This is a genomic window from Bradyrhizobium sp. 22, assembly GCF_000482425.1.
Lineage (GTDB): Bacteria > Pseudomonadota > Alphaproteobacteria > Rhizobiales > Xanthobacteraceae > Bradyrhizobium > Bradyrhizobium japonicum_B.
Map to the genome: position 1 here is coordinate 2,111,596 of NZ_KI519399.1, position 43,760 is coordinate 2,155,355.

The 43,760-nt window shown below is 65.3% G+C and carries 47 protein-coding genes; 28 read left to right on the forward strand and 19 right to left on the reverse strand.

Annotated features, from left to right (window positions below; genetic code table 11):
- Nucleotides 1-534: 534 nt before the first annotated feature.
- Together K410_RS0111295 and K410_RS0111300 are read left to right on the forward strand one after the other, a co-directional pair.
- Complete coding sequence (locus K410_RS0111295) at nt 535-951, forward strand: hypothetical protein (protein ID WP_028134949.1); 417 nt, start codon at nt 535-537, stop codon at nt 949-951.
- 153 nt (nt 952-1,104) lie between these two features.
- Nucleotides 1,105-1,302, forward strand: a complete 198-nt coding sequence (locus K410_RS0111300; protein WP_028134950.1) for a hypothetical protein — start codon at nt 1,105-1,107, stop codon at nt 1,300-1,302.
- Nucleotides 1,303-1,544: 242 nt separating this feature from the next.
- Here the strand turns inward: K410_RS0111300 and K410_RS0111310 are convergent, their stop codons facing one another.
- Complete coding sequence (locus tag K410_RS0111310; protein ID WP_028134951.1) at nt 1,545-2,522, reverse strand: LysR family transcriptional regulator; 978 nt, start codon at nt 2,520-2,522, stop codon at nt 1,545-1,547.
- Nucleotides 2,523-2,643: 121 nt separating this feature from the next.
- Here K410_RS0111310 and K410_RS0111315 point away from each other — a divergent pair, with 121 nt between their 5' ends.
- The 11 genes from K410_RS0111315 to K410_RS0111370 all read left to right on the forward strand — a co-directional run bounded on the left by K410_RS0111315 (nt 2,644) and on the right by K410_RS0111370 (nt 15,046).
- On the forward strand, nt 2,644-3,681 hold the full coding sequence (locus K410_RS0111315) for a class 1 fructose-bisphosphatase (protein WP_028134952.1): 1,038 nt from the start codon (nt 2,644-2,646) through the stop codon (nt 3,679-3,681).
- Nucleotides 3,682-3,693: 12 nt separating this feature from the next.
- Nucleotides 3,694-4,569 (forward strand): phosphoribulokinase, encoded by an 876-nt coding sequence (locus K410_RS0111320; protein ID WP_028134953.1) that lies wholly within the window; start codon nt 3,694-3,696, stop codon nt 4,567-4,569.
- A 28-nt stretch (nt 4,570-4,597) separates the two neighbouring features.
- Nucleotides 4,598-6,616: a transketolase gene (tkt, locus tag K410_RS0111325; RefSeq protein WP_028134954.1), complete on the forward strand. Its 2,019-nt coding sequence runs from the start codon at nt 4,598-4,600 to the stop codon at nt 6,614-6,616.
- A 12-nt stretch (nt 6,617-6,628) separates the two neighbouring features.
- Entirely contained in the window at nt 6,629-7,714 is a 1,086-nt protein-coding gene (gene fba, locus K410_RS0111330; protein ID WP_028134955.1) for a class II fructose-bisphosphate aldolase, read from the forward strand.
- A 34-nt stretch (nt 7,715-7,748) separates the two neighbouring features.
- Nucleotides 7,749-9,209, forward strand: coding sequence for a form I ribulose bisphosphate carboxylase large subunit (locus tag K410_RS0111335; RefSeq protein ID WP_028134956.1), 1,461 nt, complete (start codon nt 7,749-7,751; stop codon nt 9,207-9,209).
- Nucleotides 9,210-9,220: 11 nt separating this feature from the next.
- Nucleotides 9,221-9,628: a ribulose bisphosphate carboxylase small subunit gene (locus K410_RS0111340; protein WP_028134957.1), complete on the forward strand. Its 408-nt coding sequence runs from the start codon at nt 9,221-9,223 to the stop codon at nt 9,626-9,628.
- Between the two features lie 97 nt (nt 9,629-9,725).
- Complete coding sequence (cbbX, locus tag K410_RS0111345; protein WP_028134958.1) at nt 9,726-10,658, forward strand: CbbX protein; 933 nt, start codon at nt 9,726-9,728, stop codon at nt 10,656-10,658.
- Nucleotides 10,655-11,392 (forward strand): ribulose-phosphate 3-epimerase, encoded by a 738-nt coding sequence (rpe, locus tag K410_RS0111350; protein WP_028134959.1) that lies wholly within the window; start codon nt 10,655-10,657, stop codon nt 11,390-11,392. Before cbbX ends, rpe begins: the two co-directional genes overlap by 4 nt.
- Nucleotides 11,393-11,590: 198 nt before the next feature.
- On the forward strand, nt 11,591-12,742 hold the full coding sequence (locus K410_RS0111355; RefSeq protein WP_028134960.1) for an FIST signal transduction protein: 1,152 nt from the start codon (nt 11,591-11,593) through the stop codon (nt 12,740-12,742).
- Nucleotides 12,739-14,616, forward strand: coding sequence for a putative bifunctional diguanylate cyclase/phosphodiesterase (locus K410_RS0111360; protein ID WP_028134961.1), 1,878 nt, complete (start codon nt 12,739-12,741; stop codon nt 14,614-14,616). Before K410_RS0111355 ends, K410_RS0111360 begins: the two co-directional genes overlap by 4 nt.
- 217 nt (nt 14,617-14,833) lie before the next feature.
- A complete protein-coding gene (locus K410_RS0111370; protein ID WP_028134962.1) occupies nt 14,834-15,046 on the forward strand; it encodes a hypothetical protein in 213 nt (70 codons plus the stop codon).
- A 15-nt stretch (nt 15,047-15,061) separates the two neighbouring features.
- Here K410_RS0111370 and K410_RS0111375 read toward each other — a convergent pair whose 3' ends face one another.
- A complete protein-coding gene (locus K410_RS0111375) occupies nt 15,062-15,898 on the reverse strand; it encodes a universal stress protein (protein ID WP_028134963.1) in 837 nt (278 codons plus the stop codon).
- A gap of 201 nt (nt 15,899-16,099) precedes the next feature.
- On the opposite strand from K410_RS0111375, the gene K410_RS0111380 reads away from it, so the two are divergent.
- Together K410_RS0111380 and K410_RS0111385 are read left to right on the forward strand one after the other, a co-directional pair.
- Nucleotides 16,100-17,647, forward strand: a complete 1,548-nt coding sequence (locus K410_RS0111380; RefSeq protein WP_028134964.1) for a Do family serine endopeptidase — start codon at nt 16,100-16,102, stop codon at nt 17,645-17,647.
- Between the two features lie 266 nt (nt 17,648-17,913).
- The gene (locus K410_RS0111385; protein WP_028134965.1) at nt 17,914-18,276 is read left to right on the forward strand and encodes a hypothetical protein; all 363 of its coding nucleotides are present in this window, start codon (nt 17,914-17,916) and stop codon (nt 18,274-18,276) included.
- 12 nt (nt 18,277-18,288) lie between these two features.
- Here K410_RS0111385 and K410_RS0111390 read toward each other — a convergent pair whose 3' ends face one another.
- Together K410_RS0111390 and K410_RS0111395 are read right to left on the reverse strand one after the other, a co-directional pair.
- Nucleotides 18,289-18,591 carry a DUF6496 domain-containing protein gene (locus tag K410_RS0111390; protein WP_028134966.1) on the reverse strand — a complete coding sequence of 101 codons (303 nt, stop codon included), beginning with the start codon at nt 18,589-18,591 and terminating at the stop codon, nt 18,289-18,291.
- 88 nt (nt 18,592-18,679) lie between these two features.
- On the reverse strand, nt 18,680-18,874 hold the full coding sequence (locus K410_RS0111395; RefSeq protein ID WP_028134967.1) for a DUF3072 domain-containing protein: 195 nt from the start codon (nt 18,872-18,874) through the stop codon (nt 18,680-18,682).
- A 115-nt stretch (nt 18,875-18,989) separates the two neighbouring features.
- Here K410_RS0111395 and K410_RS0111400 point away from each other — a divergent pair, with 115 nt between their 5' ends.
- Nucleotides 18,990-19,211: a hypothetical protein gene (locus tag K410_RS0111400; protein WP_028134968.1), complete on the forward strand. Its 222-nt coding sequence runs from the start codon at nt 18,990-18,992 to the stop codon at nt 19,209-19,211.
- Nucleotides 19,212-19,236: 25 nt separating this feature from the next.
- Here K410_RS0111400 and K410_RS0111405 read toward each other — a convergent pair whose 3' ends face one another.
- Entirely contained in the window at nt 19,237-19,494 is a 258-nt protein-coding gene (locus K410_RS0111405) for a hypothetical protein (RefSeq protein ID WP_028134969.1), read from the reverse strand.
- Between the two features lie 141 nt (nt 19,495-19,635).
- Here K410_RS0111405 and K410_RS0111410 point away from each other — a divergent pair, with 141 nt between their 5' ends.
- Nucleotides 19,636-19,857 (forward strand): hypothetical protein, encoded by a 222-nt coding sequence (locus tag K410_RS0111410; protein WP_028134970.1) that lies wholly within the window; start codon nt 19,636-19,638, stop codon nt 19,855-19,857.
- Nucleotides 19,858-19,944: 87 nt separating this feature from the next.
- On the opposite strand, the gene K410_RS0111415 is transcribed toward K410_RS0111410, so the two are convergent.
- Nucleotides 19,945-21,435 (reverse strand): HWE histidine kinase domain-containing protein, encoded by a 1,491-nt coding sequence (locus tag K410_RS0111415; RefSeq protein ID WP_028134971.1) that lies wholly within the window; start codon nt 21,433-21,435, stop codon nt 19,945-19,947.
- A gap of 13 nt (nt 21,436-21,448) precedes the next feature.
- A complete protein-coding gene (locus tag K410_RS0111420) occupies nt 21,449-27,745 on the reverse strand; it encodes a HAMP domain-containing protein (protein WP_028134972.1) in 6,297 nt (2,098 codons plus the stop codon).
- A gap of 280 nt (nt 27,746-28,025) precedes the next feature.
- Between K410_RS0111420 and K410_RS40340 the strand changes: the two genes are divergently transcribed.
- Entirely contained in the window at nt 28,026-28,319 is a 294-nt protein-coding gene (locus tag K410_RS40340) for a hypothetical protein (RefSeq protein WP_028134973.1), read from the forward strand.
- Nucleotides 28,320-28,332: 13 nt separating this feature from the next.
- Here the strand turns inward: K410_RS40340 and K410_RS0111430 are convergent, their stop codons facing one another.
- Nucleotides 28,333-28,845: a DUF4142 domain-containing protein gene (locus K410_RS0111430; RefSeq protein ID WP_028134974.1), complete on the reverse strand. Its 513-nt coding sequence runs from the start codon at nt 28,843-28,845 to the stop codon at nt 28,333-28,335.
- Nucleotides 28,846-28,938: 93 nt separating this feature from the next.
- Between K410_RS0111430 and K410_RS0111435 the strand changes: the two genes are divergently transcribed.
- The 3 genes from K410_RS0111435 to K410_RS0111445 all read left to right on the forward strand — a co-directional run bounded on the left by K410_RS0111435 (nt 28,939) and on the right by K410_RS0111445 (nt 29,653).
- Complete coding sequence (locus K410_RS0111435) at nt 28,939-29,133, forward strand: hypothetical protein (RefSeq protein ID WP_028134975.1); 195 nt, start codon at nt 28,939-28,941, stop codon at nt 29,131-29,133.
- A gap of 112 nt (nt 29,134-29,245) precedes the next feature.
- On the forward strand, nt 29,246-29,377 hold the full coding sequence (locus K410_RS41265) for a hypothetical protein (RefSeq protein WP_283805921.1): 132 nt from the start codon (nt 29,246-29,248) through the stop codon (nt 29,375-29,377).
- A 69-nt stretch (nt 29,378-29,446) separates the two neighbouring features.
- On the forward strand, nt 29,447-29,653 hold the full coding sequence (locus tag K410_RS0111445; RefSeq protein WP_028134976.1) for a hypothetical protein: 207 nt from the start codon (nt 29,447-29,449) through the stop codon (nt 29,651-29,653).
- Nucleotides 29,654-29,803: 150 nt separating this feature from the next.
- Here K410_RS0111445 and K410_RS0111450 read toward each other — a convergent pair whose 3' ends face one another.
- The 8 genes from K410_RS0111450 to K410_RS0111485 form a co-directional block, all read right to left on the reverse strand.
- Nucleotides 29,804-30,058, reverse strand: a complete 255-nt coding sequence (locus tag K410_RS0111450) for a hypothetical protein (RefSeq protein ID WP_028134977.1) — start codon at nt 30,056-30,058, stop codon at nt 29,804-29,806.
- A gap of 78 nt (nt 30,059-30,136) precedes the next feature.
- Nucleotides 30,137-30,622 (reverse strand): DUF3147 family protein, encoded by a 486-nt coding sequence (locus K410_RS0111455; protein ID WP_028134978.1) that lies wholly within the window; start codon nt 30,620-30,622, stop codon nt 30,137-30,139.
- A complete protein-coding gene (locus K410_RS0111460) occupies nt 30,622-30,969 on the reverse strand; it encodes a DUF3147 family protein (protein WP_028134979.1) in 348 nt (115 codons plus the stop codon). The genes K410_RS0111455 and K410_RS0111460 overlap by 1 nt, the downstream gene beginning before the upstream one ends.
- A complete protein-coding gene (locus K410_RS0111465) occupies nt 30,966-31,544 on the reverse strand; it encodes a phosphatase PAP2 family protein (protein ID WP_028134980.1) in 579 nt (192 codons plus the stop codon). Before K410_RS0111465 ends, K410_RS0111460 begins: the two co-directional genes overlap by 4 nt.
- Nucleotides 31,545-31,633: 89 nt before the next feature.
- On the reverse strand, nt 31,634-32,524 hold the full coding sequence (locus K410_RS0111470) for an SDR family oxidoreductase (RefSeq protein ID WP_196236054.1): 891 nt from the start codon (nt 32,522-32,524) through the stop codon (nt 31,634-31,636).
- A gap of 202 nt (nt 32,525-32,726) precedes the next feature.
- Nucleotides 32,727-33,281, reverse strand: a complete 555-nt coding sequence (locus K410_RS0111475; RefSeq protein WP_028134982.1) for a DUF4142 domain-containing protein — start codon at nt 33,279-33,281, stop codon at nt 32,727-32,729.
- Nucleotides 33,282-33,365: 84 nt separating this feature from the next.
- Nucleotides 33,366-33,593, reverse strand: a complete 228-nt coding sequence (locus tag K410_RS0111480) for a hypothetical protein (RefSeq protein WP_028134983.1) — start codon at nt 33,591-33,593, stop codon at nt 33,366-33,368.
- Between the two features lie 8 nt (nt 33,594-33,601).
- Entirely contained in the window at nt 33,602-35,389 is a 1,788-nt protein-coding gene (locus K410_RS0111485) for a thiamine pyrophosphate-requiring protein (protein ID WP_028134984.1), read from the reverse strand.
- Nucleotides 35,390-35,527: 138 nt separating this feature from the next.
- On the opposite strand from K410_RS0111485, the gene K410_RS0111490 reads away from it, so the two are divergent.
- On the forward strand, nt 35,528-35,902 hold the full coding sequence (locus K410_RS0111490; protein WP_028134985.1) for a PRC-barrel domain-containing protein: 375 nt from the start codon (nt 35,528-35,530) through the stop codon (nt 35,900-35,902).
- A 15-nt stretch (nt 35,903-35,917) separates the two neighbouring features.
- A complete protein-coding gene (locus tag K410_RS40345; RefSeq protein ID WP_196236012.1) occupies nt 35,918-36,076 on the forward strand; it encodes a hypothetical protein in 159 nt (52 codons plus the stop codon).
- A 72-nt stretch (nt 36,077-36,148) separates the two neighbouring features.
- On the opposite strand, the gene K410_RS0111500 is transcribed toward K410_RS40345, so the two are convergent.
- Nucleotides 36,149-36,613 (reverse strand): winged helix-turn-helix transcriptional regulator, encoded by a 465-nt coding sequence (locus tag K410_RS0111500; RefSeq protein WP_028134986.1) that lies wholly within the window; start codon nt 36,611-36,613, stop codon nt 36,149-36,151.
- Nucleotides 36,614-36,776: 163 nt separating this feature from the next.
- Here K410_RS0111500 and K410_RS0111505 point away from each other — a divergent pair, with 163 nt between their 5' ends.
- From K410_RS0111505 to K410_RS0111520, 4 genes are all read left to right on the forward strand, one after another.
- The gene (locus tag K410_RS0111505; protein ID WP_028134987.1) at nt 36,777-37,514 is read left to right on the forward strand and encodes an SDR family oxidoreductase; all 738 of its coding nucleotides are present in this window, start codon (nt 36,777-36,779) and stop codon (nt 37,512-37,514) included.
- A gap of 62 nt (nt 37,515-37,576) precedes the next feature.
- Nucleotides 37,577-38,578, forward strand: a complete 1,002-nt coding sequence (locus K410_RS0111510; RefSeq protein WP_028134988.1) for an NAD(P)H-dependent flavin oxidoreductase — start codon at nt 37,577-37,579, stop codon at nt 38,576-38,578.
- 109 nt (nt 38,579-38,687) lie between these two features.
- Nucleotides 38,688-39,107, forward strand: coding sequence for a hypothetical protein (locus tag K410_RS0111515; RefSeq protein WP_028134989.1), 420 nt, complete (start codon nt 38,688-38,690; stop codon nt 39,105-39,107).
- 248 nt (nt 39,108-39,355) lie between these two features.
- Nucleotides 39,356-40,927 (forward strand): alkaline phosphatase D family protein, encoded by a 1,572-nt coding sequence (locus tag K410_RS0111520; protein ID WP_028134990.1) that lies wholly within the window; start codon nt 39,356-39,358, stop codon nt 40,925-40,927.
- Nucleotides 40,928-40,982: 55 nt separating this feature from the next.
- On the opposite strand, the gene K410_RS0111525 is transcribed toward K410_RS0111520, so the two are convergent.
- Nucleotides 40,983-42,137 carry an IS4 family transposase gene (locus tag K410_RS0111525; protein ID WP_028134991.1) on the reverse strand — a complete coding sequence of 385 codons (1,155 nt, stop codon included), beginning with the start codon at nt 42,135-42,137 and terminating at the stop codon, nt 40,983-40,985.
- A 336-nt stretch (nt 42,138-42,473) separates the two neighbouring features.
- On the opposite strand from K410_RS0111525, the gene K410_RS0111530 reads away from it, so the two are divergent.
- Complete coding sequence (locus tag K410_RS0111530) at nt 42,474-43,292, forward strand: aldo/keto reductase (protein ID WP_028134992.1); 819 nt, start codon at nt 42,474-42,476, stop codon at nt 43,290-43,292.
- Between the two features lie 279 nt (nt 43,293-43,571).
- Here the strand turns inward: K410_RS0111530 and K410_RS36755 are convergent.
- Nucleotides 43,572-43,760, reverse strand: a 189-nt coding sequence (locus K410_RS36755) for a transposase (RefSeq protein WP_155253630.1), incomplete at its 5' end; no start/stop codon positions are given.

The window sequence follows — 43,760 nt, forward strand, 5'->3', positions numbered from 1 at the left end:
ACCGCGGGTGCGTTGTCAGCACCCGGCCTTCCCTGCGCCCTCTTGGATTTGAGGGTGGAGACGCAAGCAAAGCTCGGGCGAATTTGAGCCGCGAGGCCGACGAGTCACGTCTGTCACCACACACTCACTGTCATCGCCCGCGAAAGCGGGCGATCCAGTATTCCAGAGACGCCAGAGATCAATCCGAGAAGCCGCGGCGACAGAGGTGATTGGAGAACCAGCTCGCTCTCGTGCCCCGGACGCAGCGCAGCGCTTCCCCGGCGATGCGAAGCATCGTCCGGTACGGTGCGCTGCAGAGCCGGGGCCCATGTCGCGGCATTGGACCGTGTCGCCCTGGGTCCCGGCTCTGCGCTGCAACGCCTGGAGGCGTTGCAGCTTGTCCGGGACACGCACCTCAGCCGGCAAGCCTCCAGAGCGGTGCTTTGCGGCTCGTTGACCAGTCCCGTGGCGCTGCAATTTCCGTCTCGCGGTTTGCTTGCGGCTGTAGTATTTTCGTTTCAATCAAGCCGGTGAGCGGGCGGCAGGGGGAGGCTGATGAGGCGGGCGGGGCTGCTTGGGGTACCCTGGATGCGGCCGTGGTCGTGGCAGGCGTTGCTGCTCGCCTGCATCGTGATCGCGATGTCGGCTGTGCTTCAGGCCATCTGCGTCGCGCTCGGCGCGCATTACTATTTTGCAGCGTTCCTGCCCAGCCTGTTCGTGCTCGGCCTCGTCGCGGGCGCGCCGGCGGCGGGGTTCGCTGCTTTGTTCACCATTCCGCTGGTGTGGTGGGCGTTCATTCCGCCCGCCTTCGAGTTCAACGCGCTATCCAGCGCGAATGCCGATTCCATCAACCTGTTCTGCCTGCTGGCCGTGCTGCTGATCGGCCTTGCCGATCTCTGCCGCGAGACGATGAACATCGTCAGCCGCGGCGGGCTGAAGCCCCCGGGCGAGAGCGCAGCAACGAATCCGTAATAAATCGCGCTCGACGTCGTCCGGGCACCCCATTGCGCGTTGCGTCCGCGCAACAATCCGGCAACCATCCGCGCGCTTGCCGCGCGCCGCTAACTTTTCGAAAAAGATTTGGCCGCAATTTCTCCCCCGGGAACGACGAGGGAGTTTTCGGACATGAACGGTCACGCCATCCTGGAGAACGTGCGGCGCTATCGCGGCATCGCATCGCTCTATCGCCAGACCGCTGCATTCCGCCCGGGCCAGAGCTGGTCGCTGCTGGAGCAGGCGAGGGAGTGGGAGGCGCGGGCGCTGTCGGAGCTGGAAGCCTATTTCGCGGCGCGCATGGACCACGCCGCGCCGCTCGCGGCCTGATCGCCAGCGGCCGGCGCGGCCATGAACCGGCCCGCCGCAGGCGCGATCGCCCCCGTGGCCATTACGGAGTTGTCTCGCCGCCCGCCTGTGCTAGCAACGGGCCGCTCGAAATCTCCTCCACGCCGGCCGGGGCAAGCAATGACCACCTTCAACCGCATTTTCACGACGCAGCGCCTGCTCCAGATCATCGCGATCCTGGCCGCCACCGTCGCCATGAAGCTGATGAGCTGAACGGCGTCGGCTCAGCGCTCGCCGAGCTCGGGCAGGTCGGGCAGGTAGTTCGACCCTTCAGAACCGAGAAAATCGAACATCGCCTGCGCCGGCGGCAGCAGCACCTTGTCGCTGCGGCGGATCACGTACCATTGCCGCACGATCGGCAGGCCCGCGACGTCGAGCACGACCAGCCGGCCCTCGGCAAGCTCATGCGCCACGGTGTGGGCCGAGATGAAGGCGATGCCGAGCCCGGCGATCACCGCCTGCTTGATGGTCTCGTTGCTGCTCATCTCCATGCCGATGATCGGCTCGAGGTCGGACTTCTGGAACATGCCCTCCATCAGCGTCCGCGTGCCCGAGCCGGGCTCGCGGGTGAGGAAGGTCTCGTGCACGAGATCGGTCAGGCTGAGGCCGGAATCCTGCTCGAGCCAGTGTCCCTTGCGCGCGACGATGATGTGTGGATTGCGCCCGAGCTGGCGGACGTCGACCGAGACGTCGGCCGGTGGCCGACCCATCACCGCGAAATCGAGGTCGTAGCCGTGCATGGCCTCGCGGATCTCCTTGCGATTGCCGATGGTCAGCTTGATCTCGATCTTGGGATAGCGCTTGGAGAACGCCGCGATCGCGTGCGGCACGAAATATTTCGCGGTCGAGACCGCGCCGAGATGCACCGTGCCGCCGGTCCGCCCCGCCAGCAGGTCGAGCGCGCCCTGGCAGTCCATGATGGCGGCTTCGACCCGCTCGGCCAGCGTCAGCACCTCTTTGCCCGCCTCCGTCAGCAGCATGCCGTCGCCGGTCCGCTGCACCAGCGGCAGGCCGGCGAGATCCTGAAGCTGCCGGAGCTGCTGGGTCACGGCCGGCTGGGTCAGCCCGAGATGGCCGGACGCCGCCGTCACGCTGCCCTTGGCCGAGAGCGCCGCAAGGGAGCGCAGCTGCCGGATCGTCAGATGCCGGAGCTGAGCCGCTGCATGGCCGGGGCCATTATAAGAAAATTCTTTAAGGCTCATTATGAATAGAAATTTTCCTTATTAAGTCGCCCCTGTCAATCTCCTGATGCCGGGACTGACCGCACCGACCTCCACCGGGGAGGCAATCGGAGGCGGCGCCGGCACAGGGGATGGACGCGAGATGACCGGGCAAATCAGGCTGGACGATCACCTTCAACGGTATTCCGAGACCGCGCCGCACGCGCTGGCCGTGGCAGCCGCGGTCGATGCCATCGCGGCGGCCGCCATCGAGATCGCCGACCTCATCGCGTCAGGCGATCTCGCCGACGCCTCCGGCCTGACCACCGGCCGCAACAGCGACGGCGACCTCCAGCGCAATCTCGACGTGCAGGCGGATGCGATCCTGCGCCGCTGCCTCGGCCGGCTGCCGATCGCAGCGCTCGCCTCGGAAGAGATGCGCGAGGCCCAGATCGGCGACCCGCAGGGGCGCATCTGCATCGCCATCGATCCGCTCGACGGCTCCTCCAACATCGACATCAACATGACGGTGGGCACGATCTTCTCGATCCTGCCCGCCCCGGACGACCTCACGCTCGCCTTCCACCAGCGCGGCTCGGCGCAGCTCGCGGCGGGCTTCGTCACCTACGGTCCGCAGATGTCCCTGGTGCTGACGCTCGGCGAGGGCGTCGACATCTTCACGCTCGACCGCAAGGCCGGCTGCTTCCGCCTCGCGCGCGCCGGCGCGCAGATCGCCGAGGCCGGCGAGGAGTTCGCGATCAACGCCTCGAACCGCCGGCACTGGGATCCGCCGGTGCGGGCCTTCATCGACGAATGTCTCGCGGGTGTCGAAGGGCAAGCCAACCACGATTTCAACATGCGCTGGGTCGGCTCGCTGGTCGCCGAGGCCTATCGCATCCTCACCCGCGGCGGCGTCTTCCTCTACCCTTCCGACGCGCGTCCCGGTTACGGCGACGGCCGCCTGCGCCTGGTTTACGAGGCGCACCCGATGGCCATGATCGTCGAGCAGGCCGGCGGCTCCGCCACGACGGGGCGCGAGCGCATCCTCGACCTCTCGGCGCAGAGCCTGCATCAGCGCGTGCCGCTGATCATGGGCTCGAGCAACGAGGTGCGCCGCGTCGAGGAGCTGCATTGCGATCCGCTGCTGGTCGCCAGCGTCTCCGCACCGCTGTTCGCGCGGCGCGGTTTCTTCCGGCTCTGAGCGAGGCGCCCCATGTCCAGGAAGCATCCGATCATCTCCATCACCGGCTCCTCCGGTGCCGGCACCACCTCGGTGAAGAAGACGTTCGAGCAGATATTCTTCCGCGAGAAGGTCAACGCCGCCTATATCGAAGGCGACGCGTTTCATCGCTTCGACCGCGCCGAGATGCGTGCGCAGATGGCGAAGGAGGCCGATCGCGGCAACAAGCATTTCAGCCATTTCAGTCCCGAGACCAACCTGTTCGAGGAGCTGGAGCGCGCCTTCCGCGACTACGGCGAGACCGGCACGGCGGTGACGCGGCACTACGTTCACGACGCCGAGGAATCGGCGCTGCACGGCGCGGCGCCGGGCACCTTCACCGATTGGGAGAAGCTGCCGGAGAACTCCGACCTGTTGTTCTACGAGGGCCTGCACGGCGCCGTGGTCACCGACAAGGTCAATGTCGCGCGCTATGCCGACCTCAAGATCGGGGTCGTGCCCGTCATCAATCTCGAATGGATCCAGAAGCTGCACCGCGATCGCAGCGCGCGCGGCTACTCCACCGAGGCGGTCACCGACACCATCCTGCGGCGGATGCCCGACTACATCCACTACATCTGCCCGCAATTCACCGAGACAGACATCAACTTCCAGCGCGTGCCGACGGTGGACACCTCCAATCCGTTCGTCGCGCGCTGGATCCCGACGCCGGACGAATCGATGGTGGTGATCCGCTTCAAGAACCCGCGCGGCATCGACTTCCCCTATCTGCTGTCGATGCTGCCGCAGAGCTGGATGTCGCGCGCCAATTCCATCGTCTGCCCCGGCGCGAAGCTCGACCTCGCGATGCAGCTGATCCTGACGCCGCTGATCATGCAGCTCATCGAGCGCAAGCGGAACCTGAAGTGACGTACACCAACGATAATGGGAGGATCCGATGAACATCTCGGTTCATGCCGAAGCCGACCTCAATGCGGTCTCGCACAATGATCTCGCCAACGCCGTCCGCTTCCTCGCGGTCGATGCCATCGAGACGTCGCAGTCGGGTCATCCCGGCCTGCCCATGGGCATGGCCGACGTCGCAACCGTGCTGTTCTCGCGCTTCCTGAAATTCGACTCGGCGCATCCCAACTGGCCGGACCGCGATCGCTTCGTGCTGTCGGCCGGCCATGGCTCGACGCTGCTCTATGCATTGCTGCATCTGACCGGTGGCGACGTCAGCCTCGACGACATCAAGGCCTTCCGGCAATGGGGCTCGAAGACGCCGGGCCATCCCGAGTATGGCCATACGCCGGGCGTGGAGACCACGACGGGGCCGCTCGGGCAGGGGATCGCGACCGCGGTCGGCATGGCGCTCGCCGAGCGGATGGCCAATGCGCGGCATGGCGACGGGCTCGTCGATCACTTCACCTATGTGATCGCGGGTGATGGCTGCCTGATGGAAGGCCTCAGCCAGGAGGCGATCTCGCTCGCCGGCCATCTCGGGCTCGGCCGGTTGATCGTGCTGTTCGACGACAACGGCATCTCGATCGACGGACCGACCTCGCTGGCCACGTCCGACGATCAGCTCGCGCGTTTCTCCGCCTCCGGCTGGTCGGTGCGCAGCATCGACGGGCACGATCCCGAAGCGATCGCGCAGGCCATCGCCGAGGAGCGGGAGACCGCAAAGCCGTCGCTGATCGCCTGCCGCACCATCATCGGCTACGGCGCGCCGGATCGGCAGGGCACCGAGAAGGCGCATGGCGCGCCGCTCGGCACCGAGCAGACGGCGGCGGCGCGGCGGGCTCTCGGTTGGGACTACCAGCCCTTCGTGGTGCCGATGCCGGTGCTCAAGGCCTGGCGAATGATCGGACAGCGCGGACAGGTCGATCGGCTCGCCTGGCTCGATCGCTATGAACGCGCGACGCCGGAGCAGCGCGATCTGTTCGTCGAAGGCAAGGCGGTTGCCTTGCCGGCCGAGTACGCGCTGGCTGCGGCGAAATTGCGCGAGCGCTTCGCATCCGAGCGTCCGAAGCTCGCGACGCGGCAGGCTTCGCAACAGGTGCTCGACGGCATCGCCGGGACCATCCCCGGCCTGATCGGCGGCTCCGCGGACCTCACCCATTCGAACCTCACGCATGCCAAGGCGCAGGCTCCCGTCAAGCGCGGTGCGTACGCCGGTGACTACATCCATTACGGCATTCGCGAGCACGGCATGGCCGCCGCGATGAACGGTCTCGCGCTCCATGGCGGTTTCATCCCCTATGGCGGCACCTTCCTGGCGTTCTCCGACTACAGCCGGCCGGCGATCCGCCTCGCGGCGCTGATGCGATTGCGCGCCATTCACGTGATGACGCACGATTCCATCGGCCTCGGCGAGGATGGTCCGACGCACCAGCCCGTCGAACACCTTGCCGCGCTGCGGGTGATCCCGAACCTGCTGGTGTTCCGTCCCGCCGATGCGGTGGAGACGCTGGAGGCCTGGGACTGCGCACTCAGCTCCGAGAACCGTCCGTCCGTGCTGTGCCTGTCGCGGCAGGCGCTGCCGACCTTCCGCAGCGATGCGCGCGGCAAAAATCGCGTCTCACGCGGCGCCTATCTCGTCGTCTCGCCGGACGGCGGCCGCGACGTGACGCTGATCGCAACCGGATCGGAAGTGTCGATCGCCCTGGAAGCCGCCCGCCTGCTTGCGACCGAGCACGTCCGTGCCGCCGTGGTCTCCGCGCCCTGCTTCGCCCTGTTCGAGGAGCAGCCGGACGATTACCGCGCCACCGTGCTCGGCACCGCGCCGCGCGTCGGTGTCGAGGCAGCCGTCGCCGGCGACTGGCATCGCTGGATCGGCCCGGAGGGCGAGTTCGTCGGCATGCGCGGCTTCGGCGCCTCGGCGCCGGCACCGGTCCTGTACCGGGAGTTCGGCATCACGCCGCAAAGCATTGCGGAAGCGGCCCGCCGGGCGATCGCCCGCAAGCGTCAATAAGGAGGATCAATCGTGGCTCGTATCACCCTTCGCCAATTGCTCGATCACGCGGCCAGCCACGGCTACGCGGTGCCGGCATTCAACATCAACAATATGGAGCAGGGCATCGCGATCATGCAGGCGGCGGCCGAGGTCGACGCGCCCGTGATCATCCAGGCCTCGCGCGGCGCGCGCAGCTACGCCGGCGATCTCATGCTTTCGCACATGATCGACGCGCTGGAGCGGACCTATCCGGACATCCCGCTCTGCATGCACCAGGACCACGGCAATGACGAAGCAACCTGCGCGTCCGCGATCGCCCATGGCTTCACCTCCGTCATGATGGACGGCTCGCTCAAGGCCGATGCCAAGACGGCGGCCGATTACGACTACAATGTCGCGATCACCCGGCGCGTCGTCGATCTCGCCCACTGGGTCGGCGCTTCCGTCGAAGGCGAGCTCGGTGTGCTCGGCTCGCTGGAGCACGGCGGCGGCGAGCAGGAAGACGGCCACGGCGTCGAGGGCAAGGTCAGCCACGACCAGCTGTTGACCGATCCTGACCAGGCGGTCGACTTCGTCCGGGCCACCAAGGTCGATGCGCTCGCCATCGCGATGGGCACCTCGCACGGCGCCTACAAGTTCAGCCGCAAGCCGGACGGCGATATCCTGGCGATGCGCGTGGTCGAGGAGATCCACCGCCGGCTGCCGAACACGCATCTGGTGATGCACGGCTCCTCCTCGGTGCCGCAGCCGCTGCAGGACATGTTCAACCAGTTCGGCGGCGAGATGCCGCAGACCTGGGGCGTGCCGGTCGAGGAGATCGTCCGCGGCATCAAGAGCGGCGTGCGCAAGGTCAATATCGACACCGACTGCCGGCTGGCGATGACCGCGATATTCCGCAAGGTTGCGGCCCAGAACCGCAATGAGTTCGATCCACGCAAATTCCTCAAGCCCGCGATGGACGCGATGCGCGAGCTCTGCCGCGAGCGGTTCGAGCAGTTCGGCACCGCAGGCCATGCCGGCAAGATCAAGGTCGTTCCCTTGAGCGAGATGGCGCGGCGCTACCGCGCCGGCGAGCTCGATCCGCGCGTCGACGCCCGCGAGCCGGTTGCGGCCTGATCAATCAGAAGAGCAGAGAAAAGAGGAGAGAGACATGAACGCACATGCAGGCACGGTCCGCGGCAAAGAGCGCTATCGCTCAGGCGTGATGGAATACAAGCGCATGGGCTATTGGGAGCCCGACTACACGCCGAAGGACACCGACGTCATCGCGCTGTTCCGCGTGACGCCGCAGGAAGGTGTCGATCCGATCGAGGCCTCTGCCGCGGTGGCCGGTGAATCCTCGACCGCGACCTGGACCGTGGTGTGGACTGATCGCCTCACGGCTGCCGAGAAATATCGCGCGAAATGCTACCGCGTCGATCCGGTGCCGGGCTCGCCGGGCTCGTACTTCGCCTATATCGCCTATGATCTCGACCTGTTCGAGCCGGGCTCGATCGCGAACCTCTCGGCCTCGATCATCGGCAACGTGTTCGGCTTCAAGCCGCTCAAGGCATTGCGGCTGGAGGACATGCGTTTTCCCGTCGCCTATGTGAAGACGTTCCAGGGACCGGCGACCGGCATCGTGGTCGAGCGCGAGCGGCTCGACAAGTTCGGCCGGCCGCTGCTGGGTGCGACGGTGAAGCCGAAGCTCGGACTTTCAGGCCGCAATTATGGCCGCGTGGTCTATGAGGCGCTGAAGGGGGGGCTCGACTTCACCAAGGACGACGAGAACATCAACTCGCAGCCCTTCATGCATTGGCGCGATCGTTTTCTCTACTGCATGGAAGCCGTGAACCGCGCGCAGGCCGCCTCCGGCGAAGTGAAGGGCACCTACCTGAACATCACCGCGGGCACGATGGAGGACATGTACGAGCGCGCCGAGTTCGCCAAGGAGCTGGGATCGTGCATCGTCATGATCGACCTCGTGATCGGTTACACCGCGATCCAGTCGATGGCCAAATGGGCGCGACGCAACGACATGATCCTGCATCTGCACCGCGCCGGGCATTCGACCTATACGCGGCAGAAGAGCCACGGCGTGTCGTTCCGCGTCATCGCCAAGTGGATGCGGCTTGCCGGCGTCGACCATATCCACGCCGGCACGGTGGTCGGCAAGCTCGAAGGCGACCCCAACACCACGCGCGGCTATTACGACGTCTGCCGCGAGGACTTCAATCCGGCCAAGCTCGAGCACGGCCTGTTCTTCGACCAGCATTGGGCAAGCCTCAACAAGCTGATGCCGGTTGCTTCCGGCGGCATCCATGCCGGCCAGATGCACCAGCTGCTCGACCTCCTGGGCGAAGACGTCGTGCTGCAGTTCGGCGGCGGCACCATCGGCCACCCCATGGGCATTGCGGCCGGCGCGATCGCCAACCGCGTGGCGCTGGAAGCGATGATCCTCGCGCGCAACGAGGGCCGCGATTACGTCCACGAGGGCCCGGAGATCCTGGCCAGGGCGGCCGAGACCTGCACGCCGCTGAAGGCGGCGCTCGAAGTCTGGAAGGACGTGACCTTCAATTATCAATCCACCGACACGCCGGACTTCGTGCCGACCACGCTCGAAACCGTCTAAGGAGATTTGACATGAAGCTGACTCAAGGCTGCTTCTCGTTCCTGCCCGATCTCACCGACGATCAGATCACCAAGCAGGTGCAATATTGCCTGACCAAGGGTTGGGCGGTGAACATTGAATTCACCGACGATCCGCATCCCCGCAACACCTATTGGGAGATGTGGGGATTGCCGATGTTCGACCTTCAGGACGCCGCCGGCGTGATGATGGAGCTCGCCGAATGCCGCAGGGTGTACGGTGACCGCTACATCCGCATCAGCGGCTTCGATTCCAGCCATGGCTGGGAATCGGTGCGGATCTCCTTCCTCGTCAACCGGCCACCGAAGGAAGCCGAATTCGAGCTGGTGCGGCAGGAAGTCGGCGGCCGCGCGATCCGTTACACGACGGTGCGCAAGCCGCCCGCCCACGCCGCTCAATAACCGTTCTCCTCCGCGCGGAGCTCTCCCTGCTCCGTATCCTTGGCGGACCACTGCTTCGCCGCTCCCCCGCGGCGAAGCTCCTTTCTTCGAGGCAGCCATGCTGGATGTTCCCCACGCAGCCACGACCGAGCCCGGCGAGACCCATTTCGATCTCCGCAAGGAGGCCGACGCGGCCGGCATCACCGAGACGCTGCAACAGCTCGATCGGGAGCTGATCGGATTGAAGCCCGTCAAAAGTCGCGTGCGCCAGATCGCGTCGCTGCTGCTGATCGAGCGCATCCGCCAGCGTGCGGGGCTGGCGTCGGCACCACCGACGCTGCACATGTCGTTCACCGGCAATCCCGGCACCGGCAAGACCACGGTGGCGCTGCGCATGGCCAAGATCCTGCACGGCCTCGGCTTCGTGCGGCGCGGGCAGGTGATCTCCGTGACGCGCGACGATCTCGTCGGCCAGTATATCGGCCACACCGCGCCGAAGACCAAGGAGATCCTGAAGAAGGCGATGGGCGGCGTGCTGTTCATCGACGAAGCCTATTACCTGCATCGGCCCGACAATGAGCGCGACTACGGTCAGGAAGCCATCGAGATCCTGCTCCAGGTGATGGAGAACCAGCGCGAGGACCTCGTCGTGATCCTCGCCGGCTACGGCGAGCGCATGACGAGCTTCTTCGCCTCCAATCCCGGCTTCCGTTCCCGCATCGCCCACCACATCGAGTTCCCCGACTATGCCGAGGCCGAGCTGCTCGTCATCGCCGAGCTGATGCTGGAGGAGCGGGGCTATCGCTTCTCGGGGGCGGCGCGCGAGGCGTTCGAGAGATACATCGCGCTGCGCCGGACCCAGCCGTTCTTCTCCAATGCCCGCTCGATCCGCAACGCCGTCGACCGCATCCGGCTGCGCCAGGCCGATCGCCTGGTGTCCGATCTCGATCGCATGCTCGATGTCGCCGACCTCGAAACCATCGATCCCATGGACGTGCTGGCGAGCCGCGTCTTCAGCGGCGGCACTGAAGCGCGGAGTGCAAAGCCATGACGGCAGAGATCGTCATCGCTCCTTCGATCCTGGCTGCGGATTTCGCGCGTCTCGGCGAGGAAGTCGCGGCAATCGACACGGCCGGCGCCGACTGGATCCATTGCGACGTCATGGATGGACACTTCGTGCCGAACATCAGCTTTGGCGCCGATGTCATCAAGGCGATCCGGCCGGCGACGAAGAAGATCTTCGACGTGCATCTCATGATCGCGCCTGTCGATCCCTATCTCGAAGCGTTCGCGAAAGCGGGGGCCGATGTGATCACCGTTCATGCCGAAGCGGGGCCACATCTCGATCGCTCGCTCCAGGCGATCCGTGCGCTTGGCAAGAAGGCCGGCGTCAGCCTATGTCCGGCGACGCCGGAGAGCGCCATCGCCTACGTGCTCGATCGGGTCGATCTCGTGCTGGTGATGACGGTCAATCCGGGATTTGGCGGCCAGTCGTTCCTTCAATCCCAGCTCGGGAAGATCGAGCGGATCAAGGCCATGATCGGCGACCGGCCGATCCGGCTGGAGGTCGACGGCGGTATCACGCGCGACAATGCCGCTGCCGTGGCCGCGGCGGGCGCCGATACGCTGGTTGCGGGTTCCGCGGTGTTTCGCGGCAAGAGCGTTGCCGACTATGCCGGAAATATCCAGGCCATTCGCATCGCCGCCGAAACCGGAAGGGTTCCGAAGCTGCGGGATCACGCCATGCAGCCGACGCGTCTCGGCGAAAGCGCGCGCACCCGGTAGATTACGGACGGCCTCACCATGGCGTCGAGGCGTCGACGGTTCGGTCGCGGAACTTCCCGGAGTCTTACGGAGAATTTGGCACGAGTCTGCAACACTTTCATGCCGGGGTAACCAACGATGTCGAAGTCCGCATGCGATTAACGGCGACACAATGCGCCGCCTCACAATCTGTGGTTCAAGGGCTGCAGAGGGCGTGGGATGCAGATTCAATATCGTCACTGGAATGCTGCCCATGGCTGGCGCGGAGCGGAGGCCCTGCGCGAGCCTCCGCAGCTCGTGCTTTATTTCGGCAGCCGTGAGCAGCTGCTGGACGGCGAACGTTATCGCGAGCTGCGCGATCTCTATCCCGATAGCCATATCGCCGGTTGCAGCACCGGCGGACAAATCCATGGCGACGACATCTGCGATGATGAAGTGGTCGCGGTCGCCTTGCGCTTCGCGCACACGCAGGTCCGGCTGGTGCAGGACGTCGTCGAAGCTCGCGATGCGTCGCGGACCTGCGGCGCGCGCCTCGCCCGCCAGGTCCTGGCGGCGGATTTGGCAGGCTTGTTCGTCCTGTCGGACGGACTGGCGGTGAACGGGGGCGAGCTGCTTGCCGGACTCACTGAAGTCCTGGGGCCGGATTTGCCCATCACCGGCGGGCTCGCCGGCGATGGAGCCCGATTTGAACAGACGATTGTCGGAGCCGACGCGGAGCCGTCGCCGAACCGCGTCGCCGCAATCGCATTCTACGGCGCCGGCTTCCACTTCGCGCATGGCTGCGCCGGCGGCTGGGATGTGTTCGGGCCCCGCCGCAAGGTCACGAAGGCGTCGGGGTCTGTGGTCGTGGAGCTCGACGGCGAGCCGTCGCTGGACCTCTACACCCGCTATCTCGGCGAGGAGGAGGCCGAGGCGATGCCGGGTTCGGGTCTGGCATTCCCCTTGCGCATTCACGACGAGGCTGAGCCGAACCGGCAGATCGTGCGCTCGGTGTTCGCGGTGGATCGCGATGCCCGCACCCTGACCTTCGCCGCCGACATACCGGAAGGATGCACCGCGCAATTGATGCGCGCCAATTTCGACAGTCTCGCCGCCGGTGCGGGCGAGGCGGGCAGGCAGGCGCGCAGCGCACTGCCGGACGGGATCGACGGCGACAAGCTCGCCATCCTGGTGAGCTGCACCGGCCGCCGCAGGGTGATGGGACAGCGCACGCAGGACGAGCTGGATGCCGTTGCCGCCGAACTCGGCGAGGACGTCGTCCGGATCGGTTTCTACTCCTACGGCGAATTCGCCCCGCCGGCCGCGTCCGGACGCTGCGAACTGCACAACCAGACCATGACGGTCACCGTCATCGCGGAGGCGGCAGCTTGACCACGCATCGGTTGCTCGCAAGACAGATCCGCCAGGCGACGGACGAATCCGGACAGGTCGATCTGACCAGGCTCGGTGAGCTCGTCAGCGCGGCCTATGAGGAAAGCGACCGCGATCGCCGCCGCACCGACCGGGCGATCAAGCTGATGATCGAGGAGCTCGAGCAGACGCATAAACGCGCCGAACAGGATCTGCTGCGGGCGCGCGAATTCCTCGACAGCATCATCGAGAACATCCCGATCGCGGTATTCGCCAAGGATGCCAAGGACTCCCGCTACGTTCTGCTCAACCGCGCCGGCGAAGAATATTACGGAGTGCCGCGCGAGGCGATGCTGGGCAAGACTCCGGCCGAGATCTTTCCGGAGAATGTCGCCCGCGTCGTCAACGAGCAGGATCGTCGCGTGGTCGATAGCGGAACACCGATGATCCTGGAGGGGCATCTGCTCGATGTCGGCGTCAAGGGCCGCGATCGTCTGGTCAATTCGCGCAAGCTGCTGATCCGGGACGGTGATGGCGCGCCGCAATATCTGGTCGGCGTGATCGAGGACGTTACCGAGAGGATCACGAACGAGGCGCGGATCAGCCATCTTGCGCACCATGACGCGTTGACCGACCTGCCGAACCGCAGCGCCTTCAACGCCGCGCTCGGCGAGCGACTGGAGCTGGCCCAGGAGGCGGCGACCAGCTTTGCCGTGCTCAGCCTCGACCTCGACCGCTTCAAGGAGGTCAACGACGTGTTCGGCCATCCCGTCGGCGACATGCTGATGCGGGCGGCGGCGGACCGGCTCGCCGCGGAGGCCGACAACGCCTTCGTCGCCCGTATCGGCGGCGACGAGTTCATGATCCTGATGCCCGACCACGTCAGCCGAGAGGACGTTCAGGCGCTCGCCGAACGGCTGGTCGAGACGATCGGCAAGGAGCTCGAGGTCGACGATTATCTCCTCCCCGTCGGTCTCAGCGTCGGCATCGCGTTCTATCCGGACGACGGCGTCAATGCCGCCACGCTGCTCGCCAACGCCGATTCAGCCCTCCATCGTGCCAAGCGGGAGGGCAGGGGGCGGGTCCGCGTCTTCGAATCCGAGATGGACCAGGAGCTGCGCGACCGCAGGCTGTTGCAGCTTGATCTGCGGCAGGCGCTCGAGCAGAACCAGTTCCTGGTCTACTTCCAGCCCCAGGCGCGGATCGATGGCGAGGTCATCGGCTTCGAGGCCCTGCTGCGCTGGAATCATCCGACGCGCGGCTTCGTGCCGCCGGACCGGTTCATTCCGCTTGCCGAGGAGAACGGTTTGATCGTCGAGATCGGCGAATGGGTCTTGCGCGAAGCGTGCCGCGAGGCGGCGTCCTGGCCGCGGCCGCTGCAGGTCGCAGTCAATCTGTCGCCGGTCCAGTTTCAGGCCGGCGATCTCGAGCGTTCGATTCACCAGATCCTGCTGGAGACGGGGCTGACGCCGACACGGCTCGAGGTCGAGATCACCGAGGGGGTGCTGATCGGCGATTTCACCGGCGCGCTCCACCTGCTGCGGCGGCTGAAGGCGCTCGGCATCCGCATCGCGATGGACGATTTCGGCACCGGCTATTCATCGCTGTCCTATCTCCAGTCGTTCCCGTTCGACAAGATCAAGATCGATCGCGGTTTCATCTCCAATCTGGACGCCTCGCCGCAATCGGCCGAGATCGTCCGCGCGGTCCTGAGCCTCGCGCACGCGCTGAATATCCCGGTCCTTGCCGAAGGGGTCGAGACGGAAGCGCAGCGTACCTTCCTGGCGCGCGAGGCCTGCGAGGAGATGCAGGGCTATCTGGTCGGCCGGCCCGACCTGATCGAGCGCTATCTCGACCTGGTCGGAATGACCGTGCAGCGCCGGCACTATGCCTAGAGCGCGACGTCATCGCGCTTCAGCGGATCATGCTTTGAGCCCTGAGGTCCGGCGACGCGGTGCCCGGCGTCTGCCAGCACCGGTTGGAACTTTGGCCCGGACATATATTTCCTACCAGCGAGCCGAAGTCAGGCGCGCAGCAAATCTTTTGCACAACCGCCATCGGCCTGACGCAAATGAGGGCAATAAGCTCTGCAAGTGCGCGAGGGAGGGTCTCATGGAGAACGTACGTCGCTACCGGGCGCTGGCGTCCCTCTGTCGTCAGCAGGCAGCCTACCGGCCGCTTCAGAACTGGGAACTGCTCGGCCAGGCCGAACATTTCGAACATCTCGCCGAGGTCGAGCTCAAGGCGCATTTCGACGCCTGCAACGTGCAACACGACGCGGGCGCCGCAACGCCCGCGACGTGGGAGACCCCCGTCGCGGCGTGACGGCGCCTGTTGGTCTCAGTGCGACATCAGCGTCGGGACCGTCATGGCTTCCAGCATGGCGCGGGTGACGCCGCCGAGAACGCGTTCCTGCAGTCGCGAATGGCCGTAGCCGCCCATCACCAGAAGATCGAGCCCCTCGTCGGCCGCGAGCGACAGGATGGTCGGCTGGATGTCGGCGCGCGTCGCCGACAGGCCGACCGTGCGGGTCGACAGTCCACGCCGGCCGAGGTGCCTTGCCAGGTTGCTCGCTGAAGCTTCGTCGGAAACTGCGTTCGACTCGTTGATGGTGATGATCACGATTTCATCGGCGCGCGCCAGGAACGATGCTGCGTCGTGCACGGCGCGGGCGGCGACGCGGCTGCCGTCCCAGCAGATGCCGATCCGCCCCGCCTTGAACGCTCCATGGAACGTGTAAGGCAGGAACAGCACCGGGCCGCCCGACTGGAACAGAATCTCGCTCGGCACGTCGTTGTCGAACGAGCCTTGCGCCGGATCGGGCTGCAGCACGACGCTGAGGTCGTGCAGCCGCGCCATCTCGCCGATCGCGCCGGCTGCGTCCGCCGGGATCGCGCCGATCGGGCGGCAGGCGTAGGAGACGCCGGCGTTCGCCGCTTCGATCTCGAAGACTGAGAGCGCGGCCTCGGCCCGCTCCACGGCGCGCTCGCGTTCCAGCTCGAACACGGCCGCCACCGCGGCGCCGCCCTCCATCACGTAAGCCGCACTTGTCGCGACATAGCCGACCGCGACCGCGTCGAGATGGGCGTTGAACTGCGCCGCGAGCGAAACCGAGCCATCGATCGCGGCACGCATGGGGCGTTCGGTGGGAATGTGGACGAGAATGTCTTTGTACATGGGGCGCCTCCGATGGACATCATCCGATGGTCGCAGTCTTTCACCGCCCGGCGGACCCGCGTTGAGCTGCATCAAATGCGCGGGCTTGCCGCGGCCATCGCTCGTTCTTTGCCAAGATTTAATCGGATGGACGGGACGCCGTAAGGTGACGATGTCCATGTTGGATGCAAGGCGACACCTATCCAACACGGACATTCCGACATGAACGATCGCGCCAATTCCGACACCCCGACTTCCCGCAAGATTTTGAGGCCGCGCCGGCTCGCGCTGCTCGGCACCGTGGCCGCGCTCGGCGTGGCCGTGCTGGCGGTTTCACCCGGCGCCTCAAAGTTCGGCCAGATCTCCTTCGTCGCGCCGGCCCAGGCCGCCGAGACCGCCGCGACGCCGCCGGGCTTCGGCGACCTCGTCAGCAAGGTCAAGCCGGCCGTCATCTCGGTGCGGGTCAGGATCGACCAGGACAACGACAAGAGCGCCATGCTGCAACAGAACCGGATGGATTCCGACGGGGAGACGCCGTTCGACCAGTTCTCGCGGCAGTTCGGCTTCCGCTTCCCTGGCGAGCCGAACGGCATGCCGCGCCAGCGCCATCAGATGATCACCGGCGAAGGCTCCGGCTTCTTCATCTCCGCCGACGGCTATGCCGTGACCAACAACCACGTCGTCGACCACGCCGCCTCGGTGCAGGTGACGATGGACGACGGCACGAGCTACACCGCGAAGGTCGTCGGCACCGACCCGAAGACGGATCTCGCGCTGATCAAGGTCGACGGCAAAAGGGACTTTCCGTTCGTCACATTCTCCGACCAGAAGCCGCGCATCGGCGACTGGGTGGTCGCGGTCGGCAATCCCTTCGGCCTCGGCGGCACCGTGACCGCCGGCATCGTCTCGGCCAGCGGCCGCGACATCGGCAACGGTCCCTATGACGACTTCATCCAGATCGACGCGCCCATCAACAAGGGCAATTCCGGGGGCCCGGCCTTCGACATGAACGGCAACGTGATCGGCGTGAACACCGCGATCTTCTCGCCCTCCGGCGGCTCGGTCGGCATCGGCTTCGACATTCCGGCCTCGACCGCAAAGCTCGTCGTCGCGCAGCTCAAGGACAAGGGCGCGGTGACCCGCGGCTGGCTCGGCGTGCAGGTGCAGCCGGTGACGGCCGACATCGCCGACAGCCTCGGCCTGAAGGAGGCGCGCGGCGCCATCGTCGACAACCCGCAGGACGGCAGCCCGGCGGCCAAGGCCGGCATCGCCGCGGGTGACGTCATCACCGCCGTCAACGGCACCGCGATCAAGGACTCCCGCGATCTCGCCCGCACCATCGCCACCCTGGCCCCGGGCAGCTCGGTGAAGCTCGACGTCTTCCACAACGGCACGACCAAGACGTTGACGCTCGCTCTCGGCGAGTTGCCGAACGAGCGGCAGGCCCAGGCAAAAGGCGGTGCCGACCAGGGTAGAGAGCAGCCGAGCGCCGGCACGCCGCGTCTCGGGCTTGGCCTTGCTCCAGCGGCTGAGGTCCAGGGCGCCGGTCAGAAGGGCGTTGTCGTCACCGAGGTGGATCCGCAAGGGCCGGCGGCGCAGCGCGGCATCCAGACCGGCGACGTCATCCTCAATGTCGGCGGCAAGGCCGTGGCCAATGTCGGCGATGTCCGCTCCGAGCTGGCGGAGGCCAAATCGTCCGGTAAGCGCAGCGTGCTGTTGCAGGTCAGAAGCGCCGAGGCGACGAGGTTCGTCGCGGTGCCGCTCGCCTGAAGCCGAGCAACTATCGGCAGACATCAAGAAGGCGGCCCTTGGGCCGCCTTCTTCGTTGGCCGTCACGACTTGCGACGCCAATCGATAACATTTTCGTTAACGGCAGGGATGGTGACCCGGTTCATAAGAAAAAAGCCGTGTTCGCCCATCACAGTTCGAACATGCCCGCCGCGGCAATGACGCCGCGAACGGGTTGCAAGCGTGGAACTTCGCACCTCCGGCCGCTTTGTGGAACTGCCGGTGGTTCGGATTTGATCGGTGCCGACATGGATCGATTGAAGCTCTCGCTGAGGGGTGCGCTGCTTGCGGCGCCGTTCGTGCTCTGGGATGGAGCCGCGCTCGGTCGCGACGACGGCCGCTACGCGAACTCGCCGCTGAAGCCGTGGTTCGACAGCCTGCGCAGCCACCTCGGTCCATGCTGCTCGGACGCCGACGGTTTTGCCGTCGCTGATCCCGACTGGGAATCGCACAACGGGCGTTATCGCGTGCGTCTCGACGGCGAGTGGATCGACGTGCCGGACGAAGCCGTCATCACCGAGCCGAACCGCGCCGGCCGCACCATGGTGTGGCCGGTGAAGACCGCGTTCGGAGTCTCGATCCGCTGCTTCATGCCGGGCAGCATGATCTGAGACGGGCCAGCGTCAACGCTTGCTGGATTTGCGCTTCGACGATTTCTTCGACGATTTCTTGGACGATTTCTTGGCTGTCTTCCTGGTCGTCCGCTTCTTGGACGACGTCTTCTTGGCAGCCTTCTTCGGGACCTTCTTGCCCTTCTTGCGCGCCTTCGACAGGCCGATCGCGATCGCCTGCTTGCGGCTCTTCACCCGTCCGCCGCGGCCTTTGCGGCCGCTCTTGGCGGTGCCCTTCTTGTAGCGCCGCATCTCGCTTTCGACGTCGCTGCCGGCGCTGCGGGAGTAGCGGCGTTTCTTTGCCTTGCGTGCCATGCATGATTCTCCGTTGGCTCAGGAAAACCATCCGGACCCACCATGGTTCCGAAACAGCAGGCCAAGGCCGGCTGCACGCCTAGCCAGGCTAGAAGGAGTTCGCCAGCTCGATCTCCGCTTCCAGCACCTGGATGCGCCGCGCGGCCTCGGTGAAGGACAGATCGCGCGCATATTGCGCGGGCTGATAGGCCTCTTCGCTCAGCCGTTTCAGCCTCAGCCCCTGCGCCCGGGTCATCTGCTCGGCGAGAAAGATCCTGGCGTCGTATTTACCTTGAACCTGCATCCGGCGTCTCCGTCTTCAAATCGTGGCTTGACTATATGTTCTTATTTTGTTCTAACAAGCCATGGACAACAGAATTAATGAAATTCGACGTAAAATCAGCGCCTTGAGGCTGGAGATGGCCGACGTCGAGGCGTCCGTGCGGGATCGCATCAACGGGGATCGTGATTGCGCCGATCAGGCGCTGGCGCAGCTGGATCTGCGCCGAAAGATCAACTTGCTGATCGGCGAGTGGAAGGCGGCCGGCGGCGGCGATGTCCTGCCCGACGTCCACGACCGGGTACGCCTGCGTCTCGTGAAGACAATCGATAAGCCCGCGCGCGCGGCCTCCCGGCGCTGAGGGAGCTCCGCGCCTCACGCGCGTTTCAAGATTGCTTGTCCTCGGCGATGATGAACACGACGCCAGTGAGCGTCGCGCCGATCGCGAAGGTCGTCACCAATGTGAGTGTGAAGACGATCACGGTCTGGCTTCCGCCATTGGCGAGCAGGCTGGCGACGGCGGGATTGCACAGGATCAGCGCGAGACTGAAGACGAGGCCGAGGGCGGCGCCCATCAATGCATGCGTCATCAGCTTGATGAGGCCGGTGGCAGAAATCAGGTCTGACGACTTTTTTGTGCGCATGGGAACTGCATCCCGATTTGGCATGCCAACGCGAGCGGCAATTCGCTTGTTCCAGACGAATGAAGGAAATGTCATCGACCGCTTCATCCGACGTTCATGCTGGTCTTGCGAGGATGAGGCCAGCAAAACGGGAACATCGATATGGGTAAGGTGGTCTTTCTTTATCGCTCGCTGGCCTATCGCAACGCGGCCGCGGACATCCTTCACAAGGCCCGCAAGCTGCCGCGCGGGGCGGAGCGAAGCGCGGCGCGCCGCTATGCCAGGGCATTGCGCGATCTCGCCCAGACGGAAGCCTGGCTCGAGGGGCGCGTTGCGCGCGACCCGCGAATGGCGCGACGCATGAGAAGCGCCGCGTCCGGCTGATGCTTTTTCCGCTCCGTCCGAAACGGAACGGAGGCACTCGCTTATCGCCTTGGCGTATCCACTCGAGGCCGACCGGTCGCCATTCCGCTAACCGGATGCGCGCTGCAATTCGGCGGAGCCGGCGTCCTCGAACTTCCCGGATGGGGCCGTCGCCCCCGTCTTGCGGGTCAGCGGCACCTCCAGGCGGCACAACAGGCCTTCGGCGCGCCAATCGAACCGCGCTTGCCCGCCGAGCTGGGACTCGACGCTCGCCAGCAGGCTCCGCGTGCCGAAGCCGCGCGATTTCGGAGGCATGACGAGCGGACCGCCCGACTCCTCCCAGCTCAGCGTCAGCAATTGCTCCTCGACCTGCCAGCCGATCGTGAGCCGTCCCGATCTGGTCGAGAGGGCGCCGTACTTGGCCGAGTTGGTGAAGAGCTCGTGCAGGGCGAGCGCCAGCGTCTGGGCCGTGGTCGGCAGCAACTGGACCTCCGGACCTGCCAATACGATCTGGCCGCCGAGCGAGTAGGGCGCCAGCTCCTCGTCGATCAGCCTGGAGAGCTCGGCGCCCTGCCAGCTCGACAGCGACAGGATGGTGTGCACGCGCGCCAGCGCATTGATGCGTCCCTCGACGGCGTTGACATAGGCCTTGACCTCGTCGGCCCGGGTAAGACGCACGATCGACTGCGCCAGGGCCAGCGCGTTCTTGGCGCGATGATCGACCTCCCGCGCCAGCAGGTTCTGCCGTTCCTCGGCACGCTTGCGTTCGGTGATGTCAACGGTGACGCCGCTGACGCGGACGACGCGACCGCTATCGTCCACCGTTGCCGCCGCCGTGCCGACGCACCAGCGCACCTCGCCGTCCGGACGCATGATGCGGAATTCGGTCTCGTAGGCCCGCGTGCCCCTGTTGAACTCGGCGATCGCCTTGCGCAGCTGATCGACGTCGTCCGGATGCAGCAGCGCTTGAACGTTGGCCGGGTTGACCTCGAAGCTCTCGGGACTGACGCCGAAGATGCGATACTGCCCTTCGTCCCACATCCAGTCGCCGCTGATCCAGTCCCAATCCCAGGATCCCATCTTGCCGGCCGCGATCGCCATGCTGCGCCGTTGTTCGCTCTCGCGCAGCTTCGCCGTGGAGTTCTCCAGTTCCGCCGTGCGGGCGCGGACGCGATCTTCGAGCTCCCGGTTCAGCCGCTCGAGCTCGCGGGTCTTGCGGTAGAGCTCGGCAAACACCTTGATCTTGGCGCGCAGCACTTCCGGCACGACCGGGACCGGCACGTAATCGACCGCGCCCATCTCGTAGCCGCGCAGCCGGTCGATGTCGCTGACCTGGATGGCGGAGATGAAGATCATCGCGGTCTTCTGGAAGCGTGGATGCTCGCGGATCATCGCGGCGAGCTCGAAGCCGTCGAGCTCGGGCATGCAGACGTCGACGAGGATCACGGCGATCTCGGTCTTGAGCAGGACCTCCAGCGCCTCGCGGCCCGACGAGGCGATCACGAGGTTCTCGCCGAGATCCTTCAGGATCACCTCATAGGCGAGCAGCTTGGCGGGCTGGTCGTCGACGAGGAGGATATTGACCTTTTCGTGGTCCATACGCGCATCCAACTCAGCGGTGCAGCCACATGCGGATCGCAAGCAGCAATTGATCGGTGTTGACGGGTTTGGCGAGGTAGTCGGACGCGCCGGCCTCGAGGCATTTTTCGCGGTCACCCTTCATCGCCTTGGCGGTCAGCGCGATGATCGGAAGGCGGGCGAAAGCCGGATTTTCGCGAATGACGCCGATGGTCTGATAGCCATCCATCTGCGGCATCATGATGTCCATCAGCACGATCGCGATTTCCGGATTGGATTCGACCAGCGTCACCGCCTCGCTGCCGGTGGTGGCCGTCAGCACCTTCATGCCGCGCCGTTCCAGCACGCTCGACAGCGCGAAGATGTTGCGGGCGTCGTCGTCGACGAGCAGGGCGGTCTTGCCGATCAGGTCCTCGTCGGAACTGTTCAGCTTTTCCAGCATGCGCTGCTTCTCGATCGGAAGTTCGGTGATCACGCGGTGCAGGAACAGTGCGGTCTCGTCGAGAAGCCGTTCCGGCGATTCCACGCCCTTGACCACGATGCTGCGCGCCATGGTGTGGAGTTCCGCGTCCTCCTCGGCCGAAAGCTCACGGCCGGTGAAAACGACGACCGGAACGTTCGACAGCGTCTCGTCGTTGCGGATCTCGTCGAGCACTTCGAAGCCGCTCATGTCGGGCAGGCGGAGGTCAAGCACCACGCAGTCGCAGGGCGTCTCGCGCAGCGTCGAGAGCGCACCGGCGCCGGTGTCCGTCGTGACGATCTCGATGTCGTCGTGATGCAGCAGCTCGCGGATCGAGAGCTGCTCGGCCTCGTTGTCCTCGACGATCAACAGCCGCTTGCGCCGCGGACGGGCATATTCCTTGATCTGGGCCAGCGCCGCGGAAACGCCCTCGGGCGTCGTCGGCTTGTTGACGAAGGAGAACGCGCCACGCGCCAACGCGTGTTGGCGGTCCTCGTCCAGCGTGATGATCTGCACGGGGATGTGGCGGGTCAGCGGATTGTGCTTGAGCTGGCTCAGCACGGTCCAGCCGAGCATGTCGGGCAGGAACACGTCGAGCGAGACGGCTCTCGGCTGGTATTGCTTGGCGAGCTCGAGCGCCTCCGCGCCGCGGGCGGCGACAAGCACCTTGAAGCCCTTGTCGCGGGCCAGATCGACCAGCACGCGGGCGTAGTGCGGATCGTCCTCGACGATCAGGAGAATGGTGTCACCGGGCTCGATGTTGAGCCGGTCGTCGGGAAGCTGCTCGATGACGCGCGGCTGGTCGGGTGCGGCCGTCTGTAGCGCCGGCGGCTGGCTGTGTTGCTGCGGCGCTGGCGCCGCGCGCGGCGCCAGCGTCGGGCCGGAATATTTGAGCGGCAGATAGAGCGTGAACGAGGATCCCTTGCCCGGCGAGCTGCGCAGATGGATCTCGCCGCCGAGCAGGCTCGCGAGTTCGCGGCTGATCGCAAGTCCGAGGCCGGTGCCGCCGTATTTGCGGCTGGTGCCGGCGTCGGCCTGCTGGAACGCCTCGAAGATCAGCTTCTGCTTCTCCAGGGGAATGCCGATGCCGGTATCGGACACTTCGAACGCGATCACGGCCGGTGCCGAGTTCAGCACCGGGTGATCCGTTCCCCAGCCGCCGATGGCGCCGGTGACCTTCAGGCGCACCTCGCCCTCGGCGGTAAACTTGAAGGCGTTGGAGAGCAGGTTCTTCAGCACCTGTTGCAAGCGCTTGGAGTCGGTGACGATGCTGCGCGGCAGGTTCGGATCGACGTCGATCTTGAACGACAGGTTGCGGTTGTCTGCCTCGTGCCGGAACGGCCGCCCGACAGTCTCGAGCAGGTTCGCGGTCAGGATCTCCTCGGCGTCGACCGTCACCGTGCCGGATTCGATCTTGGACAGATCCAGAATGTCGCTGATGAGATTGAGCAGGTCGGTGCCGGCGCCGTGGATGGTGCGGGCGAATTCGACCTGCTTGGCCGAGAGGTTGCCGTCCGGATTGTCGGTGAGCTGCTGGCCGAGAATAAGGATCGAGTTCAGCGGCGTGCGCAGCTCGTGGCTCATATTGGCGAGGAACTCGGACTTGTACTTCGAGGTCAGCGCAAGCTCGGTCGCCTTCTCCTCGAGCGCCCGGCGGGCCTGCTCGATCTCCTGGTTCTTGCGTTCGACCTCGACGTTGCGCTCGGCGAGCTGCTGCGCCTTCTGCTCGAGCTGGTCGTTGGTCTGCTGCAATTCGCGCTGCTGGGTCTGCAACTCGCCGGCGAGCTGCTGCGACTGCTTGAGCAGGCCCTCGGTCTGCATCGTCGCCTCGATCGAATTGAGCACGATGCCGATGGAGTCGGTGAGTTGCTCCAGGAACGTCATCTGCGAGGTCGTGAAGGAGACGAGCGAGGCGAGCTCGATCACGGCCTTGACCTGGCCCTCGAACAGCACCGGCAGCACGACGAGGTTCTTCGGCGCGACGCGGAACAGCGCCGAGTTGATCGGCACCACGTCGGAGGGAATGTCGGCGACCACGCGCGGCCGCTTGTCGAGCGCGCACTGGCCGATCAGGCCGTCGCCGAATTGCAGCACGCGCTGATACGGATAGATGCCGTCGCTGGCATAGGAGGCCAGCAGCAGGAGCTGCGGATTGTCCTCGCTCTCCACCTGGTAGATCACGCCGGTATGGGCGTTCACCAGCGGCGACAATTCGGTGAGCAGCAGCCGGCCGACGGTGGCGAGATCGCGCTGGCCCTGAAGCATGTTGGTGAATTTCGCCAGGTTGGTCTTCAGCCAGTCCTGCTCGGTGTTCACGTCCGTCGTGAGACGGAGATTCGTGATCATCGTGTTGATGTTGTCTTTCAGCTCGGCGACCTCGCCGCGGGCGTCGACCTGGATCGACCGCGTCAGATCGCCCTTGGTCACGGCGGTCGCCACTTCTGCGATCGCGCGCACCTGCGAGGTGAGGTTGGCGGCGAGCAGGTTGACGTTGCCGGTGAGGTCCTTCCAGGTGCCGGCGGCACCGGGCACGTTGGCCTGGCCGCCGAGGCGGCCTTCGACGCCGACCTCGCGCGCCACCGACGTCACCTGGTCGGCGAAGGTGGCGAGCGTCTCGGTCATGTTGTTGATGGTGTCGGCGAGGGCGGCGACCTCGCCGCGTGACTTCATGGTCAGGTTCTGCTTGAGGTCGCCGTTGGCGACCGCGGTCACCACCTTGACGATGCCGCGCACCTGCTCGGTCAGGTTCGCAGCCATCAGGTTCACGGTGTCGGTGAGGTCCTTCCAGGTGCCGGCGACGCCGGGGACCTGGGCCTGGCCGCCGAGCTTGCCCTCGGTGCCGACTTCGCGGGCGACGCGCGTGACTTCGCCGGCGAAGGCGTTGAGCTGGTCCACCATGGTGTTGATGGTGTTCTTCAGCTCGAGGATTTCGCCCTTCACATCGACGGTGATCTTGCGCGAGAGGTCGCCGCGCGCGACCGCCGTGGTCACCTCGGCGATGTTGCGAACCTGGGTGGTGAGGTTCGCCGCCAGCAGGTTGACGTTGTCGGTGAGGTCCTTCCAGGTGCCGCCGACGCCGGGCACGACGGCCTGGCCGCCGAGCCGGCCCTCGGTGCCGACCTCGCGCGCGACGCGCGTCACTTCGGCGGCGAAGGAGCGGAGCTGCTCGACCATCGTGTTCAAGGTGTCCTTGAGCAGCAGGATCTCGCCGCGCACATCCACCGTGATCTTCTTCGACAGGTCGCCGCCGGCGATCGCGGTCGCGACCTCGGCGATGTTGCGGACCTGGGCGGTGAGGTTCGAGGCCATGAAGTTGACGTTGTCGGTGAGGTCCTTCCAGGTGCCGGCGACGCCGGGCACCTCGGCCTGGCCGCCGAGCTTGCCTTCGGTGCCGACCTCGCGCGCCACGCGCGTCACTTCGCCTGCAAAGCCGTTGAGCTGGTCCACCATGGTGTTGATGGTGTTCTTCAGCTCGAGGATCTCGCCCTTCACGTCGACGGTGATCTTGCGCGACAAGTCGCCGCGCGCCACGGCGGTGGTCACCTCGGCGATGTTGCGGACCTGGGCGGTGAGGTTGCCCGCCATCGAGTTGACGCTGTCGGTGAGATCCTTCCAGGTGCCGGCGACGCCGGGCACGTTGGCCTGACCACCGAGGCGGCCTTCGGTGCCGACCTCGCGCGCCACGCGCGTCACCTCGCCGGCGAAGCGGTTGAGCTGGTCGACCATCGTGTTCAGCGTGTCCTTGAGCTGAAGGATCTCGCCGCGCACGTCCACCGTGATCTTGCGCGACAGGTCGCCGCCGGCGATCGCGGTCGCGACTTCTGCGATGTTGCGGACCTGGGCGGTAAGGTTGCCCGCCATCGAGTTCACGGAATCGGTCAAGTCTTTCCAGGTGCCGGCGACGCCGGGCACGCCGGCCTGACCGCCGAGCTTGCCGTCGGTGCCGACCTCGCGGGCGACGCGCGTCACTTCGCCGGCGAAGGCGTTGAGCTGGTCGACCATCGTGTTCAGGGTTTCCTTCAGCTGAAGGATTTCGCCCGACACGTTCACCGTGATCTTCTTCGACAAATCGCCCTTGGCGACCGCGGTCGCGACCTCGGCGATGTTGCGGACCTGGCCGGTCAGGTTCGAAGCCATCGAGTTGACGCTGTCGGTGAGATCTTTCCAGGTACCGCCGACGCCGCGCACCACCGCCTGACCGCCGAGCTTGCCTTCGGTGCCGACCTCGCGCGCCACGCGCGTCACTTCGCCGGCGAAGGCGTTGAGCTGGTCCACCATTGTGTTGATGGTGTCCTTCAGCTCCAGGATCTCGCCGCGAACGTCCACTGTGATCTTCTTGGACAAGTCGCCGCCGGCAACCGCCGTGGTCACCTCGGCGATGTTGCGGACCTGCGCGGTCAGGTTCGAGGCCATCGAGTTGACGCTCTCGGTGAGGTCCTTCCAGGTGCCGGCGACGCCGAGCACGTTGGCCTGTCCGCCGAGCCTCCCTTCGGTGCCGACCTCGCGCGCCACGCGCGTCACTTCGCCGGCGAAGGCGTTGAGCTGGTCCACCATGGTGTTGAGCGTCTCCTTCAGCTGAAGGATCTCGCCCGAGACGTTCACCGTGATCTTCTTCGAGAGGTCGCCGCTCGCGATGGCAGTTGCGACGTCGGCGATGTTGCGGACCTGCGCGGTCAGGTTCGAGGCCATGAAGTTGACGTTGTCGGTGAGGTCCTTCCAGGTGCCGGCGACGCCTGGCACCTGGGCCTGGCCGCCGAGCTTGCCCTCGGTGCCGACCTCGCGCGCCACGCGCGTCACTTCCGAAGCGAACGAGTTGAGCTGGTCCACCATGGTGTTGATGGTGTCCTTCAGCTCCAGGATCTCGCCCCGCACGTCCACCGTGATCTTGCGCGACAGGTCGCCGCGCGCCACGGCGGTGGTGACGTTGGCGATGTTGCGCACCTGCGCGGTCAAATTGCCGCACATCGCGTTGACGGAATCGGTCAGATCCTTCCAGGTGCCTGCGACGCCGGGCACGATGGCCTGGCCGCCGAGCTTGCCGTCGGTGCCGACCTCGCGCGCCACGCGCGTCACTTCGGAGGCGAACGAGCGGAGCTGGTCCACCATCGTGTTGATGGCTTCCTTGAGCTGCAGGATCTCGCCGCGGACGTCGACCGTGATCTTCTTGGAGAGGTCGCCGTTGGCGACCGCGATCGTCACCTCGGCGATGTTGCGAACCTGGTTGGTCAGGTTGTTCGCCATCGAATTGACGCTCTCGGTGAGGTCCTTCCAGACGCCGGTCACCTCCGGCACCTGGGCCTGGCCGCCGAGCTTGCCTTCGGTGCCGACTTCGCGCGCCACGCGCGTCACCTCGGAGGTGAACACGCCGAGCTGCTTGATCATGGTGTTGACGATGGTCGCCGATTGCAGGAACTCGCCGCGGAGCGGACGGCCGTCGACGTCGAGCTTGACGGTCTGGAGCAGGTCTCCTTGCGCGACGGCAGCGACCGCGCGCGTCACCTCGCGCGTCGGCCACAGCAAATCGTCGATCAACGTGTTGACGGACCCTTCCATGTCGGCCCAGGAGCCCGAGGCGAGGCCGAATTTCACGCGCTGCCGAGTCTTGCCTTCGCGGCCGACCACTTGGCCGACCAGCTCGAGCTGCTGCGCCATGCGCTGGTTGGCGGCGATGATCTCGTTAAAAGTGTCGGCGATCTTGCCGTCGATGCCGAGGTAGTCGCCGCTCATGCGCACCGAGAAATCGCCGCTGCGCATGGCCTGCAGGGCCTGCAGCAATTCGGCCCGGGAATCCGGATCAGACGTACCGTTGGTTTTTGGCTTTGGGACGCGACGACCGGAGCGTGATGCAGTTCCGGGATCGAGGTCGCTCATACAATTTTCCCCCGCAGGCGTCGGCCGAATCCGCGGCAAGACGCGATTGGTCAAAATAGAGCGTCAGCCAAATTCGAAATCAAGCGCCAAGGTTGCGGCGCGAGGAAATGGAACCTGTCTTGCTCAGCCCGATGCTAATAACCGCAATCCGCTGAATTGGTTCCACACGGGCTTGAAAACAAACGACACCGGCGGCCTGCCGTCCCACCGGTCCCCGGCGCCTCCTTCGGAACGGAGCGCCGCGCCTCGCGGTTAGCCCGCGCAGAGAGGGAGAATGGACATGAAAGCAGGACTTGCCGCGCTGATCGTCATGTTGCTTTCCGGAGCGGCCTTGGGCCAGGGCGGCGCCCCCAGCGGCCGCGGGGCGGTCACCGGAGATCCGGCCGCCAGCTCAGCCAACCCAAAGGCGGATTCACCAACCACGGGGGCGGCGAGCCGCTCCAATCCCAGCGGAAGCGGGACCTCATCCTCTGGTGGCAAGGACGACAATGGCGATGCGGGCCGTGACAAGATGCCGGAAAGCAACCGCACCGTGCGGCCGGAGAGCCAGCAGCATCATCCGAACAACAAATAAGGAAGTAAGGCGGCTACTTGTCCGCCATGGTCCGCTCGGCATCCTTGACCTGCGCGCGCAGTGACGGAAGCTGCTCGCGCGCGAAGGCCGCGAGCGCGGCGTTGTCAGGCGCCTTCAGATAGCTTTCGAGCAGCGTGATGGCCGATTCATATTCGGGAATCTGCGAGGCGTAGAAGCTGCGGACGTAAGTTGGTCCGTCCGAGCTTTCGGGCTCGATCAGGCTGGCGGCGACGGACTCCGTCTTGCCGACGCGGGGCTCGGTGCCGATCGTCTCCTGAATCTGCTTCAGCGCCCTGTCGCGTTTGGCCGCTTCCTCGGCGCGCAGGGCGGCGAGGTTCTTGACCTCGGCGTTGCCCTTCAAATCCGTGCTCTCCAGCAGACCTTGCTGGAAGCGGCTGAAATTGTAGAGGCCGGTGATGACGTCGGTGGCGCTCGGCGGGCGGTCGAGCGGCTTGCGTTCAGCGGTGCTGTCGGCAAGCGCAATGGTGCTGATGAATGCCATCATGATGGCGACGAGAACTCGCATCGATATCAATCGCGGATGGCGGACGAAGTTCCCCAAACGTTACGATGCGGTAAGGGGATTGCGGCCCGGGAGTTCCGTCCCCACGTCTTTCCCATGAAACAGTCTGACATCTTCAGAGATAACGCCGACAATTGTCTTCAGCTTGCCGAGCGCGCCGAAGGACAACCTGCTCACAAGCGCTATTCGCGCATGGCGGACGCCTGGACGGCGCTGGCCCACGAGCAGGATTGGCTGGATGGCGAGGTTCCGCCCGTTGCCGCTCGCTTCCCGCAACAACCCGATGCGTGATTCTCCGCTTGGTAAATCCCATGTGAGATTGCGCACGGAATGCGAGCGGCCCATCCGGCACGATTGGGAATAGTCAATCGCGTTGGTCTTCATTCCAGAAGGAGGTTTTGCGATGGCTCCACGTCTGGCTCTACTTTCGCTCGTCCTCGCCTTCGGCGTCTCGGTCGCGTTCGCGACGGTGACAACGGTGCGCCAGGTGCATATCGAGAATGCATCGGCCGCGGTCCATGCGACGCGCAGCTAGCGCCCGCCGGAACATTCGGCCCCGCGGTGCGTAAGCGCTTCGAGACATCATGAGAGACGAAGGCACATCATGGCCCATTCCGACCACGGCATCGTCAAGGACGAGCGCGCTGAGGAGCAGCCCCGCGACAAACAGCGTGCACAGTCCGTGCAAAAGGCGGATCCGAAAGGCTCCCCCTCGCGGGAAGCGACGCGCGATCCGAAGTTGAACGACAACAGCAAGACGCCGGGCTCCGGCATGACGCCGGATGATTCCGGCGGCGCACCGAGCGGCTAGACCGAGCTCCAGCCTTCGCGCCGGGAACGAATCCCCGCGCATGGAGTCGACAGGTTGCTTCCGGTTGGCATGCCCCCGGTGCGCCGGAAGCAATCTCCAAGGACGGCCCTGGCACCCACCGTGCCGGGGCCGTTTGCTTGTGGCCGGCCTCTACGGCTCGGTCCCGGTACCGCCCTCGGGATCTCCGTGGGTATGCCCGTCCGGTCCCCGGCCGAACACGCCGAAGCTGCTCGACTTCACACCGGCCCCCGCCTCAACGCCCGCGGCGGCCAGTCCGAACCTGAGAAGCTCGCGGACCGCTGCCGCGCGCGTCGGCATGCGGTGCTTGAACCGGAAATCGTCAAGGGCGGTCAATTCTTCCGGCGAGAGCATGACCTGAAGGCGCTCAGCACGAAGCTCGTTCATGGGCCATCACACAAATTGAGTAGGTTGAGTAGGTTACTCAACGAGCCAGCTTGGTGCGGGTTCCATGGAAGACCGCCGCTAGGGGAGGATACCGCGGCGCCTCGTTGAAGGCGCGATCCGCTCGGCCGGCGCGGCGCGGGAGGTGATGCGAAGCTTTCGCCTCAACCACCACGCCGAGACCGACACCGCCGCCCATGCCAGAATGGCGGCGGCGAATGCGCCGATCGCGGTCGTCGACACCACGGCGTAGAAGACCGCGGCGAACGCTGCAAGACCGATGCTTCCGAGGCCGGCACCTGCCGCATCGAGCGCCGCGGCCTGCTGACCGCGCCTGTCTCCGCTGAGTCCGGCCTTTTTCTTGGCGCGGCGCTCATGGCTCTCGATCAGCGTGGCGCTGGCGCAGAAGACGGCGGGAAGCGCGAGGAAGAGCCCGCCGACGGAGACGCCGAAACGCGAGCTCACGACCCCGGTGAGGACCGTCGCCAGCCCGCCGAGCAGAAAGCGAACGCCATATTCGTACCACCGCGTCTGCTTCAGCGCCGATGAAGACAGCTTGACCAGCATCAGGCCGCACCTCCGAAGCCCGCGAGCAGGCTGAAGGCGACCACGAGCCACACCGCAAAAGCGGCGATGGTCGCCGGCAACGCGCCGAGACGAAACCTCATCAGGAGATGGCAAACGGCGATGCTGTAACAGGCAAGTGCGATCGCGCCGTAGATCATCGTCCAGCTCTCGGCGGCGGCGTATTGCGGGCCGTGCTGGACGACGGCAATGCTGAGCGTGGCCAGCGCGACCGACGGAGCCGCGCCGAGCAGCCCGGCAAAAGTTTTCGGTCGCAGCATGTCGCCCAGGATCGCGAAAGCGGAGACGATCAGACCGCCGGCGATGAAGCGCACGAGATATTCGGTCATGGCGGTGTCCACGAGGCTCGAGGCGGCCGCTTCGCCAGCGTGAACGGCCTGAACGCTCGCTCGACGACGACGCCGAGCGTGAAGCCTGCCACCACGTCGCTGGCCCAGTGCGCGAGCAGCGCAACGCGGGTCAACGAAAACGCCACGGCGAGGCCGCGCGCCAGCCGACGCCGGACAGGCGGCAACAGGCCCGCCGCCGAGGCGAGAGCGCCCATATGCATGGCGTGACCGGACGGGAACGCGTCGCCGGATCGTCCCGAGAAGGGCACGCCATGCCGGTGGCCGCTGACGGTCAGCCGATCCGGTCGGGTCTGATCGAACACGGATTTCAGAAGATGCGGCAACACGGCGCTTGCCAGCGAGACCCACAGAACGTGGTCCGCGATCGGACGCTGCTGCGGTTGCCTCAATCGTGTGTAGAGCCACCCCGCAGCGGCCAGCGCGACGAGCACGTGCTCGTCGGCACCCCAGGTCAAGATCTGGGCGGCGTGCTCGAGCCCTGCGTTGGTATGGTCCGCGATCTCGTTCGCGATCGCCTTATCGATCCGGGTGGGTCTGACTGTTACGAGCGCCATCGGTCAACCGGCGATACTTCCTCCATGACAGTTTTGTAAAACGGAGAGACAAGGATGGTTCCTGGATTCCAGCGTTCGTTCCCGGCTCGCTAAGGCTGGCCTGATCCACCCGCAGCGCCGTAGACCTGGCCGGTCGCATAGCTGGCGTCGGCGGCGGCAAGCTGGACGTAGATCGAGGCCAGCTCGACCGGTTGGCCGGGGCGCCCGAGCGGTGTCATGCCGCCGAATTTTTCGAGCTTCTCCATCGTAGCCCCGCCGGAAACCTGGAGCGGCGTCCAGATCGGTCCCGGCGCGACGCCGTTGACCCGGATGCCCTTGGAGGCGAGCTGCTTGGCCAGCGACTTCACGTAGTTCATCGTCGCCGCCTTGGTCTGCGCGTAGTCATACAGATCCGGCGAGGGATCGTACGCCTGCTCGGAGGTCGTGCCGATGATGCAGGCTCCGGGCTTGAGATGCCGGAGCGCCGCCTTGGTGATCCAGAACGGCGCGTAGATGTTGGTCTTCATGGTGGCGTCGAAATCCTCCGACGAAACGTCCAGGATGGAGGCGCGGGCCTGCTGCCGCGCTGCGTTATTGACGATGATGTCGAGGCCGCCGAGGCCTTGCACCGTCTGCTCGACCAGCCTGTTGCAGAAGGCTTCGTCCGTGAGATCGCCGGGAATTGCAAGTCCGATGCGTCCTTCCTTCTTGATCAATGCGATCACCTCCCGTGCGTCGGGTTCTTCCGCCGGCAGATAGTTGGTGGCGACATCGGCGCCTTCGCGGGCATAGGCAATCGCGGCGGCGCGGCCCATGCCGGAATCGCCGCCGGTGATCAGGGCTTTGCGGCCGGCGAGCCGGCCGGAACCCTTGTAGCTGGTCTCGCCATGGTCGGGCCGCGGCTCCATCTGGCCGGCGAGGCCCGGCCAAGGCTGCGACTGCTTCTTGAACGGCGGCTTCGGATAGCGGCCGACCGGATCGATCAAGGCGTGCTCGGCCATGGCGCTCTCTCCTTTCGCTGTGGACGCCAGCGAGGCCGCTGCGAGCGTTGCGCTCGCGGCGTGCATGACGTGGCGGCGGGACAGTGGGGTCTTGATGTTGTTCGACATGATGCTCTCCGCGATGGTCGAGGCTCAATGCGCGGAGACGGTCGACGTTGCTAAGCAAAGGACGCCGGAAATTCCGGCGTCCTTCAGCAATGCGTTACTTGGTGGACTGGCCGACGCTCGGCGCCTTGCCGAGCTCCTTGGCCATGTCGAGATGGTGCTTCAGGGCGGGCAGCGTCTTGCCGGCCCAATCCTTGAGGTCGGAATTGTCGCCGCCCTTGGCGTAGCGCTCGAACAGCGACACGGCGTCTTCATGGGCGCTGACCTGGTAGGAATTGTAGTCCGAGCTGAAGTCCTTGCCGTTCGCGCTCTTGAGCTTGTCGAGCTTGCTCTGGTGTGAGCTGTCGAGCTGCGTCGGAAGCGTGGCCTGGATCTTCTTTTCGCCGACCAGGCCCTTGAGCTCGGTGCTGGTCTTGGTGTGATCGGTGATCATTTGCTGCGCAAAGCTCTTCTCCTGCGCGTTGCCCTTCTGCTGGGCAAGCTTGCTCGACTCGATCTCGAACATGTCGCTGATCGCGACCTGCTTGACGAAGTCGGGGGTGGAAGGCGCGACGCCGAGCGCCGAGTTGACGCCGGTCTTCTCGCCCAGCGATTGGGCGAGCGCGGGGCCTGCGAGAAGCACGCAGGCAAGGGCGATGATGGTGCGTTTCATGGTCAAATCCCTCGATAGGTCGCGCGACCGCTTGCCGGCGACATTGCGCCGACCAACACGCCGAGGGCGCCGAGGTTCCTAACGCTAGTCTGCGGGATTGCGCCCGGTGCGCGGATTGATGGGGTCGGTCGGCTTGCGCCGCAGTCGCTCCGGCAGGAACGGCTCGGCCGCCGTCGCGATCGCATCGGCACGCACGTCGGCATGGCGCTGCGCGCTCTCATGCGGCGTCTTGTTGTCGTTGATCTGTCGTTTGACGTCGAGGCCGTCGACGGGGTCGTTGACGCCGTGCTGGATATCGCGGAAATCGCTCATGGGTCACCTCATTCCTTTCCGGGCATGATGGTTTCGAGCACCTGCCGCGCCGCTCCCTTGATCATCCCGCCTTCGTTCGGATCGCCCTTCATCAGGGCGAGGGAGAAGTTCTTGGCCTGTTGCAGCGTGATATGCGGCGGCAGCGGCGGCACCTCGGGATCGGTCTTCACCTCCAGCACGACCGGCATCTCGCTCGCCAGTGCCTGCTCCCAGGCCGTGCCGAGCTGCTCCGGGCTGTCGACGAAGATGCCGCGCAGGCCGATCATCTCTGCGAACCGGGAATAGGGCACGTCCGGAATGCGCTGCGAGGCCTCGAATTTGGGATCGCCATTGATGACACGCTGCTCCCAGGTCACCTGGTTGAGGTCCTCGTTGTTGAAGACGCAGACGATGAAGCGCGGATCCTTCCAGCTGCGCCAGTACTTCGCCGCGGTGATCAATTCGGCCATGTTGTTCATCTGCATCGCGCCGTCGCCGACCAGGGCGATCACCGGCCGATCCGGATGGGCGTACTTTGCGGCGAGCGCATAGGGCACCGCGGCCCCCATCGAGGCGAGGCCGCCGGACAGCGAGGCAATCATGCCGCGCCGCATCTTCAGGTCGCGCGCGAACCAATTGGCGCAGGAGCCGGAATCGCTGGTGACGATCGCGCGCTCGGGCAGGCGCGGGGACAATTCCCAGGCGACGAGCTGCGGATTGACCGGCGCCGCGGGCTGATGGGCCCGGCCGTCCAGGGTCTTCCACCATTTGGCGACGTCGTCTGCGATCCGCTGGCGCCAGGCGCCGTCGCTCTTGGGCTTCAGTCGCGGCAACAATGCGCGGAGCGTCTCCGCAGCATCGCCGACGAGACCGACCTCCATGGGAAAGCGGATCGACAGCATGCTGGCGTCGATGTCGATCTGCACGCCGCGTGCGGCGTCTTCCTTCGGCAGGAACTCGGCATAGGGAAAGGCCGAGCCGACCATCAGCAGCGTGTCGCACTCGCTCATCATGTTGTAACTGGGCTCGGTGCCGAGCAGGCCGATCGAGCCGGTGACCCACGGCAGGTCGTCGGGCAGCGCGGCCTTGCCGAGCAGTGCCTTGGCGCAGCCGGCCGACAGCCGGTCGGCGACGGCGATCACCTCGTCGGTGGCGCCCAGCGCGCCGGCGCCGACCAGCATCGCAACCTTCCTGCCGGCATTGAGGACCTCCGCGGCGCGATCGAGATCGGCCTCGCGCGGCGTAATGCTGGGTGCGCTGTAGCCGATGCCGGAATGCAGCGTGCCGTGGGCGCGAGGCGGGCTTTCGTAAGGCTCCTCCTGCAGGTCGTTGGGCAGGATGATCACCGTGGGGGTCCGCCGCGCCAGCGCGATCCGAACCGCGCGATCGATCAGGTGCCGCACCTGTGCAGGCGAGGATGCCTGCATGACGTAGGCGCCGGCGACGTCCTTGAACATCGAGAGCAGGTCGAGCTCCTGCTGGTAGTGCCCGCCGAGGGCATTGCGGGCCTGCTGGCCGACGATCGCCAGCACCGGCTGGTGATCGAGCAGCGCATCGTAGAGCCCGGTGATGAGATGCGAGGCGCCCGGTCCCGAGGTCGCAATGCAGACGCCGAGTTCCCCCGAGAATTTTGCGTAAGCGGTCGCCATGAAGGCCGACATCTCCTCGTGCCGCGCCTGGACGAAGCCGATCTTGCCTTCGGCCCGGTTCATCGCGCCGAACACGCCATTGATGCCGTCGCCGGGATAGCCAAAGATGTGGCGCACGCCCCATTGGTGCAGACGCTGGACGATGAAATCGGAGACGGTCTGGGACATCGCGCGAACCCTGGCTGAGTCTGGAGATCAGAGAACGGCTCCTTTCCTGCGATGTTCCTGGCCAGCTCCGGGAACGCGCTCGGAACGATCGCCGCCCCCTCGCGATTGATTCACATATGGCTGAGTGGAGAAATGACGATGCTGAATCAGGGCGAACTGGACCGCGACGAAATGGGCCGGCTGATCGGAAGCGACAAGGTCGAGGGAACATCGGTGTTCGGGGCCGATCGGAACAAGATCGGCTCGATCGAACGGGTGATGATCGACAAGATCAGCGGCAAGGTCTCCTACGCGGTGCTTGGTTTCGGTGGATTCCTCGGCCTCGGCAATGATCATTATCCGTTGCCCTGGCAATCCCTCAAATACGACACCGAACTGGGCGGCTACATCACCGCGATCACGGCCAAGGATCTGGAAGGTGCTCCGAAATACGGCGAGAAGACCGACTGGAACTGGAGCGATGACGCTGCCGTGCGCGGCATCAATGCCTATTACGGCGTCCCTTTCGCGTAGCAGAAGGATCAACCGATGAGCAAGGAACGGCCTACCGACGATCCCCGTGATCAGACCGATTGGGGTTCGCACAGGCAGACGGACAAGCCCTGGAAGGGCAACCCGGAAAAGGAGCAGGGATCGGACGAGGTGAAGCCCGATCTCGAGAAATGGCATCGGACCAAGACGCACTGAGACAGGTGCCGTCTTTCTCAGACTGTTGAGGCGAGCACGGCGCGGACTTGCGAGCAGGCCTGGTGCCTTAACTCACCCCGCCGCTGCCTGCTGCCCCGGCCCCGGATGCACGTGCACCTGTTTGGCGTGCAGCGCCTCGCCGCATTCCGAGCACACCATGACGGGATCGAACAGCTTGCCGCAGCTCTTGTGCTGATGCAGCATCGGGCGGCCGCGCTCGTCGCCCATGTGAGTGTCGCCCCAATGCACCATCGCCATGATGATCGGGTAGAGGTCGAGGCCCTTTTGCGTGAGGATGTATTCGTAGCGCTTCGGCGCCTCGGAATAGGGGACCCGACGCAGGATGCCGAACCGCACCAGCTTTTTCAGCCGCTCGGAGAGCAGGTGCCGCGTGATCTGAAGCGACGATTGAAAGCCCTCGAAGCGGCGCACGCGCAAGAAGCATTCGCGCAGGATCAGCAGCGTCCAGCGGTCGCCGACCACGGCCACGGTGCGGGAGAGCGAGCAGGGCTCTTCGTCCAGCGTGTCCCATTTCATGATGCCGTCTCCGGAGCAGGCCAGTCAGTCAGAAAAAGGAACTGACTTGAATGATCAAGGCTATTTGCACGAAAGCCTATCATTCGGCTGTTTAGTTTGACAGTTCTATTTTAGAACTATAGCCTCGCTGCCAAATACACCGCTCGCACCGGAGGAGGCGACCTTGCCCAAGCGAAACGCGACAGCGGCCGTGATCGGGGCCGGCGATTTCATCGGCTCGGAGATCGCCAAGAAATTTGCAGCCGAAGGCTTCACGGTTTTCGCCGGCCGCCGCAACGGCGACAAGCTGGCGCCGCTGGTGAGGGACATCGAGGCCGCCGGCGGCGAGATCCATGCGCGCTCGCTCGACGCGCGCAAGGAGGAAGAGGTCATCTCCTTCCTCAACGACGCCGACAAGCATGCGCCGCTCGAGGTCTGCATCTTCAATGTCGGCGCCAACGTCAATTTCCCGATTCTCGACACCACCGAACGCGTGTTTCGGAAGGTGTGGGAGATGGCCTGCTATTCCGGCTTCCTTGCGGGGCGCGAGGCGGCGCGGCTGATGCTGCCGCGCGGCGGCGGCAACATCTTCTTCACCGGCGCCACCGCCTCATTGCGCGGCGGCAGCGGTTTTGCGGCCTTCGCCAGTGCTAAGTTCGGCCTGCGCGCAGTGGCGCAGGCGATGGCGCGCGAGCTCGGCCCGAAGAACATCCATGTCGCCCATCTCATCATCGATTCCGGCGTCGACACCGAATGGGTGCGGCAGCGCCGGCTGGAGGCGCTCGGGCCCGATGCGCTTGATAATCCCGATCTCTTGATGCCGCCGTCCTCGGTTGCGGACGCCTATTGGCAGCTCTACCGGCAGCCGAAGAGTGCCTGGACCTTTGAAATGGAAATCCGTCCCTTCGGAGAGAAATGGTGACCGCGTCGCAAAAGTCCGGCTAGACTGACCCAACACAGGCGAATTCCGGGAGGAGAAACCAAGTGAAGACCGCGATCACCGAGCTGTTCGGCATCGAGCATCCCATCATCCAGGGCGGCATGCATTTCGTCGGCTTTGCCGAGCTGGCCGCCGCCGTCTCCAATGCCGGGGGGCTCGGCATCATCACCGGGCTCACCCAGAAGACGCCGGAGCTGCTCGCCAAGGAGATCGCGCGCTGCCGCGACATGACCGACAAGCCGTTCGGGGTGAACCTCACCTTCCTGCCGACCTTCGCGGCGCCGCCTTATCCGGAATACATCGCCGCCATCGTCGAAGGCGGCATCAAGGCCGTGGAGACCGCCGGCCGCAGTCCGGAAGCCTACATGCCGGCACTGAAGGCGACCGGCATCAAGGTCATCCACAAATGCACCTCGGTCCGCCACTCGCTGAAGGCCGAGCGCATCGGCTGCGATGCCGTCAGCGTCGACGGCTTCGAGTGCGGCGGCCATCCCGGCGAGGACGACATTCCCAACATGATCCTGCTGCCGCGCGCGGCGGAGGAATTGAAGATCCCGTTCGTTGCCTCCGGCGGCATGGCCGACGGGCGCAGCCTCGTCGCGGCATTGTCGCTGGGCGCAGCCGGCATGAACATGGGCACGCGCTTCATCGCCACCAAGGAAGCGCCAGTGCATCAGAACGTGAAGAACGCGCTGGTCGCGGCCACCGAGCTCGATACCCGCCTGATCATGCGCAGCTTGCGCAACACCGAGCGCGTGCTGAGAAACGCCAATGTCGACCGCCTTATCGAGATCGAGCGCGAGAAGGGCGACAAGTTGAAGATCGACGACATCCACGACCAGGTGGCGGGCGTCTATCCCAAGATCATGCTGGACGGCCAGATGGACGCCGGCGCCTGGAGTTGCGGCATGGTCGCAGGGTTGATCCACGACATCCCCTCCTGCAAGGAACTCATCGATCGGATCATGGCTGAGGCGGAACAGATCATCCGCAGCCGCCTGATGGGTTTCCTGGATGGGACGGGGGCGACGCGAAAGGTCGCCTGACACCGCCAAACTTCTTAACCACGGCGGCACCTGGCCGCTGGAATTCCACGCGACGCCTCCTAAATAGGGGTAAATTACTCCTTTCATCATGGAATTTCAGGAGGCGTCCGTGGTCCTGAAAAGCGGTTCCTTTGCAATTGCCGTTGCCCTCGTCATCGCATGGGGCGGCATCGCGCGCGCCGACGACTACAAGCCAGGCGAATATCTCGGCCTCGATCTGTCCAAGGCCGTGCTGTCGCCGAAGCGTCTCGGGCCCGAGACGCAGTTCGCGCCGGTCGCCCTCGAAGCGCGCGGCGGCAACGAGGCGCAGGCGCGCGCCGAGCCCGTCGACGTGCCGAAGAAGGTGGCGGCCGAGCGCGTCCGTGCGACAGAGCCGAAGGCCGCGCATGCGAAGAGCGCGCAGCCGCGCGGCGCAGCCCGCGCGAAGCTGGTGCATCGTCACGGCAACCCGCTCGACGCGCAGGCGATGGACACCCGCATCCAGACCTGGCCCTGCCGCACCGGCGGCATCTGCAACTGGAAGCGCTAGGGGTGATGGGATCAGATTTGATTGCTCCAAGGCAGGTGCGCTCCCTCTCCCCGCAAGCGGAAGAGGTGAACGACCCGCGGCAGTCGATTTAACCTAAACCGATTCCGCGCTAGGCAGCGGCGCTGCGGCCGCTGCATCTCGCCCCGTCATCTCCTCGTCGCAAAATCGTCGGCACGCGGTCAAGAAACCGTAAGCCGGGAGTCAAGCAGCGCAGGCACCTTCCGTCGCGATTCGACGAAGGTTTCCGAATGGCAGTGCTCCGCGCTTCGCGCGCATGGACCCGGCGGCAATTCCTGGTCCGTTCGACTTCAAGCCTGGCGGTTGCCTCGCTCGGCACGCTCGCAACCCCGTATCTCAGCCGCGCCGCTGATCGTCCGCAGGTCGCCGGCGGGATTCAGTCTGGCGACGTCTGCGACGGCTCCGCTGTGGTCTGGGCGCGCGCCGACCGTCCCGCGCGAGTGAACGTGGAGTGCTCGACCGTCGAGAGCTTCAAGACCGTCCTTGCGTCGGCCTCGCGCGATGCATTGCCGGACGCGGACTTCACCGCAAAACTGCTGCTGAACGACCTGCCGCCGGGACAGGACGTTTTCTACCGCGTCCGCTTCGACGACATCTCAACCGGCCTTCGCGGCGAGAGCCGCGTCGGCCATTTTCGCACCGCGCCGGCCGCCGGCCGGTCGATCTCGTTCGTGTGGTCCGGCGACGTCGCGGGGCAGGGCTGGGGCATCGACGTCGCGCGCGGCGGCTATCGCAGTTATCGCACCATGCTCGACAACCGTCCCGATTTCTTCATCCATTCCGGCGATCACATCTACGCCGACTGCACGATCCCGTCGGAGCAGAAGCTGCCGAACGGCGAGATCTGGCGCAACCTCGTGATCGAGGAAAAGTCCGAGGTCGCGCACACGCTGGCGCAGTTTCGCGGCAATTACAAATACAACCATCTCGACGAGAGCTTTCGCGCCTTCCACGCGGAAGTGCCGATGTTCGCGCAATGGGACGACCACGAGGTCACCAACGACTGGTCGCCGACCGGCAGCTACGATGACGCAGGCTTCGAGGATGACGGCACCCCGCGCCTGGTCGCGCGCGCCCGCCGTGCCTTCTTCGACTTCATGCCGATCCGCGATATCGGCGCGCAGGGCCGGGTTTATCGGAAGATCGCCTACGGCCCGCTGCTCGACATCTTCATGATCGACATGCGCAGCTATCGCGACGACAGCTGGAACAAGGGCAGTGACCGGCGCGGCTGGATTCTTGGTGCCGAGCAGCTCGCCTGGCTGAAGCGCGAGCTCGCCGCCTCGCGCGCGACCTGGAAGGTGATCGCGGCCGACCTGCCGATCGGCCTGATCAGCCTGGACGCCGTCGCGCTCGGCGACGGGCCGCCTGATCGGCGCGAGCACGAGATCGCCGACCTGCTCAGCTCCATCAAGCGCGCCGGTGTGCGCAACATCGTCTGGCTCACCGCCGACATGCACTATACCGCCGCGCATCATTATGATCCGAGCAGGGCGCAGTTCCAGGAGTTTGAGCCGTTCTGGGAGTTCGTCTCCGGCCCGCTGCATGCCGGGACCTGGGGCCCGGCAGCGCTCGATAACACCTTTGGTCCGGTCGCGATGTACCAGAACGGCTGCAGCGCAGCGCAGGGCGAGAATCTGGCGCCCTGTTTCGGCCTGCAATTCTTTGGCCGTGTCGACATCGACGGCCGCAGCGGCGTCATGACCGTGACCTTGAAGGACGTCGATAATCGCAGCCTCTGGTCGGTCGACATCGCGCCGCAGCCGCAGGCGCGTTCGGCCGTGGTGGCGCAGCATTCGTGAGGGGCGGGCGGCGCCTCCGGTCGTCATGCCCGGGCTTGTCCCACGGCTGTCCGGTTTAATTTTGGCATAGTCTTAAGCTCATCTGGCGGTCGTTTCTGATCATTGGGGGCGGTGGGTCGAGAAGGTGATCGATCTGCCGCCGCTGCATGAGATTTTGAGCGACCAGACGGGTAAAGATAAGCAGGTTCTCAACGCTTTGTTGTGCTTTGTGGGCTGAGCGCAGGAGCAGGAAGGCGATCAGCGCGATGGTGATCTGGATCCGCACGGCATTCTCGGACGTGCCGAAGAAGTGACGGATTTTGAGAGTGTGCTTGATCCAGCGGAAAAACAGCTCGATCTGCCAGCGCCTCTTGTAGAGTTCAGCAATCTCGTCGGCCGGGGCATCGAGATCATTGGTCACGATGCGCAGGATCTTGCCGGTCTCGGTGCGAACCGTGATCTCGCGCACTGGATCCTTGAAGGGGTTTTTGCGGGACTTTGCTTGCCGCGCGGGCAACAGACCTATGCGGTCGGAGAGTGCGCAGGAGCCTTCAGGCAGCTTGTTCTCGACCGTGTCGCTCAGGGGCGTGTTGACCTTGAGCCGGGTCACCAGGCGGCATCCCGCAGCGTCGAGCTCAGCCCACCAGCCATAGTCGTAGTAGCCGAGGTCGAAGATATAAGTGGCCCCGGGGCGGATCGGCATAGCCTTGGCGACGGTGATGTCGTTGACGTTGGCGGGCGTCAGTTCGGCGAAGCTCGGACGCTCACTGTCCGGATTGTAGACGATATGCAGCTTGACCCCATGCACGCCGGAGCAAAACCGCGCCCAATCGGAACTCAGAGAGTTCAGCCGAAAGCCGGTCGAATCAACCAGATACACCGCTTCGGCCAGTTTATCGGCAAGATCACGTTCGCAGCGGCCCATCAGCACCGCCAACAGTTCGGCAAACACCGCGCTGGACCGCTTGGCGTTGGCGTCAGCCAAGGTCGAGCGCGACAGCTCTTTGGTTCCGAGATGGTAGAGCCGTGCGGCATGGCTCTCGAAGGAGGCCTCGATCGACCGCAGGCTCTGGGCGTCCGAAAGCTGCGCGTACAGCATCGCAACAAACTGATCCTGTGTGCTGAGCCGCCGCACCCGCTTGTTGGCCTGGTACCTGTCCACAAGCCGATCCAGAACACCCCACGGCACCAAGTTCAGAATGCCGTGAAATACTGTATTGTGGTGGCGCATGGCGGGACTCTCCTGGCGTGTCTCGAACATTTGGCGATGCTCAAGACCGCAGAAGAATCCACGCCATGCGCCCTGTCTACGAAAATTAAACCGGACAGCCGTGGGCTTGTCCCGGGCATCCACGTTCTTCGTAATCGGAGCAAGGCGTGGATGGCCGGGACAAGCCCGGCCATGACGATGGAGAGGCATCACACCTAACCCGATCTCTTGATTGGCCGGGCTGCCCTTGCCGGGCTATGCTGCTCACTCCCACCACCTCTTTTCCATCACCAAAGAGTCTGTACCCCGCGGCCTCGCCGCGCGTCCGGCGGGATGCGATACGTCAGGAGCCTGTTCATGGACAATCTGAAGACGCAGGGCATCAGCATGCCCAAGCTCGGCCTCGGCACTTTTCGCATGCAGGGCGATGCCTGCCGCGCCGCGGTCGAGAGCGCGCTGTCGATCGGCTATCGCCACATCGACACCGCGGAGATGTATGCCAATGAGGAGCCGATCGGCTCAGCCATCGCGGCGTCCGGCCTGCCGCGCGGCGAGCTTCACGTTACCACCAAGGTCTGGCACGAGAACCTCACGCCGGATGCGATCCGGCGCGCCTTCGATGCCAGCCTGAACAAGCTCAGGCTCGACCATGTCGATCTCTATCTCGTGCATTGGCCGTCGAAGGCAGCGGATTGGGGTGCGGTGTTCGAGACCTTGATGAAGCTCAAGGAGGAGGGACGCACGCGCGCCATCGGCGTCGCCAATTTCACCACGGCGCTGCTCAAGCTCGCGGTCGAGGACGTCAGGGCGCCGATCGCCTGCAACCAGGTCGAATATCACGCCATGCTCGATCAATCCAAGGTGCTGGCTTATCTCGCAGCGAAGTCGATCCCGCTCGTCGCGTATTGTCCGCTGGCGCAGGGGCGGGTTGCCACGGATCCGGTGCTGGCCGAGATCGGCACCAGGCACAACGCGACCGCCGCGCAGGTCGCGCTGAAATGGCTGCTCGACCAGGACGGCGTCGCCGCGATCCCAAAGGCCTCGCGCCGCGAGAGCCAGCAAGCCAACCTCGATGCGCTGAAGATCACGCTCGACGATGCCGACCGCGCACAAATCGCCGCACTGCCGAAGGACAGGCGCTGCGTCAATCCGGGCTTTGCGCCGGCGTGGGATTAGCGAAGCCGGCGAAGCGTACCGCTGCACCCTCTCCCCTTGTGGGCCCCCTTGTGGGAGAGGGTGGCATTGCGAAGCAAAGCCGGGTGAGGGGTTCTCTCCGCACGCCAATCTCTCGCGTTGGGGTGCGCTGAAGCAACCCCTCATCCGGCGCTTCGCGCCACCTTCTCCCGCAAGGGGCCTGTTGCGTTATCGGCCTTTGAGGCTGAGGCCGTCAGGAGAGAGGGACACGGACACGGCAATTGCCCGGCAAGTCTGTAGTTGTCGCCCTCGGTGGGCGGCTCAGGCCGCGATCGTGGCCCACCGCCTCATGTTGAAGGCGATCGAGGCGAGTAGGACCTGCCCGCTTGCCTTCATCAGACCAACGTAGCGGATGCAGGTCAGTCGCATGCGGCGTTTGAGGGTGGCGAAAGTGGTCTCGACCTGGGCTCGTCGTCGCGCGATGAGAAGATTGTAGCGTTTGAGCCGGGC

Excerpts from the sequence above, each read along its gene's own strand:
- K410_RS0111295 (WP_028134949.1), top strand. The coding sequence starts at position 535 with ATGAGGCGGGCGGGGCTGCTTGGGGTACCCTGGATGCGGCCGTGGTCG.
- K410_RS0111300 (WP_028134950.1), top strand. The coding sequence starts at position 1,105 with ATGAACGGTCACGCCATCCTGGAGAACGTGCGGCGCTATCGCGGCATC.
- K410_RS0111310 (WP_028134951.1), bottom strand. The coding sequence starts at position 2,522 with ATGAGCCTTAAAGAATTTTCTTATAATGGCCCCGGCCATGCAGCGGCT.
- K410_RS0111315 (WP_028134952.1), top strand. The coding sequence starts at position 2,644 with ATGACCGGGCAAATCAGGCTGGACGATCACCTTCAACGGTATTCCGAG.
- K410_RS0111320 (WP_028134953.1), top strand. The coding sequence starts at position 3,694 with ATGTCCAGGAAGCATCCGATCATCTCCATCACCGGCTCCTCCGGTGCC.
- tkt (WP_028134954.1), top strand. The coding sequence starts at position 4,598 with ATGAACATCTCGGTTCATGCCGAAGCCGACCTCAATGCGGTCTCGCAC.
- K410_RS0111335 (WP_028134956.1), top strand. The coding sequence starts at position 7,749 with ATGAACGCACATGCAGGCACGGTCCGCGGCAAAGAGCGCTATCGCTCA.
- K410_RS0111340 (WP_028134957.1), top strand. The coding sequence starts at position 9,221 with ATGAAGCTGACTCAAGGCTGCTTCTCGTTCCTGCCCGATCTCACCGAC.
- cbbX (WP_028134958.1), top strand. The coding sequence starts at position 9,726 with ATGCTGGATGTTCCCCACGCAGCCACGACCGAGCCCGGCGAGACCCAT.
- rpe (WP_028134959.1), top strand. The coding sequence starts at position 10,655 with ATGACGGCAGAGATCGTCATCGCTCCTTCGATCCTGGCTGCGGATTTC.
- K410_RS0111355 (WP_028134960.1), top strand. The coding sequence starts at position 11,591 with ATGCAGATTCAATATCGTCACTGGAATGCTGCCCATGGCTGGCGCGGA.
- K410_RS0111370 (WP_028134962.1), top strand. The coding sequence starts at position 14,834 with ATGGAGAACGTACGTCGCTACCGGGCGCTGGCGTCCCTCTGTCGTCAG.
- K410_RS0111375 (WP_028134963.1), bottom strand. The coding sequence starts at position 15,898 with ATGTACAAAGACATTCTCGTCCACATTCCCACCGAACGCCCCATGCGT.
- K410_RS0111380 (WP_028134964.1), top strand. The coding sequence starts at position 16,100 with ATGAACGATCGCGCCAATTCCGACACCCCGACTTCCCGCAAGATTTTG.
- K410_RS0111385 (WP_028134965.1), top strand. The coding sequence starts at position 17,914 with ATGGATCGATTGAAGCTCTCGCTGAGGGGTGCGCTGCTTGCGGCGCCG.
- K410_RS0111390 (WP_028134966.1), bottom strand. The coding sequence starts at position 18,591 with ATGGCACGCAAGGCAAAGAAACGCCGCTACTCCCGCAGCGCCGGCAGC.
- K410_RS0111395 (WP_028134967.1), bottom strand. The coding sequence starts at position 18,874 with ATGCAGGTTCAAGGTAAATACGACGCCAGGATCTTTCTCGCCGAGCAG.
- K410_RS0111400 (WP_028134968.1), top strand. The coding sequence starts at position 18,990 with ATGGCCGACGTCGAGGCGTCCGTGCGGGATCGCATCAACGGGGATCGT.
- K410_RS0111405 (WP_028134969.1), bottom strand. The coding sequence starts at position 19,494 with ATGCGCACAAAAAAGTCGTCAGACCTGATTTCTGCCACCGGCCTCATC.
- K410_RS0111410 (WP_028134970.1), top strand. The coding sequence starts at position 19,636 with ATGGGTAAGGTGGTCTTTCTTTATCGCTCGCTGGCCTATCGCAACGCG.
- K410_RS0111415 (WP_028134971.1), bottom strand. The coding sequence starts at position 21,435 with ATGGACCACGAAAAGGTCAATATCCTCCTCGTCGACGACCAGCCCGCC.
- K410_RS0111420 (WP_028134972.1), bottom strand. The coding sequence starts at position 27,745 with ATGAGCGACCTCGATCCCGGAACTGCATCACGCTCCGGTCGTCGCGTC.
- K410_RS40340 (WP_028134973.1), top strand. The coding sequence starts at position 28,026 with ATGAAAGCAGGACTTGCCGCGCTGATCGTCATGTTGCTTTCCGGAGCG.
- K410_RS0111430 (WP_028134974.1), bottom strand. The coding sequence starts at position 28,845 with ATGCGAGTTCTCGTCGCCATCATGATGGCATTCATCAGCACCATTGCG.
- K410_RS0111435 (WP_028134975.1), top strand. The coding sequence starts at position 28,939 with ATGAAACAGTCTGACATCTTCAGAGATAACGCCGACAATTGTCTTCAG.
- K410_RS41265 (WP_283805921.1), top strand. The coding sequence starts at position 29,246 with ATGGCTCCACGTCTGGCTCTACTTTCGCTCGTCCTCGCCTTCGGCGTC.
- K410_RS0111445 (WP_028134976.1), top strand. The coding sequence starts at position 29,447 with ATGGCCCATTCCGACCACGGCATCGTCAAGGACGAGCGCGCTGAGGAG.
- K410_RS0111450 (WP_028134977.1), bottom strand. The coding sequence starts at position 30,058 with ATGAACGAGCTTCGTGCTGAGCGCCTTCAGGTCATGCTCTCGCCGGAA.
- K410_RS0111455 (WP_028134978.1), bottom strand. The coding sequence starts at position 30,622 with ATGCTGGTCAAGCTGTCTTCATCGGCGCTGAAGCAGACGCGGTGGTAC.
- K410_RS0111460 (WP_028134979.1), bottom strand. The coding sequence starts at position 30,969 with ATGACCGAATATCTCGTGCGCTTCATCGCCGGCGGTCTGATCGTCTCC.
- K410_RS0111465 (WP_028134980.1), bottom strand. The coding sequence starts at position 31,544 with ATGGCGCTCGTAACAGTCAGACCCACCCGGATCGATAAGGCGATCGCG.
- K410_RS0111470 (WP_196236054.1), bottom strand. The coding sequence starts at position 32,524 with ATGGCCGAGCACGCCTTGATCGATCCGGTCGGCCGCTATCCGAAGCCG.
- K410_RS0111475 (WP_028134982.1), bottom strand. The coding sequence starts at position 33,281 with ATGAAACGCACCATCATCGCCCTTGCCTGCGTGCTTCTCGCAGGCCCC.
- K410_RS0111480 (WP_028134983.1), bottom strand. The coding sequence starts at position 33,593 with ATGAGCGATTTCCGCGATATCCAGCACGGCGTCAACGACCCCGTCGAC.
- K410_RS0111485 (WP_028134984.1), bottom strand. The coding sequence starts at position 35,389 with ATGTCCCAGACCGTCTCCGATTTCATCGTCCAGCGTCTGCACCAATGG.
- K410_RS0111490 (WP_028134985.1), top strand. The coding sequence starts at position 35,528 with ATGCTGAATCAGGGCGAACTGGACCGCGACGAAATGGGCCGGCTGATC.
- K410_RS40345 (WP_196236012.1), top strand. The coding sequence starts at position 35,918 with ATGAGCAAGGAACGGCCTACCGACGATCCCCGTGATCAGACCGATTGG.
- K410_RS0111500 (WP_028134986.1), bottom strand. The coding sequence starts at position 36,613 with ATGAAATGGGACACGCTGGACGAAGAGCCCTGCTCGCTCTCCCGCACC.
- K410_RS0111520 (WP_028134990.1), top strand. The coding sequence starts at position 39,356 with ATGGCAGTGCTCCGCGCTTCGCGCGCATGGACCCGGCGGCAATTCCTG.
- K410_RS0111525 (WP_028134991.1), bottom strand. The coding sequence starts at position 42,137 with ATGCGCCACCACAATACAGTATTTCACGGCATTCTGAACTTGGTGCCG.
- K410_RS0111530 (WP_028134992.1), top strand. The coding sequence starts at position 42,474 with ATGGACAATCTGAAGACGCAGGGCATCAGCATGCCCAAGCTCGGCCTC.